Genomic DNA, 57,671 nt, shown 5'->3' with positions numbered 1-57,671 from the left:
CACCCGGCGGCAGTGCTGCTGGCACGGTGCCTCCCCTGGATCGGTGACGGGGTCGGGGCCGACGACCGGGGGCACGGTCGGGGGCCACGGAGTGACCGAGTGTACAACCGGCTCGGCAACCGGCCGGCGGGCGAACCGCCCCCGCCGGCCGGTCCCCGCCGGACCGGGCCGGCGCCACCGGCCACGCCGGCCGGCGGCGCCGGGTGGGTTACGGACGGCCCCGCTTGACCTCGAAGAACGTCGGCGTACGCAGCAGCGGCTCGACGGCGTCCCAGATCGCCAGCGCCTCGGCCTTGTCGGTCACCTCGCCCACGATCGGGCCGTGCACACCGCGCGTGACCCCGTCGACGGTCAGCACGGGGGAGCCGATGTCGGGGCCGGCGGCCTCCCACGCCGTGGTGTGCGAGCGCCGTACGGCCTCGTCCCACGACGCGTCGTCGAGCGCGCCCGCGGCGTCGGCGACACCGGCGGCCTCGGCGGCGGCGCGTACCGAGGCGTCGGTGAGCGGGTTCATCGACTCGAAGGTGTGGGTGCCGAGTGCGGTGTAGAAGCGGCCGGCGTCGTCGTTGCGGCCGGCGGCCTGCAACGCCTCGATCAGCCGCAGCGCCTTGGTGGAGGCCGCCATCATCTCGCGGAACTCGTCCGGCGGCGGTTCGTCGTTGAGCAGGGCGAGGCTGAACGGCCGCCAGCGGACGGCCAGATCACGCTCGGGGGCGACGCTGAGCAGCCAGCGCGAGGTGCGCCACGTCCAGGGGCAGGCCGGGTCGAAGTGGAACGTCACATCCATGCCCGAAAGTCTAGATCCGGAACGGCGCCGGGGAGGGGTGTAGCCGTCGGCCGGGCGACAGGATAACGGTCCCCGGTCGGGTTCGCCTGCTGGCCGCAGGTTTGCCGGCGGGCCGGGTAGGGCAGTGAGCGGTCACGCCCATCGCGTCACCGCCGACGCGCCTCGACGCGCCGCGGCCCACGCGACGGGCCTGATCAGCTGGCCTGCCGGGACCGCACCCGGCGGGGCAGCCGCCGAGGGAGGGGCGGAATGGGCAGACGCGTAGAGCGGACCACCGGGGGACGTGCCGGCCCCCGACGACGTGGCCGCCGGATGGTGGCCGCCGCGGCGGCGCTGGGGGTGCTGCTGCCGCTGGCCGCGTGTGGCGGCGGCGACGGCGGTGTGCCGACCATAAACCTGTACTACCCGCCGGAGCAGAACCTGCAGACGGTGATCGACAACTGCAACGAGCAGGCGCAGGGACGCTACCGGATCGAATACCGGGTGCTGCCCCGTGGCGCCGACGACCAGCGGGTCCAGATGGTGCGCCGGCTCGCCGCCGGGGACCGGGGGATGGACGTGCTGGGGCTGGACGTGACCTGGACCCAGGAGTTCGCCAGCGCCGACTGGATCCTGCCGTGGACCGGCGACGCGCGGGCCGAGGTCGAGCGGGGCACGCTCGCCGGGCCGCTGGAGTCGGCCCGCTACGAGGACGAGTTGTTCGCGGCGCCGAAGAACACCAACGTGCAGCTGCTGTGGTACCGCACCGACCTGGTCGAGCAGCCGCCGGAGACCTGGGACGACATGATCGCGGCGGCACAGCGGCTCAAGGAGCGGGGGCAGCCGTACCAGGTGCTCACCATGGGCGCCCAGTACGAGGGGCTGGTCGCCTTCTACAACACCCTGGTCGCCAGCGCCGGTGGGCAGATCCTCAACGAGGACGGCACCGAGGCGGTCTTCGACGAGGGCGCGGTGCGCGCCCTGGAGGTGCTCCAGCGGTTCGCGACCGCCGGGGTGACCAGCGCGTCGTTCACCAACGCGCTGGAGGACGACGTACGGCTGGCGTTCCAGTCCGGCAACGGCGCCTTCCAGCTCAACTGGCCGTTCGTCTACCCGGCCCTGCAGGAGGGGGCGCCGGAACTGGCGGACAAGGTCGGCTGGGCCCGCTACCCGGGCGTCGACGCCGGCCAGCCGAGCCGGGTCACGATCGGTGGCGTCAACCTGGCGGTGAGCCGCTACTCCGATCATCCCGACGAGGCGTTCGAGGCCGCGCTGTGCATCCGCAACGCCGAGAACCAGAAGTTCTCCGCGATCAACGACGGCGTGCCGCCGACGATCGAGAGCATCTACGCCGACCCGGAGATGACCGAGGCGTACCCGATGAAGGACGAGATCCTCGCCGAGCTGCGGGACGGCGCCACCCGGCCGTTGACGCCGGCGTACCAGAACGTGTCGACGGTGCTGTCCGTGACGCTGTCCCCGCCGTCGGCGATCCGGCCGCAGGAGACCGCGGACCAGCTGCGCCGGTCGGTGCAGGACGCGCTGGAATCCAAGGGGGTGCTGCCGGGATGAGCCACCGAGCCGAACCGACCACCGAAGGAGGGCTCGCCGACCGTAAGGCCGGCCGGCGGGTCAAGGCGCCGCTGAGCGAGGGCAAGAAGGCCGAGCGCCGGCTGGGGTGGCTGCTGTGCGCCCCGGCCGCGCTGGTGATGGTCGCCGTGACGGCGTACCCGATCTTCTACTCGGTCTGGCTGTCGTTGCAGCGGTTCGACCTGAAGTTTCCCGACCAGCGCGAGTTCATCGGGCTGGAGAACTACGTGACGGTGCTGACCAACGAGTTCTGGTGGACCGCGTTCGGGGTCACCATGCTCATCACGGTCGTCACGGTCGCGGTCGAGCTGGTGCTCGGCATGGGGCTGGCGATCATCATGCACCGTACGATCGTCGGCCGCGGCCTGGTGCGGACCTCGGCCCTGATCCCGTACGGGATCGTGACGGTCGTGGCCGCGTTCTCCTGGCGGTACGCGTGGACGCCGGACACCGGCTACCTGGCGAACCTGTTCAGTGACGGGGCGCCGCTGACCGAGCGGGCCAGCGCGCTGGGCATCATCATGCTGGCCGAGATCTGGAAGACCACGCCGTTCATGGCCCTGCTGCTGATGGCCGGGCTGGCGCTGGTCCCCGAAGACCTGCTCAAGGCGGCGTCGATGGACGGGGCCAGCGGGTGGCAGCGGTTCACCAAGGTGATGCTGCCGGTGATGAAGCCGGCGATCCTGGTCGCGCTGCTCTTCCGGACCCTGGACGCGTTCCGGGTCTTCGACAACATCTACGTGCTGACCGCCGGGGCCAACCAGACCTCGTCGGTGTCGATGCTCGCCTACAACAACCTGATGAAGGGGCTCAACCTCGGCATCGGCTCGACGATGTCGGTGCTGATCTTCCTGACCGTGGCGGTCATCGCCTTCATCTTCGTGAAGCTGTTCGGCACCGCTGCCCCGGGCAGCTCCGACGAGGGGAGGCGCTGATGGCCGCGCTGGACACCACCCCGGCGAAGAAGTGGCGGTGGGGCCTGCTGGACGCGGTCGTCGTGGTCTTCGCGCTGACGCCGGTGCTGTGGATCGCGTCGCTGTCGTTCAAGACGCCGGGCACCCTGACCGACGGCAACTTCATCCCGCGGGAATGGACGCTGGAGAACTACCGCACGATCTTCCAGACCGACCAGTTCATCCGGGCGCTGATCAACTCGATCGGCATCGCGATGATCTCGACGGTGATCGCGGTGGTGCTCGGCATGCTGGCCGCGTACGCCATCGCCCGGCTGGACTTCCCCGGCAAGGGGCTGCTGGTCGGGGTGTCGCTGCTGATCGCGATGTTCCCGCAGGTGTCGCTGGTGTCGCCGCTGTTCGACATCGAGCGCCGGCTCGGGCTGTTCGACACCTGGCCGGGCCTGATCCTGCCGTACATCACGTTCGCGCTGCCGCTGGCGATCTACACGCTGTCGGCGTTCTTCAAGCAGATCCCGTGGGACCTGGAGAAGGCGGCGAAGATGGACGGCGCCACCCAGGGGCAGGCGTTCCGGCGGGTGATCGCGCCGCTGGCCGCGCCGGGCGTGTTCACCACCGCGATCCTGGTCTTCATCTTCTGCTGGAACGACTTCCTGTTCGCGATCTCGCTGACCTCGACCGAGCGGTCCCGTACGGTCCCGGTCGCGCTGTCGTTCTTCACCGGCGAGTCGCAGTTCGAGGACCCGACCGGGGCGATCTCCGCGGCCGCCGTGGTGATCACCGTACCGATCATTCTGTTCGTGCTGTTCTTCCAGCGTCGCATCGTCTCGGGCCTGACGTCCGGCGCGGTCAAGGGGTGAGTTTTCGTGGCTGACATCGTGCTGGACCAGATGAGCAAGAAGTATCCGGACGGGACGGTCGCGGTCCGCGACGTCGACCTGACGATCGCCGACGGCGAGTTCGTCATCCTGGTCGGCCCGTCCGGGTGCGGCAAGTCGACCACCCTGAACATGATCGCCGGACTGGAGGACATCAGCTCCGGGGAACTGCGCATCGGTGGCGAGCGGGTCAACGACAAGGCGCCCCGCGACCGGGACATCGCGATGGTGTTCCAGTCGTACGCGCTGTACCCGAACATGACCGTGCGGGAGAACATGGCGTTCCCGCTCAAGCTGGCCAAGCTCGACAAGGCGACCATCGACGAGAAGGTCACCGAGGCGGCCAAGGTGCTGGAGCTGACCGCGCTGCTCGACCGCAGGCCGGCGAACCTCTCCGGCGGCCAGCGCCAGCGGGTGGCGATGGGGCGGGCGATCGTCCGCAGCCCGAAGGCGTTCCTGATGGACGAGCCGCTGTCCAACCTCGACGCGAAGCTGCGGGTGCAGATGCGGACCGTGGTGTCCCGGCTGCAGAAGCGGCTCGGCACCACCACGGTGTACGTCACCCACGACCAGACCGAGGCGATGACGCTCGGCGACCGTGTGGTGATCATGCGGGCCGGCGCGGTGCAGCAGGTCGGTGAACCGCAGAACCTCTACGACCATCCGGCCAACCTGTTCGTCGCCGGGTTCATCGGCTCGCCGTCGATGAACTTCCTCATCGCGACCGCCGAGGACGGCAAGCTGCGGACCTCGCTCGGCGACCTGCCGATCGGCGACCGGGTACGCCGCCAGCTCGAGGGCGGCGACGCCGGCCGGGAACTGATCGTCGGCATCCGGCCCGAGCACTTCGAGGACGCGGCCCTGGTCGACGCCGCGCACCGGGACCGGGGGATGGAGTTCGAGGCACCGGTCGACCTGGTCGAGTCGATGGGGTCCGACAAGTACGTCTACCTCTCGGTCGAGGGTGAGCGGGCCAGTTCCGCCGAACTGGAGGAGTTGGCCGCCGACATCGGCGCCTCGGACCTGCCCGGGGGTGGCGGCTCCAACCTGGTGACCCGGTTGTCGGCCGAGTCCGACGTACGCGAGGGCGAGAACCGGCGGATCTGGCTCAACCTGGAGAAGATCCACCTGTTCGACCCGTCCGACGGGCGCAACCTGACGCTGCACGAGGGCCGGTCCGGCGGGGTGACCGCCGCCTGAGCGGTTCGTACGGGGCCACCGTGGGAACGCGGTGGCCCCGTACGTGTGCTTGCCGGGGGTTTGGTTGCCGACCGGACGGGTAGCGACCACCAGACACGGTGCCGGACGGTTGAGGGAGTGGTTTCGGGATGGACGGCCAGGTCAAGGTCGCGGTTATCTACTACAGCGCCACGGGGACCACGTTCCAGATGGCCCGGGCGGCGGTCGCCGCGGCCGAGAAGGCCGGTGCCGAGGCCCGGCTGCGCAAGGTGCGCGAGCTGGCACCCGAGGAGGCGATCCGGTCCAACGCCGGGTGGCACGCCCACCACCTGGAGACCCAGGACGTCGACGTCGCCGAACTCGACGACCTGGAGTGGGCCGACGTGGTCATCTTCGGCACCCCGACCCGGTACGGGGTGATGGCGGCCCAGCTCAAGCAGTTCATCGACGGCAGCGGTCCACTGTGGTCGAGGGGCGGGCTGGTGAACAAGGTCTTCGCCGGCTTCTGCTCGACCGCGACCGCGCACGGCGGGCAGGAGGCCACCCTGTTGTCGCTGTTCACCGTCGTCTACCACTGGGGCGGGATCGTGGTCACCCCCGGGTACGTCGAACCGAGCCAGTTCGTCGCCGGCAACCCGTACGGCGGTTCGCACACCAGCAACAACGGCGAGGTCCCGCCGGACGAGCAGGCGCTGGGCGCCACGGCGCTGACCGCGCGGCGGGCGGTGGAGATCGCCACCGCGCTCAAGCGCGGCATCGCCTGACGCTGCCGGCTGACGGTACCGAGGGGGCGGGCGGATGCCGCCCCCCGACGCCGGTGATCGTCTGCTGTCCAGCCCGTCGACACGCCGTACCGCGACCGGCGGAATAGCAGACGATCACCACGACCAGCCCCCGGATACACCCTGCGCACCCCGAAGACCGCGACCGCTACGCGGCACGGAAGGACGAGGTCGGCGCACCGCATCCGCTGCCGGGCGGCACCCGGGCAGGGTGCGCCTCCGATCGCGCAAGATCCGCGTGATCAGGGGCCGGAGGCGGCGACGCGCCGACGACACGCGCGACGTACTCCCTGATCACGCGGATCTTGCGCACGCGCTCACGCGGATCTCGGGGTAGCCGGAACCGGTGGTCCGGGCGGGGGCTCTCGTACCCACCCGGACCACCGGCCTGACTTCCCGCTACCCGTCTTCCGGCGGACTATTCCTCCGCGATCAGACCGTTGCCGGCGGCTGCGTCGCCTCGGCGGGGGCGAGCAGGTGGCCGACCAGGTCCGTGAGGACCGGCAGGCCGTCCGGGCTGAGCACCGACTCGGGATGGAACTGCACCCCGGCGAAGGCCGGGCCACGTACGGCGTGCACGCAGCCGTCGGCCGGGTCACGGGCGACGTCGACCGGCCCGTACGCCGAGGCGAGGGCATCGGAGCCGGCCACGGCGGTGAACGTCGAGTAGAAGCCGACGGTACGGGTGGCACCGAAGAGTTCGACCCGGCGCTGCAGGCCCTGGTAGGGGGCGTCGCGGCGGTGCAGGCGCAGCCCGAGCAGCCCGCACAGCACCTGGTGGCCGAGGCAGACGGCGAGCAGCGGCCGGCGCCGGTCCAGCAGGCCGGCGACCAGCCGCCGCACCGCGGCCATCTTCGGGTCGGCGGCGTCGGTCGGGTCGCCGGGACCCGGCCCGGCCACCACCAGGTCGAAGCCCGCCGCCGGGTCGGTGCCGGCGGCCTGCCGCCACGGCCGCACCTCGACGGACATCCCGAGGGCCCGCAACTGGTGGGACAGCATGCCGGTGAACGTGTCCTCGGCGTCGACGACGAGCACCCGCCGGCCGGCCAGCGCGGGCACCACCGACCTACCGTCGCGCTGCTCCAGCCAGAACCGGGCCAGCCGGTCGTTGCGGGCGGCGAGCGCGGCGCGTACCTCGGGGTGGTCGGCCAGGCGGGCGGTGCCGGTGCCCGCGGCGGGCCCGGCCGCGGCGGGCCGCAGGCCGAGCGCCGCCAGCACCCCGGCCGCCTTCGCGTACGTCTCGGCGACCTCGCCGGCCGCCGTCGAGTGCCGGACCAGGGTGGCGCCGACCGGCACCCTCAGCCGCCCGGTGGGGGAGATCTCGGCGGTACGGATCAGGATCGGCGCGTCCAGCGTCTGCCGGCCGGCGTCGTCGTGGCCGAGCAGGGCCAGCACCCCGGCGTAGTAGCCGCGACCGCGCCGCTCGTGCCGGGCGATGACCCGGCACGCGTTCTCCATCGGGCTGCCGGTGACCGTCGGGGCGAACATCGTCTCGCGCAGCACCTCGCGTACGTCGAGCGAGCCCCGTCCGGCCAGCAGGTATTCGGTGTGGGTGAGGTGCGACATCTCCTTCAGGTACGGCCCGACGACCTGCCCGCCGTGCTCGGCGACGGTCGCCATCATCTTCAGCTCCTCGTCGAGCACCATGTACAGCTCGTCGATCTCCTTGGGGTCGGCGAGGAAACGCAGCAGCGCGGCGTGGTCGGCCGGCCCGTCCGGATGCCGGAAGGTGCCGCTGATCGGGTTCATCATCGCCAGCCCGTCCTCGACGCTGACGTGCCGTTCCGGGGTGGCGCCGACCAGGGTGCGGTCGCCGGTGTGCACCAGGAACGTCCAGTACGCGCCGCGTTCACCGGTCAGCAGCCGGCGCAGCGCGGCCAGGGCGGCGGTCAGCGGCGGGTCGAGCAGGTCGGCGTGGAAGGCGCGGTGGACGACGAAGTTGGCGCCCTCGCCGCGGCCGATCTCGTCGCGCAGCACCCGGTCGACGGTGCGCGCGTACGTCTCGTCGTCGACGTCGAAGCCGCCCGGGCCGGTGCGTACCGGCGTGTCGGGCAGCGCGGTCAGTGCCGCCTCCAGCGGACTGGTGCCGTAGCCGGTGACGGTCAGGCAGGTGAGCGGGGTGCCGTCGTCGACGCAGGCGAACCCGCGTTCGGCGATCTGCCGGTACGGCACGAGGGCCAGGGTGCGCGGCCCGGGTGCGCCGGCCGGCAGCGGGATGTCGGCGAGCCGGTCGACGGCGTGCGCCGGCCCGGTGAAGATCTCCAGTTCGTCGCGGCCCTCGCGGCGGATCAGGGCGAACGGTCCGGGGTCGGCGCCACCGGCGATGGTGGCGAGCAGTTGGTGCAGCAGCGGCATGTCGTTCCTCGGCTGGCCGGGGGCCGTCCCGGGCGAGGCGTCCGCTGGGGGAAGGGTTGCCGGCGGCCGCCTCGGTGGGGCGGCCGCGTGGATGAACTACGCGCGGGTGCGGGCCGCCGGGTCGGCGGGCCACCAGAACTTGCCCGCCGGGTCGGCGGGCCACCACGACTTGCCCGCCTGGTCGGCGGACACCCGGGAACTGCCCGCCGGGTCGGCGGGCTGCCAGGAACTGGCGTGCGCGGGCATGCGGTAACCCTATGCGCCGTACGACCCCGGCGGAAGCGGTCCGCGCGAAGCTGGCGGGTACCGCCGTGCCCGGCCGGGTACCGTGACCGGCGATGAAGGTTCTCGCCCTCGACATGGGCACCTCGTCGGTGCGTGGCATGGTGCTGGACGCCGACGCGGTGCAGTTGCCCGGCGCGCTGGCCCGCCGCAAGGTGCGGGTGTCGATCGACCGCACCGGTGCCGGCACCCTGGACGGCGCCGGCTACCTCGCCTGCCTGGTGGAGTGCCTCGACGAGTTGCACGCCGCCGGCCACCTCGACGGGATCGAGCTGGTGGCGACCGCCGCCCAGTGGCACTCGATCGTGCCGCTGGACGCCGCCGGTGACCCGCTCGGGCCGGTGCTGACCTGGCTGGACACCCGGGCGACCCCGCCGGGTTCGGTGACCGGCCCGGCCGACGAGGCGGCGTTCCACGCGCGTACCGGCGCCTGGTGGCACCGCTTCTACTGGACCGTACGGGTGCCGTGGCTGCGCCGGCACACGTCGGCGCCGCCGGCCCGGTTCGTCGGCCTGGTCGAATACGTCTTCGGGGTGCTGCTCGACGGGGCGCCGATGTCGGTGTCGCAGGCGTCCGGCACCGGGCTGCTCGACCTGCGGGCCATGACCTGGGACTTCGAGGCGTGCGAGCTGGCCGGGGTGCGGCCGGGCGAGCTGCCGGACCTGGCCCCGACCGGGTGGCGCGGCCGGCTGCGACCGGCGTACGCCGCCCGCTGGCCGGCCCTGGCGGCGGCGCGCTGGAAGGCGCCGATCGGCGACGGCGCGGCGTCCAACATCGGCTCGGGCTGCGTCGACGAGAACCGGGCGGCGGTGACGGTGGGCACCTCGGCCGCCGTACGGCTGATGCAGCCGGCGCCGGCCGGGGCGGAGTTGCCGCCGCTGCCGGCGACCCTGTGGCGTTACCGGGTCGACCACGAGCGGATCATCACCGGCACCGCGTACTCGTCGGGCGGCAACCTGTTCGACTGGGCCGAGCGTGAGCTGCGGCTGCCGGCGGGGCCGGCCCTGGACGAGGCGCTGGAGCGGGTGACGCCGGGCCGGTCCCTACCGGCCGACATGCGGTTCGCCGGTGACCGGCCGCCGGGAATGGCCGGGGCCGGCTCCGGGGCGCTGGGCGGGCTGGGCTTCGGCAGCACCGCGGTGGACATCCTGGCCGGCCTGATGGACGCGTTGTGCCGGCAGGTCGCGGACGACCTCGTCGACCTGGAGTCCACGGTGGACCGACGGGTGGAGGTGGTGCTCGGCGGCGGTGCCGTGGCGGCCTCCGCCTGGTGGCGGCGGGCGTTCGCGGCGGCGCTGGCCCCCCGCCCGGTGCGGCACGTCACCAACCCGGAGGTGGGTGGCACCGGGGCGGGGATCCTGGCGCTGGGCCGGTTCGGCGACATCGACGCGCATAGCGGCATCGGCCGGACGGAGGAGGGCGGCTCGGCGGTGTCGGCAGGACGTGATCGGCCACATTATCCTTCGTGAACGACCCGGATGTCGCGTCGTTGACAGCTTTGCCTGGCCTGGTTGGATGGAGGCCGCCCCTCGGCCGGCCCGGCGCCGGGGACAGTAGGGAGGCGTTGGTGGGCGTCACCAACGGGCCGTCGGACGTGACGGCCCCGCACCAACGACGAAGCCTCTTCGACGAGCGGGTTCTGCCGCACCGCCGCCGGTCCCGGCTGCGGCTGCGCGACTGGCGGATGCGTACCAAGCTCGGCGCGGTGCTGATCGTCCCCTCGGTCGCGTTCATCGTGCTCGCCAGCGTGCAGACCGGTTCCCTGGTCAGCCAGGCGACCGTGCTGAACGAGTTCGCCGAGCAGGTCCGGGTCGGGCGGGAGACGACCGCCCTGATCCACGAACTGCAACAGGAGCGCGACCGTACCTTCGGCGAACAGGTGGCCCCGGCGACCAGCTCCGACGGCCGGTACGACCCGGCCCAGGCCCGGGTGGCCCTGGCCCCGTTCCACGAACGGGTGGACGCGGCGGTCGGCGCGTTCCGGGCCGCCGGTGACCCGATGTCGCGTGGCGACGCCGCCTGGCGGGTCTCCTACACGCGGACGGTCGGGCTGCTCGACCAGTTGCCGGCCCTGCGGTCGGCGGCCGTCGGCGGCATCGTCACCGCCCCGACCATCGAGGGCAACTACACCCGGACCATCGACTCCCTGCTGGCGTTGCTGGCCGAGCCGTCGCCGGGTGTCGAACGTCCGGAGCTGACCGACGCGGTGCTGCGTTACGTGCAGTTGGCGCGGGTCAAGGAGGTCGGGTCGAGGATCCGGGCCCGGCTCTACAGCGCCGGCCGGCTCGGCGGCTACGGCGCCGAGGAGCTGGTGACCCTCAGCGACCTGCGGGTGCAGCAGTTGACCGCGATGGCGGAGTTCCGGGTCGTGGCGACCACCGAGCAGCTGGCGCGTTACGAGGAGGCGACCCGTGATCCGCGGTTCGTCCACGCCGGGCAGTTGGAGGAGACCTCGCTGCCGTCGGCGGGCGCCGGGCCGCGGGTGATCCCACCGGCGAGCTGGTGGTCGGCGAGCCAGGACCGGCACGACCTGTTGCGTGAGATCGAGACGACCGTTCTCGACGACGCCGTGCAGCAGGCCGACTCGCGCAGCGCCGCGCAGGTGCGCCGTACGGTGATGGTCGCCGCCGGGGTGCTCGCGGTGCTGCTGGTGGCGTTGCTGACCTCGGTCGTCATCGGCCGCTCGATCGCCCGGTCGCTGCGGATGCTGCGGGCGCAGGCGTTGCAGGTGGCGCAGCTCGACCTGCCGGAGACGCTGCGCCAGCTGCGGGAGGTCAACGCCGGCATCCCGGAGATCGAGGTGCCGCCGGCGACGGTCCGGTCGATGGACGAGATCGGTGACGTCGCCGAGGCGTTCGTGGCGGTGCACCGCAGCGCGGTCACCGTCGCGGTCGACCAGGCCACGATGCGGCGTACGTTCAACGCGATGTTCGTCAACCTGGCCCGGCGCAGCCAGGTCCTGGTCGAGCGGCAGCTCGAACTGCTCGACGAGCTGGAGCGCGAGGAGAGCGACCCGGACCAGCTCGAGAACCTGTTCAAGCTCGACCACCTCGCGGCCCGGATGCGGCGCAACGACGAGAGCCTGCTGGTGCTCGCCGGCACCGAGTCGACCCGCCGGTGGAACCGCCCGGTGGCGCTGTCCGCCGTCGTGCTCGCAGCCGTGGCCGAGATCGAGCAGTATCCGCGGGTGCGGCACGACGTCGCCGACGACCTGCACGTCGTGGGGCACGCGGTCGCCGACCTGGTGCACCTGCTGTCCGAGTTGCTGGAGAACGCCACCGCGTTCTCGCCGCCGGACACGCTGGTGCGGGTGACCGGCACCGGATACGGCCCGGAGACGGCACTGATCGAGATCGTCGACGAGGGCCTGGGGATGAGCCCGACCGGTGTCGCCGACGCCAACAAGCTGCTCGCCGCGCCGCCTGCCGCCGACCTCGCCGCGTCGGAGCGGATGGGGTTGTTCGTGGTCAGCCACCTGGCCGCCCGGCAGGGGGTGCGGGTGCAGCTGCGGGCCGCCGAGCGGGGCGTGGTCGCGACGATCTGGCTGCCCGGTTCGGTGCTGTCGCCGGCGCCGACGGCGCGGGACGCCGCCAACGATCCCGGGCGGGGGGTCGGCGGGTTGCGGCCGTACGCGATCGGGGCCACGGCGGGATTGCCGGCGCTGCGCGCGGCCGGACCCGGCAACGACCGGGGCACGCCGGCGCCGGCGGGGCGCCGCAAGACGCTGCCGCGCTCGCGGCGGGCGGTACCGACCCGGTCCGAGGACGTGCTGGCCGACGCCAGCGGGGCGCCGGACGCGCCGGAGGGCAGCACCTGGTGGTCGCGGCAGGCCCGGCCGGGTACGGCGGCCGCCGCCCGGTCCGCCGCCGGCCAGCCTGGCACCGGTCAGCCCGCTGCCGTTCGGTCCGCCGCCGGCCAGCCCGGCGCCGGTCAGCCCGCCGGCCCGGCGGCTGCCGGCCGGTCGGCCGTACCGGCTCCGGCCGCCCGCTCCGGAGGCGCGGTCGGGGTGGCCCGGGCGGTGGGGCAGGCCCCGCTGCGGCCCGCCGGCCAGGCCGGCCCGGGGCATGGCGACGCGGCTGCCGCACCGGTGGCCGGGGCCGACCACCGGCCGGCACCGGAACCGTTCCGGCCGACCGTGGTCCGCAACGCCAACGGGCTGCCGGTACGGGTGCCGATGGCGCACCTGCCCTCGGAGACCGAGTCGCCCGCGCCCGCCGCCCCGCGGCCGTACACCGACCCGGACCCGGACGCGGCCGGCTCGACGCTCTCCCGGTTCTACGGCGGCGTACGGCGGGCCGAGGCGGAGGAGACCACCGAAATGTCAAAGTTGATCACTAAGGACGAGGAGCGCCAGTGAACACGCTGAGCCAAGATGCACGCGACCTGAGTTGGCTGGTCAGCGGGTTCGCCGAGAAGGTACCCGGGGTCCTGCACGCGGTGGTGGTCTCCTCCGACGGGCTGCTGGTGGCGGTCTCCGACCACCTGCCCCGCGACCACGCCGACAAGCTCGCCGCGGTGACCTCGGGGTTGATGAGCATCACCACGGGCGCGGCGCAGATGTTCGACGGCGACATCGTCAAGCAGACCGTCGTGGAGATGGGGCGGGGCTACTTCCTGGTGATGAACATCCGGGACGGTTCGATCCTGGCGACGCTCGCGTCCGGTGACGCCGACGTCGGGGTGATCGGCTACGAGATGGCCCGGCTGGCCAAGCAGGCCGGCGAGAAGCTCACCCCGGCGCTGCGCGCCGAACTGCAGCAGGCGCTCCCGCGCTGAATCGCGGCCGGCGCTGCCGCGCCGAGCCGCATCAGGCGCTGCCGCGCCGAGCCGCAGCAGGCTGGATAAAAGCCAGCTAGCCCGGTTGACCAGGCCGGGCTAGCTGGCTGTCCAGGTGTCACGGAGCGGCCGTCCGGAGGCTCCGCGCGATTACCTACACCGCGTTGTCGGCGATGACCCGGCGGTACCAGTGGGCGCTGCGCTTGAGAATCCGGCGCTGGGTCGGGTAGTCGACGTGGATGAGTCCCCAGCGCTGGTCGTAGCCCTCGGCCCACTCGAAGTTGTCCATCAGGGACCAGACGTGGAAGCTCTCCAGCGGTACGCCGTCGGCGATCGCCCGGTGGGCGGCGGCGATGTGGTCGCGCAGGAAGGCGACGCGGCCGGCGTCGTCGACGGTGTCGTCGGCGCCGAGCGGGTCGGGAGTGGGCAGGCCGTTCTCGGTGATGGAGATCGGCATCGGGCCGTAGTCGCGGGTGACCCGGGTGAGGATGTCGTACAGGCCGTCGGGGTAGATCTGCTGCCAGTCCGCCTGCGAGGTCGGCCACCTGGTCACGGTGCCGCCGTCCGCGGTGACGTAGATCGGCGTGTAGTACTGCACGGCGAGCAGGTCGACCGGGGTCGAGATGATGTCGAGGTCGCCGTCGCGGATGCCCCTGACCAGCCGGCTGTCCGGGCCGAGGTCGTCGAGGACGTCGGCGGGGTAGCGGCCGGTGAAGACCGAGTCGAGGTAGAACCGGTTCTCGTAGCCGTCGTACAGGGTGGTGGCCGCGGCGGCGGCCGCGCTGCCGTCGGCGGGATAGCAGGGGTGCAGGTTGAAGGCCGGGCCGATGCGGCCCGGCCCGCCGCGGGCGCGCAGTGCCTGTACGGCCATGCCGTGCGCGAGCTGCAGGTGGTGGGCGACGAGGTGGGCGGCGTCGGGGTCCTGCCGGCCGGGTGCGTGGTGGCCTTCGAGGTAGCCGTTCTGCACCACGGTCTTCGGCTCGTTGATGGTCAGCCAGACCGGTACGTCGTCGCCGAGGGCGGCGAAGACGGCGTCGGCGTACTCGGCGAAGCGGAGGGCGGTGTCGCGGGACTCCCAGCCGCCGGCGTCCTGGAGCGCCTGCGGCAGGTCCCAGTGGAAGAGGGTCGCCATCGGGGCGATGCCGCGGTCGAGGAGCCCGGCGACCAGGCGGCGGTAGAAGTCCAGGCCGCGCTGGTTGGGGGCGCCGGCGCCGTCGGCCTGGACGCGGGGCCAGGCGATGGAGAAGCGGTAGCTGTGCAGGCCGAGGTCGCGCATCAGGTCGAGGTCGTCGGCGTACCGGTGGTAGTGGTCGGCGGCCACGTCGCCGGTGTCCCCGCCCTTGATCCGGCCGGGGGTGTGGCTGAAGGTGTCCCAGACCGACTCGCCGCGGCCGTCCTCCTTGGTGGCGCCTTCGATCTGGTAGGCCGACGTGGCGGCCCCCCAGACGAAGTCGTCGGGGAAGCGCAGGCCGAGCGGTGCTTCGGCGTCCGCGGGCGGCGTGGCGTGGTGCAGCGGCTGCCGCCGGCTGGGAACGGACATGTTTCGGGTCTCCTCTGGGTGATCGGGGATCCCCGATGCTCGTCGTAACAATCGGGGGTTAGCGTGGGGGCGGGGAGGGCAATCCCCGCCCCCACCATCGGTTACACACACGCACGAGCGGGTTGGCGTCCAGGTCGTGCGTGCCGCGCGGGAGCCGGGCCACGCGAGTGGCTGGTGATCCCACCTCCCTTCCGATGTTCCGTGGGGCGGCCGGCGGCGGAGTCCGGGCTGGCCCGCCGTCGGCCCTTGCTTGCGCAGGGGTCGGGTCACGTACGAGGGCACATGACACGACTTGCATGTTCATCGATGGAAGCGCTCCCATCGGCGATGGTTCAGGACTGTAGTCCGCGTTACGGCTTTGTGAAAGCCCCAAAATGGAATCGAAACAAAGTCCGGAAAGCCCCTTCCCGCGGTTGATTCGGGAGCGCTCCCATGGAACACTCTCGAACTGTCGCGGGTGGGTGAGCCACCACGCGCGACCGTGGGCCGCCGAGGGCATCGGGCTTCCGAACGGCCGCCCCACCGACCGGGACCGCCGGTCAACCCCCGGTCCGGGCCGGGTCGCTCGCAACGTTCCCCCGCGCCTTCCGTCCCGCGCGACGACCGTCGCGCCGGAGGCGCCCGGCCGGTGGCCGTCGCGCCCCGGCCCGGTTCCGCGAGGAGACATTCATGAAAGTCACCGCAAGACGCCGTCGGGTGGCAATGGTCGCCGCCGGCGTGCTCGTGGCGGCCGGGGTGACCCTGCCGGTGGGCGCCGCCCACGCCGCCACCTCCTGCGACGTGGTCTACGCGACCAACGACTGGAACAGCGGATTCACCGCCAACGTCACCATCAAGAACCTCGGCGACCCGATCAACAACGGCTGGACCCTCGGCTGGACGTTCCCCAACTCCGGCCAGCGGGTCACCCAGAGCTGGTCGTCCACCGTCACCCAGAACGGCAGCCAGGTGACCGCGGTCAACGCGGCCTGGAACGCCAGCATCCCCACCGGTGGCACGGTCGACTTCGGCTTCAACGGCACCCACACCGGCAACAACCCGAAGCCGACGTCGTTCACCCTCAACGGCACCGTCTGCAACGGGTCCGTACCCAACCAGGCGCCGACGGTCTCGCTCAGCGTGCCGGCCGGCCCGTTCGTCGCCCCCGCCGACGTGCCGCTGACCGCCACCGCCAGCGACCCCGACGGCACCATCAGCAAGGTCGAGTTCTACCGCAACGGCCTGCTGGTCAACACCGACACCACCGCCCCGTACGGCTACACGATGGAGGACCTGCCGGCCGGCAGCTACACCGTGCAGGCCAAGGCGTACGACAACGCCAACGCGACCGCGACCGCGGAGCGGGCGTTCACCGTCACCCCCAGCTCCGGCCCGGTGCTGATCGCGACCCCGTCGTCGGTGAGCGTCAACGAGGGCGGCACCTCCACGGTGAACCTGAAGCTGTCGGCGGCGCCGACGAGCAACCGGGTGGTGACGCTGACGCGTACCGGTGACCAGGACATCACCGTCTCGCCGACCTCGGTCACCCTCACCCCGAGCAACTGGAGCACCGGGGTCAACGTGACCGTGGCCGCCGCCGAGGACGCCGACACGGTCAGCGGCACCGCGACCATCACCGCGTCGGCCACCGGCCTCGCGCCGCTGGCGATCGTCGCCACCGAGATCGACAACGACACCGGCGGCGGGAACAACGTCTACATCCAGCGGTTCCTGGAGCAGTACGGCAAGATCAAGAACTCGGGCTACTTCAGCCCCGAGGGCGTGCCGTACCACTCGATCGAGACGATCATCGTCGAGGCGCCGGACCACGGCCACGAGACCACGTCCGAGGCGTTCAGCTTCTGGATCTGGCTGGAGGCGCAGTACGGCCGGGTCACCCAGAACTGGGCGCCGTTCAACAACGCCTGGACGGTGACGGAGAAGTACATCATCCCGTCGAACGCCGACCAGCCGACCGCCGGCGTCGCCGGCACCCCGCAGTACGCCGCCGAGTACGACCTGCCCAGCCAGTACCCGTCGCAGCTGCAGCCGAACGTGTCCGTCGGCCAGGACCCGCTGCGGTCCGAACTGCAGACCACGTACGGCACCGGCAGCATCTACGGCATGCACTGGCTGCTCGACGTCGACAACGTGTACGGCTTCGGCCGCTGCGGCGACGGCACCACCCGCCCGGCGTACATCAACACCTTCCAGCGCGGGCCGCAGGAGTCGGTGTGGGAGACCGTGCCGCAGCCGTCCTGCGACACCTTCGCCCACGGCGGCACGCACGGCTACCTCGACCTGTTCACCCGGGAGAGCAACCCGCCCGCCCGGCAGTGGAAGTACACCAACGCCCCGGACGCCGACGCGCGCGCCATCCAGGCCGCGTACTGGGCCCAGACCTGGGCCAAGGAGCAGGGCCGCGAGGCCGAGATCGCCCAGACCGTGGCCAAGGCCGCAAAGATGGGCGACTACCTGCGGTACGCGATGTTCGACAAGTACTTCAAGCGGATCGGCAACTGCGTCGGGGCCACCCAGTGCCCGGCGGGCACCGGCCGCGACTCGGCGCACTACCTGATGTCCTGGTACTACGCGTGGGGCGGCGCCACCGACCCGAACGCCGGCTGGTCGTGGCGGATCGGTTCCAGCCACAACCACATGGGCTACCAGAACCCGATGGCCGCGTACGCGCTGACCGCCATGCCGGAACTGCGGCCGAGGTCGACGACCGCCAACGCCGACTGGACCAAGAGCCTGGAGCGGCAGATGGAGCTGTACCAGTGGCTCCAGTCCGCCGAGGGCGGCATCGCCGGCGGTGCCACCAACAGCTGGCAGGGCAGCTACAGCCAGCCGCCGGCGGGCACCCCGACCTTCTACGGCATGTTCTACGACCCCAAGCCGGTCTACCACGACCCGCCGAGCAACAACTGGTTCGGCATGCAGGTCTGGTCGCTGCAGCGGGTCGCCGAGCTGTACTACCTGACCGGCAACGCGCGGGCCAAGACGGTGCTGGACAAGTGGGTGCCGTGGGCCCTGTCGGAGACCACGATCGGCACCGGCGGCGACTACTCCATCCCGGCGACGATGGAGTGGACCGGCGCCCCCGCGATCTGGAACCCGGTCAACCCGCAGCCGAACAGCAACCTGCACGTCGAGGTCGTCTCGCACAGCAAGGACGTCGGCGTCACCGCCGCGTACGCCCGCACCCTGATGTGGTACGCGGCCAAGTCCGGCCACGTCGGCGCGAAGAACGCGGCCAAGGGCCTGCTCGACGGCCTGAACGCCAACGCCGACGCGCAGGGTGTCTCGGTGCCCGAGCGGCAGGAGCACTTCAACCGCTTCGACGACGTCTACAACCCGTCGACCGGCCAGGGGCTCTACATCCCGCAGGGCTGGACGGGCACCATGCCCAACGGTGACGTCATCGCGCCGGGCAAGAGCTTCCTCGACATCCGCTCGTTCTACAAGGACGACCCGGACTGGCCGAAGGTTCAGGCCTACCTGGACGGCGGACCGGCCCCGGTCTTCAACTACCACCGGTTCTGGGCCCAGGCGGACATCGCCATGGCCTACGCCGACTTCGGGCACCTGTTCCCGAACGGCTGAACCACCGGCGGTGCGGGCCGGGTGGGATCATCCGGCCCGCACCGCACCGGCACACCGCCCGCCCCGGGTACGTACCCGGGGCGGGCGTCGTTGCCGGGCGACCATGGCGGGATTTTCCCCGGCGGTTGCCGCCCGATATTGGTGATCATCAGTCATGCAACAGATCTGACGATTTCGCAAGTCGGGGAGTCCGATGTGGAACACTGTGGACATTGGCGCGTCGTGCGGGCAGCACGATCAGTGTCGGAGCGCTAGACTCCGGCTGACCGGCCGATCAACTCCCCCCGTGGTTGATTGGCCGGTCCTTTTTGTGCGCCCGCCGGTTGTTGGGGCGGATGGGTGCCCGTCCGGTGCGTAGAGCGGGCACCCACCCGCCTCCGGTGACCATGCCGTCTGCCGTAACGGCATGGTCGGCGATCCGTCTCAATCCCCCCAGAGGAGACGGACCGAGGTCTAGTGGACGGCGCTGGCCGTCACGTGTTGCGGTAGCCGGAGCCACCAGGCGGCGGCGCCACGGGCCGGCTGCGGTGCGGCGGGGTCGTCCCGCAGCCGGCTGAGCAGGGCCTGCCGGCGGGCGATGCCGAGTCCGTAGACCAGGCCGCGCAGCGCCGACTCGTGCAGCGGGTCGCGGTGCCGTCGCCACAGGCGGTTGTGGTGGTCGACCGCGGCGGCCCAGTAGCGGTCGTCGCTGTGCCCGCCGAGGTGCCCGATCGCGTGGGTGGCCAGGACGACCAGCGGCCCGGGAATCCCGCTGCCGACGGTGATCCGTTCGACCAGCGGACGCTGCTCGGCGCCGCCGAGGGCACGCAGCGCCGCGATGATGCAGCCGTTGAGCTCCAGGCGTTCGGGTGCGCGGATGCCGGCGAGTTCGTCGGCCAACGCCCGGGCCAGCGGCTCCCGGTAGGGGGTCGCGGCGATCAGCATCGCGGTGTAGAGGCGGATGTCGGACAGCGGGTGGAACAGCAGTTCCCGGACCAGGGTGGGGAACATGTCGTTGGCCGGGTCGTGCGGCAGGGTGGCGGTGGTCGTGTTGACGACGCGGGTCACCACGGCGCGGGCGGTGTGCGGCGCGGCGAGCTGGCCGGTGGCGACGGCCTCGCCGACGGTGCGGTCGGCGGCCGCGGCGCGGCGCAGCGCCGCCTGCATCCCGGGCCGGTGCAGCTGCGGGGCGTGCCGCAGCAGCGCGGCGGCCAGCGGCTGGGCCTCGGCGCGGTGCGCGGGTTCGCGGACGAGTTCGACGATCAGCGCGGTCAGGTCGGTGAGCTGGTCCGCGGTGAAGTGCCCGAAGCGGATCTTGCGTACGCAGGCCAGCAGGGCACCGAGGAACGCCCGGTCGTTGGTGGGCTGGTGGAGTTGGGCGAGCACGTGCCGGCTGGCGTCGGGGTGCGGGCTGCCGTCGAGGGCACCGATCGTCTCGATGAAGACCTGGTTCTCCCGGTCGGCGCCGAGTCCGGCGCAGGCCGCGACGGCCGCCCGCTGGCACGAGGGGTGGGCGATGAGGCGGTTGAACGCCTCGAAGCGCTGCTGCCACGACAGGCCGTGGGCGACGATCATCTCGGTGAGCAGCCGCTCGGTGAGCGCGGCGCGGGCGCTGCGCGGGCTGATGATCAGGCTGGGCGCGGCGGAGACCAGCGCGGACAGTTCGTCCCACTGCCGGCCGGTCATGATCGCCGTGGACAGGGCCCGGTCGAGCAGGTCGTCGATGCGGCCGGCGGCCTCGTCGGCGGCGGGCAGGTGCCGGGCCAGCGCCGGCGCCCCGTGCCCGGGTGGGGCGGCGTAGCGGTGCAGGGTGTCGATGACGGCGGTCAGGGTGCCGGCCGGCAGGTCGAGCAGTTCCTCGTAGCGCGTCACGGCCCGGTGGGTGGGGCGTACGGCGGCGGTTTCCCAGCGGGAGATCCGGCTCTCGGTGGTGTGGCTCGGCCACGAGCCGCCGTGGAAGGCGGCGGCGAACGACTTGGCGCGGGTCCACCGCTGGTGGGGGTCGAGCAGGCGGTTGCTGCGCAGCAGCCAGGCGACCCGGTCGGCGAGCGAGGGCTGGCCGCCGCGGCGGTGGCTCGGGGGCTCCGGCGGTGCAAGGTCGACGGAGGCCGTGTGGCTAGTCGCCATGTTGCAGATCCTAGCGGCGGAGACCTATTTCATGTTTCCCGTTGCAGCGCGACAGATCCTCTGCAATCGATCTTTCGCCGTATTGGGAAGCATTTACCATACGCGTCCGTCCGGCCGCCGAAGGTCCTTCGCCGGGACCGGCTCCGCTGGCTGGGCATATCCCGTTATCCGACTAAAAGCCGGTACGGAATTGTATTTCCGCTATTGCGATGAATTGGCGGTCGTCTTGCCCGGTTCGAGCGGATGCCGCAGGCCCGGGTGGTCGGCCGGCAGCGAGCGGCGGATCACCCACCAGCTGACCGCCAGGCAGGCGGCGACCAGCGGCCAGGTCAGCGCCGCCCGGGCGGCGGTCAGCGCGACGACCTGGTCGGCGAAGTAGAGCGGCAGGAAGACGAGCAGCCGGATCACGTACTGGCCGACCCACACCCAACTGCCCCGGCTGTATGCCCGCAGCAGGGCCGGATCGCGCCGCCACCGGGTCCGCTGCCCGAGGACGGTGCCGACCACGACACCGAGCAGCGGCCAGCGCACCACGATGCTGACGATCCAGGCCAGCGCGCTGGCCGCGTTGGACACCAGTTGCAGCAGGAAGAAATCGGTGGCCCGGCCGGTGCGCAGGGCGATCAGCGCGGCGACGCAGACGGCGAGCAGGCCGACGAGCACCGAGCGGGGCCGGTCACCACGGCGCAGCCGCCAGCCGGCCACCACCAGCGCGACGACCAGCGCGGCGACGACACCGCCGATGATCGACTGGCCGGTCAGCAGCCAGCCGACACCGAACGCGACCGGCGGCAGGGTGGCGTCGATCGCGCCCCGGCGACCGCCGAGCAGGTCGGCGAGGGATTCGCGGTCGTCCGCGCCCGGCGCCGTCATCACACCTCCCACGGCAATGCGTTAGGCGAGCCTAACCTAGGGTGCTGCCGCGGTCGAGGTGTCCTTGGTCATCAGTGCCCGCAGGAACGACAACCCGTCGACCGCCACTGCGTCCCGGCTCGCCGCCAGCGGCCGCCACACCGACATCGGCACCTCCAGGCCCGCCGCCGTGAACGACTCGATGCACAACGGACCGGCGTACCCGACGTCCTCCAGCGCGCCGAGGATCGCCGGCCAGTCGAAGTGGTCGGCGCCGGGCGTACCCCGGTCGTTGGCGCAGACCTGGACGTGGACCAGGCGGTCGCCGGCGGCCCGGAACGCGGCGGCGACGTCGCGTTCCTCGATGTTGACGTGGAAGGTGTCCAGGGCGATGCCCAGCCCGTCGACGCCGTCGACGACCTCCAGGGTCTGCTCGACGGTGTTCAGCAGGCTGCTGTCGAACCGGTTGAGCGGTTCGAGCCCGAGCGTCACCCCGTGCTCGGCGGCGTAGCCGGCCAGCGGTCGCAGCCGCGCGACCAGCCGGGCCAGCGTGTCACGGCGGCCGTCAGCGGACAGCGGCCACCGCCGGCCCGCCGGGGAGTACAGCGGCCCGGCGACCACGGCGGCGCCGACCGTCGCCGCCGCCCGCACACAGCCGCGGACGAAGTCACCGGTACGCCCCAGCACCTCGGCGTCGTCGGTCAGCAGGTCGTGGTCGGGCAGCAGCCCGGCACAGATGGTCGCGCCCAGCCCGTGGGCGGCGAGCAGGTCGGCGGCGTACGCCGGATCCCAGTCGCCGGTCGACATCATCGGCAACTCGACGACGTCAAACCCCCAGTCGCTGATCCGTGGCACCAGCCGGGTGAGCGCGTCGTCGGTCAACGGCGACACCCACACCCAGGTGTTGACGCCGATCGGGTAACCAGTCATCAGAAGTCCGCGAAGAGGTAGGGGATCTGGCGGGGGAACAGCAGCCGTAGCTGTGCGGCCGCGTCGTCGGGCACGGTGCCCAGGCCGCGCAGCCGGGCCTCGACCGGGTCGAGGACGCCGTAGAACAGGCCGGACAGGCCCGCGACGGTCAGCGTGGCCGCCGGGGCCGGCCCGTCGCCGCGGGTCACCTCCAGTCGACCCGAGCCGCCGTCGAGCACGTACCGGCCGGCGACGAACGGGTCGTCGACGACCTCGACCGCGACCCGGCCCGGGCCGGCGGGCACCCCGGCGAGCGCCTCCAGCGACAGCACGCGGGCCATCGGCCCACCCCGGCGCGGGAAGTTGACGTCCGCCTCGGTGCGGGCCGCGAGGTCGGTCACCCACAGTTCGGGTACGTCGTCGGCGCCGACGAGCACGCTGGCCCGCGACACCTGGTCGACGTGCCGGGCCAGGAACCGCAACAGCAGGGCTCGACCCAGCGGCCCGGTCACCAGCAGGTCGTCGCCGACCAGTTCACCGCCGTAGCCCTCGATCCGGTACGTCAGCGCGCCGACGACCTCGCCGTCGACGCGGGCGGTGGCCAGCCAGCGCGGTTCCAGGTCGCGCAGCACGTGCCCGCGCCGCTCCGGAAACACCGCGAACCCGTGCCGTTGGCCGAGCAGCCGCAGCGTCAGGTCGCGGAAGTCGTCGTAGCGGTCGGCGACCGGGCCCCAGTCGACATCGCCGGGCAGGTCGGCGCGCTGCAACCCGGCGAGGTCGGCCGGCGCGAACGTCGTCCGGCGGGCGCGCGGCATCCCGGCGTAGCCAAACTTTTCGTAGAAAGACGGTCGAAAGGGATAGAGGGCACTTACCGCGTGCCCGTCGTCGCGCATGTCGCCGAGCAGCCGGGTCAGCAGGACGCGGGCGTGACCCTGCCGGCGGGCCGGCGGATCGGTGACGACCGCCGCCACCCCGGCCATGCGGTGTACGACCCCACGCACGTTCTGCCGCATCGGGATGCCGGCCACCGCGGCGACCGTACGCCCGTCGACCTCGGCGATCAGGTTGACGCTGTCCTCGTTGTACGGCGCGTACCGGCGGGCCCGGTCGAGCCGGTCGGCGGCGGGCGGCGAGGACTCGAAGGCGTACGCGGCCAAGGGAAAGGCGGTGGTCAGCCGTTCCTCGGCGTCTACCCGGCGGATGCGCATCAGGCCGGGCCGGTCATGATCGGCACAGTCATGCCGCGAGGCTACCCGGGTGGGATCGCCACCCGCGGGGCGGGCCGCCACGGGGGAAAACGTGTTGGCCGGGACGCCGTCGCGGGGTGAGGATCACGGCATGGCTTCACCTGGCCCCGACGGTCGTGCCGGAATCGACGCCGCGCTCGTGCGGCGCCTGATCGCCGCACAGTTTCCACAGTGGAGCGACCTGCCGTTGGTGCCGGTGGAGGTCGACGGCTGGGACAACCGGACCTACCGGCTCGGCGACGACATGACCGTACGGCTGCCGACCGCCGCCGGGTACGTGCCCGGGGTGGCCAAGGAGAACGAGTGGCTTCCGAGGCTGGCGCCGGCGCTGCCGGTCGCCGTACCGCCGGTGCTGGCCATGGGCGAGCCGGGTGAGGGCTACCCCTTCCCGTGGTCGGTGCGCGGCTGGCTGCCCGGCGAGACGGTCGACCGGGCACACATCGACGACATTCCACAGTTCGCCGCCTCGGTCGCCGGGTTCGTCCGGGCCCTGCACCGCTGTGACACCACGGGCGGCCCGGCCGCCGGCGAGCACAGCTTCTGGCGGGGAGCCACACCGGCCCAGTACGACGACCAGACCCGCCGCTGCCTGACCGCGCTCGCCGGGCACGTCGACACCGCCCGGGCCGCCGCCGTCTGGGAGGCCGCCGTCACGAGCCGGTTCGACGCGGTACCGGTGTGGTTCCACGGCGACATCGCCCCGGGAAACCTGCTGGTCGCCGACGGGAAACTGGCGGCGGTCATCGACTTCGGCACCTCCGGCGTCGGCGACCCGGCCTGCGACCTGGTGATCGCCTGGACGATGTTCGCGGGCGACAGCCGCGAGGCGTTCCGGGCGGTGGTCGACCTGGACGACGGCACGTGGGCGCGGGCCCGTGGCTGGGCACTGTGGAAGGCACTGCTGGTCATGGCCGACTCGCTCGGCACCGACCCGGAACGGGCCGCCGCCAACGAGCGGGTGATCGGCGAGGTCCTCGCCGACCACGACCGCCGCGGCTAGCGCGGGCCGGACCCGCGTTGTGCAGCCGTCCGGCGGAGCCGGCCGGCGTTGGGCCGCGACAGCATGCGGTTCCGTGCCCGGGGGATGATGCCCGTCATGGCGACTCCTGCCGATGCCCACCCGCGGCGAACGGGCGACCAGATCAAGGTCTGGTTCCGGTTCGTGCCGCGCGAGGGCTGGCTGCCGTACGACACCGAGGGCCTGTGGGCGACCGTGCTCGGCCTGGACACGGCCCGGGTGGACAACGTGCCGTTCCTGCAGAACGGGATCGCGCAAGGTGACGTCGTCCGGTTCGTGACCGACGCAGAAGGCGTGCACTGGGCCCGGGACCTGGTCCGGGCGTCCGGGCACTGCGTGGTCCGTGTCCTACCGGTGCCGGGCGGGCCTCTCGGCCCGAACGCGTCTGCAGTGCACGCGGAGTTCGAGCGATTCGGTCTGGGCGGCGAGGTCTTCAGCCAGGCGCTGCCCCTCGTCGCCTTCGACGTGCCCGATGACGCCGATCTCGCCGGGATCAAGCAGGTGCTCACGGTGGGTGTGTCGAACGGCTGGTGGCATTTCGAGGTGGGATGTGCCACCGACCGTTGGCGGGTCGCGTAGCGGATGGCATCGATCGTGAGCCGGGAGGACGGCGGATGGCAGGCACGTACGTGATGGACGCGGCGGAAGCCGTCGCGTTGCTGGACCGGCTCGCGGACCACGGGGTCGAGGTGTGCGTGGGCGGCGGTTGGGCCGTCGACGCGCTGCTGGGAGAACAGACCCGGGAGCATTCCGACCTTGACGTGTGGTTGCCGGCCACCCATCTGGAGCGACTTTTCGTTGCGTTCGCCGGGACCGGGCTGGATCGGATCCTTCCGTGGCCGGGTGACCGGCCGTGGAACTTCGTCCTGCATGACGGCGTGCGGCTGCGGGTGGACCTGCACCTGTATGAGCCGGTTGCGGAGGGGACGCTGCACTACGGCCCGGTGGTCGACGGTCTGCTGTTTCCCGCCGAGGCCCTCGCGGGCCGGGGCCTGATCGCGGGGGTACCGGTGTGGTGTGAGGCCGCCGGGTGGGCGGTGCGCTGGCACACGGGCTATCCGCCGCGGGATGTGGATCGGCACGACGTGCCGTTGCTGTGCGCGCGGTTCGGGATCGACCTGCCGGAAGCGTTCCGGTAGCTTGCGGCGCTGTCAGCTGCCTGAGCGTGATTGCATGGCCGGTGACGGGTAGACGGTGAACACCCGCTGGCCGTCCAGCCACTCGGTGAGCCTCCGCGCTTCGGATCGCAACGATTTGTGAGCCGGCGGGGTGACTTCTTCGAGAAGTCTCAGCTGCACCACGCCATCGGCGTCCTGTATCCAGGCACCCGCCACACGCCTGTCGACCCACACGGTCGTTCCGGCGTTGCCTGCGCTGTCGAACAACTGGGGTGCGTGCGGGCCGAGAAAGAAGTCCCGCCCTTTCCAGCCCATCACGGTAGGGTCGAGCAGCGGCAGGAGCGCAACCCAGGATTCGGGGGCGGTGACCGGATCGAGGTCGTCCTTTCGCAGCCAGCCGATCGAGCCGTCCTCCAGGGTCACGCCTTGTGCTCCGAGGTCTTCGAGCGCGGTTCGAACCGCGGCCTTGGTGCCGAGGATCGCGGCACGCCGTCGGCGAGGTGGTCCAGGACGGCGACCTCCGCGGCCTGCAACCAGGCCGCGCCTTCCCCGTCCGGTACGGAGCCCCAGCGTTCCAGGTCTTTGACGAATCGGGTGCGGTTGGCCGCGGCGAAGCGCGCGGAGGCGCTTCCCCAGGCGGCTGGGATCAGATCGCGGGGGAAACACGAAGAGCGTTTCGCGCATGGCTTGCTGCCTGACCAGGGAGCGCGTGTCGTATAGCGCTCGTTCAACGTCCTCGACGCTGATTTGCTCGGCGCGTGCCCAGCAGGAGAGATGCACGCTCGGTGGATCGGTCGCGTGCAGGCACACGACCGCACGAGCAGCATCTTCGGGTGACTGCACCCGAACCGACTGTGCCAGGGCATGCCTGACGCCCAGCCGCGCAGGACGCTCTTCATCCGTCACCAACCGCACGATGGGGATGGCACCCTTCCGCATCAGGACGCTCCACGTTCGGTGGCGGCGAGGAGTCGCTGTCCCCAGCCGCGCATGTAGTCGATGGCTTCGGGTGGGCCGTGGACGACGAAGGGGGCTCCGATGGCTGCGAGGCAGAAGGCGGCCCAGTCGAGTGACTCTGTGGGGATGTAGACCTCGCATGAGGTGTCGTCGATGGGTTCGACGCTGCCGTATTGCGCGACCTCCTGCTTGACCCGACCGGGCGGAGCCTGAACTGTCGCGTGGACCGGGTACTTCGCGGGCATCGATCTGATCTCGCGGTACACGTACTCGACGGGATCGGATTCGGGAAGCTGGCGCTGGGCGAACTTCATGCCACTTCGGATCGGGTTGTCGATCCGATCGATGCGGAAGGTGCGCCAGTCTGATCGGTCGAGGTCCCAGGCGATGAGGTAGAGGCGGTAGTCCACGCTGACGGTTCGGTGCGGGTGGACGGTTCGCTCGGAAATCGAGCCGTCTCGTGCCTGGTAGGTGAAACTCAGCGCCTCATGGTCGCGGCAGGCCAAGGCGACGGTGGTCAGCGACGCGACATCGGCGATGTTCGTACGTTGACGATCAACCCGAGGTGTGGCAACGCTTCGCAAGCTGTGGACGCGACGACGGATGCGCACCGGAAGCACCTGCACGATCTTCGCCATCGCGCCGACAGCGGCCTCCGCAGATGTGGGGTGGATGCCGGAGGCGACCTCCTTGAGTCCCATGACCACGGCAGCGGCCTCGTCTTCGCTGAGCACCAGCGCGGCGAAGCCCACGACGACCGGCGGCGACCACCGCGGTCCAGCGCCGGCCGGGGACCAGGGTGGGCAGGCCGTTGTAGAACGGGAAGTCGAGGCCGTCGGGGCGCTCGATGCGTCGTCCGAAGCGTCCGTGTGGAGGTGGCGTGGCGGCGGTGCGAGCCATGGCGGTCTCCTGTCGTCGACGGACCGGTGAGCCGACGGCCATCCGCCCGCCCGTCGAGCGGGCGCACTGTCGGTGACGTCACGCCGACCCTTCCAGCTCAATGGCTGGTCCGCAGGGTGGACGCGGTCCGTGACGCCCGTACGGTGGACTGGCCTACCGTCGCCAGCGCAGTGGGCCGGGGTGCAGCGACCACAGCAGTCGCCGCCACCAGGACTGCCGCGCGCGGAGCGTGTCCGTGTACGCGGTCGCCCGGTCGGCGGCCCGGCGGGCGTCGTCGTCGCTGGCGGCCTCGGGCGCGAACGCGGCCCGGTTCACCAGGTTCGCGAGGTCGTCCAGTGGCGGCAGCGGGGGTCGTATCTTCCCCGCGGCGGCCGGGTCCGCGGCCGTGTCCGGCGGGTCCGGTACGGGCGGCGGGGTGGCCGCCGCGGCGGCGTGGGCCGCGACCTCGGTGGCGGCCAGGTGCGGCGGGGCGGGCCGGCCGGCGAGGCGCAGCGCGTCGGTCACCTCCCGCCAGGCGCCGGCGATCCGTTGCGGGGGCGGGCCGTCGGCGAGCCGGCGTCGCCGCTGGGCCCGGCGCAGCAGGACGACCAGTGCCGCCAGGCCGGCCGCCAGCACGACGAGCAGGCCGGCGCCGCCGGACGCGAGCAGCGGGCCGGACAGGCCGCCCGGACGTGGCCGGTCGGCCGCCGCCTCGGTGCTCGGTTCGGCGCCGGGTGTGTCGGTCGGTTCCGGCTCCTCGGTCGGCGGCGGGGTCGGCTCCTGCGGCGGGGGCCGGAAGTCCTGCTCGACCGGGCGGGGCTGGGTGTCGGGGCGGGGGAGCGGGTCGAAGGCGACCCAGCCCGGCCCGGTGAAGTAGACCTCGGGCCAGGCGTAGGCGTCGCCGCCGCGGACCGGACCGGTGCCGGTGGCGCTGCGGAACCCGACGACGACCCGGGTGGGCAGGCCGGTCAGCCGGCCCAGTACGGCGAACGACGCCGCGAACTGCTCGGAGGTGCCGCGCTGCCCGCCGGCGTTGCGCGGACCGAAGAGGAAGAACTCCAGGTTGGGGTAGGCGTGGCCGCTGGGGGCGTCGGCGTCGAGCCGGTAGTGGGTGGAGAGGAACTCCTCGATGGCCAGCGCCCGGTCGTAGGGGGCGCCGTTGTCGGTCGCGAGCTGGTCGGCGAGGCGCCGCATCCGGTCGGGTGTGCCGTCGCCGACCCGCAGCACGCGGGCCACGGCCGGCCCGGCCGGTACGTCGGCGGTCGACAGCAGGTTGGCGTCGGGGCGTTCCCGGGCCGAGGTGACGGTGTATCGCAGGCCGGGGGTGAGGCCGTCGGGGTGGATCAGGGTGCCGGTGTCCTGGTCGTAGGCGATGCGGGCGCCGTCGACCTGCCGCGGGGTCGGTACGGCGGGCAGCAGCCGGCCGGTCAGGTCGGCGACGGTGATCTCCTGGCGGACGGTGTCGACGGTCGTGTCCGGGTTGGGGGTCGGTGGTGGCAGGATGCGGCCGGCGTTGCGGTAGGTGGCGCCGACGCGCCAGGTGACGCCGTCGTAGTCGGACAGTACGGCGAGCCGGATCCGGGTCGGTGCCCCGGCCGGCCCGGCGTCGTCGGTGCCCTCGTCGGGGGTCGGCTGGTCGGGGTCGGCCGCGGCGCCGTCCGTGGCCGGTCCGGCGCCGCCATTGTCGAGGGTGGTCACGTCGAACAGCAGTTGTTCTGGTTCGAGTGCCCAGCCGGAGATCCGGATCAGGGGATTCTCGTCGAGGCTGTCGACCTGTGGCGGCTGCACGTAGCGGCGCGGGTCGACCGGGGTGCCGCCGACCCGGGTGGCGACGACCGGTGCGACCGCGGCGGCGAGCGCGACGACGACGGCGGCACCGGCCGCGCTGCCGGCGACGGCCCGGGCCCTGGTCGCGGCCCGGGTTCGCGCCGGGGTGTCGTCGCCGGTGGCCGCGACGGGCTGTGCCGGGCCGTACGGCGCCGAGGCGGCGGGCGGCCCGGTCCGGCCGGGGGTGGAGACGGCCGGACGCCCGGTGACCGCCAGCCCGACGACGGCGGCGGCGGCGAAGGCGAGGGTGAGCCAGCGGGCCTGGTCGGCGTTCGGGCCGACGACGTAGACGGCCCCGGCGTAGAGCAGCGTCGGCGGCAGGTAGCCGAGCAGGGGCCGGGCCGCCCGTAGCGCCACCTCGGTGCCGGCCAGCCCGGTCAGCCACGCCGCGACCAGCGGCACGATCACCGTGTCGGGGATCGCCTCGACCGGGATCATCGAGGTGAGCAGGCGCGGTATCCCGTTGCGGACCGCGTCGGCGACGAGGACGCCGAGCGGGTCGGGCAGGTCGGCGCGGCCGGCGGCCAGGCGAAGGGCGAGCAGGGTGTAGCCGGTCATCGCCGCCACCGACAACGGGGCGACGAGCCAGGACGGCAGCCGCCGGGCGGCGACGCCGACCGCGACCGAGCCGGCGGCGGCGCCCCAGATCAACTGGGTCAGCAGGGGGCCGGCGTAGATGCGGCCGAGGGCCTCGCCGGCGAGGCCGATCATCGCGATCAGGGTGACGGCGACCGGCAGGTCACGGGACCACCTCACCATCGGTCCACCCCGTTCCAGGCGGCGGCGAACCGGGCGCCGTCCGCGACGTCGATGACGACCACACCGGCGGAGCCGCCGCCGGTGCCGCCGGTCGGCCGGCCACCTGGTCCGGCCGGGCCGGCCGGCTCGACGTGGCCAACGGTGGGCGGCTGCCCGGCCGGGTCGAAGACGGCGACGACCACCGACGGGTACGCCCCGTGCAGCGCGCCGAGCCGGCCCAGGTCGGCGCGGCCGCCCGGCCCGGTCAGGAAGACCAGGGTGTCGCCGAGCCGCTGCTGCCGCAGCCGGTCGGTCGCGGTACGCAGCGGGTCGTCGCCGCTCCGGCCGCCGCGTGAGCCGCCGCCGGGTGAGAGGCCGCTGCGCGTGCCGCCGCGTGAGGTGCTGTCGCCCGGGTTGCCGTGGCGCAGGTCGGCTTCGGTGAGCCGGTCGAGGTAACCGCCCTGCCCGCTGTCGGGGACGACCAGCAGCAGGCTGACGGTGAGGCCCTCCCGGGTAGCGGCGGCGACGACGGACGCGGCCGCCTCGCACGCCGACTCGAACGTGGCGGCGGACCCGTCGACGACCGGGTGGGCGACCGCTCGGTTGTCGAGCAGGACGACGATCGTCGGCAGGCTGGTGTCGACGTGTTCGCGGACCATCAGCTCACCGACGCGGGCGCTGGTGCGCCAGTGCACGCGGCGCAGCTCGTCGCCGACGACGTACTCGCGCAGCGAGTCGAAGGTGATCGAGCCGTGCGGCACCCGGTCGATCTGGCCGTCGAGACTGCGGGCGACACCGGCCGGGACCGCCGACAGCGGGTGGACGCGCGGGTGCACCCAGACGTCGGTGACCGGGCCGTGCCGGCGCGAGAACCGGACCAGGCCGAGCACGTCGCGGCCGGTGACCCGCAGCGGACCGACCGGGATCACGCCGCGGCGGTGCGTCGGCACCGGATAGCTGACCGTGGTGTCGTGGCCGGGACGTAGCCGCAGCAGCGGCACGGCGACCGGCTGGTTTCCGCACCGGTCCTCGGCGACCAGGCTGGCCCGCCGCAGCCGGCCGGCGTTGCGGACGGTGAGCGTCATCGTCGCCGGCTCGCCGCGGGCGACCCGGTCCGGTTCGGCGACCCGGGTGACCCCGAGCCGGGGGCGTCCGGCGGCGTAGCCGAGCGCGCACACCACGGCGACGGCGGCGCAGGTGCCGAGCAGGGCCAGTTCGGGGTATCCGAACCGGAAGCCGGCGGCCAGCAGGACGGCGGCGGCGCACAGCAGCGCCACCCCCCGTGACGTCAACCTCATCGGCGGGTCAGGTGCCGCTGGCGGCGAGTTGCCCGGCCGGCAGCGGTACCGGCACCGACCGGACCACGTCGTCGAGGATTTCGGTGGCGGTGCCGCCGTGGAGCTGGGCGTCGGCCGACAGCAGGATGCGATGGGCGAAGACCGGGCCGAGCAGCGCCTTGAGGTCTTCGGGCAGCACGTAGCCGCGCCCGTCGACGAGCGCGTACGCGCAGGCGGCGCGGGTCAGCGCGATGACGCCACGGGGGCTGACCCCGACCCGTACGCGCGGGTGGTCACGGGTCGCGGCGGCCAGCCGTACGGCGTAGGCGTAGAGCGGGTCGGCGATGTGGACCCGCTGCGCCATCCGGATCATCTCGCCGACGGTGGTCGTGTCGGTGACCGGTTCCAGCGCCTCGGGGGAGCGGGTCGTGGCACCGCGCAGGACCTCGATCTCGACGGCCTCGTCGGGGTAGCCGACGGACAGTTTGACCAGGAACCGGTCGAGCTGGGCCTCCGGCAGCCGGTAGGTGCCGTCCATCTCGACCGGGTTCTGGGTCGCGACGACCAGGAACGGGCGCGGTACCGGGTGCCGTACGCCGTCGACGGTGACGGTCCGCTCCTCCATCACCTCCAGCAGCGCCGACTGGGTCTTCGGCGACGCCCGGTTGATCTCGTCGGCGATGACGATGTTGGCGAAGACCGGGCCGGGGTGGAACTCGAAGCCCCGGGTGCCCTGGTTGAAGATCGTGACGCCGGTGACGTCGGACGGCAGCAGGTCGGGGGTGAACTGGATCCGCCGCCACTGCCCGTGCACGCTGGCGGCGACCGCGCGGGCCAGGGTGGTCTTGCCGACCCCGGGTACGTCCTCCAGCAGCACGTGCCCCTGGGCGAACAACGCGGTCAGCGCCAGCCGTACGACGTCGGGCTTGCCGAGCACCACCGAGCCGACGTTGCCGGCGAGCCGGGTGGCGAGGGCGGCGAAGCCCTGCACCTCGTGCGGTGCGAGCGGCTGCGGGGTGGGCGGCACGGTGGTGCTCCTCAGGGTTGCGGGCGGTTCAGCAGTTGGGGAGGACGTTGACGTCGTCGCCGCCGTCGAGGTTGATCCAGACCCACGGGATGTAGTTGCGGCCCTGGTAGTCGACCTGGATCCACCAGGTGCTGCGCTTGTTGTCGTTGTAGATGTAGGCGAAGACCTCCTCGCCACGCACCTTGCAGTAGGTGGCGAGCCGGGTGCCGGGCCGGGCCCAGCCGGCCTGCCGGTCGTTGTCCTGCCTCGGCACCTCGAAGATCTCGTTGCCGTTGCGGCCGGCGTGGTCGCGGTCGCAGTAGGTCGCTTCCTCGCCGGAGTCGCCGTTGCGGCAGGTCGCCGTCCCGTACAGGATCTCGGTGGCCCGGCTGCCGGTGGCGGTGCCCTCGCCGGCGGCGTTCTCGGCGGTGACGGTGAACCGGTGGGTCGTCCCCGGCCGCACCCCGCGTACGGTCAGCGACGTGCAGCCGCCGGTCGCGGTGGTCGCCCCGGCGATCGCCAGCGAGCAGGTCGCCTGGCCGCCACCGGTGTCGGTGGTGAACGTGACGGTCACGCTGGTCGCGGTCGCCGAGCTGCCGGTGACGGTGACCCGTGGCGGCGCGACGGTGCGGGCGGTGTCGGTGGCCTCGGGGCCCTCGCCGGCGGCGTTGACCGCTCGGACCCGGACCGTGACGTTCTGGCCGTCGCCGAGCCCCTCGACGCGGGCCCGGGTGTCGGTGACCTCGGTGCGCCGGCCGCCGGCCTCGACGACGTAATGGCTGATCGGGCGGCCGTTGGCGGCCGGGGCCGCCCAGACGACCTGCACGGTTCCGGGCCGGTCGGCGACGGTGGAGGCGGCCAGCGCCCCCGGCCGCCCCGGCGCCGTGTACGGCACCACGGTGTTGCTGACCGGCGACGCTGCCGAGGCGGCGCCGTTGGCGCTGACGGCCGAGACGGTGAACGCGTACTGGGTGCCGTATTCGAGTTCGCCGGCCGGGATGACGAGTTCGGTGTTGCGGGAGTCGCCGGCGGGCGCGGTCGCGCCGGCGGACACGGCGGTCACGGTGTAGCGGGCGATCCGGTGGCCCTGGCCGTCCGACGCCGGCCAGCGCACCAGCACGGTCCCGTCGGCGCGTTCCTCGGCGGTGACCTCCGTCGGCGCGACCGGCACCTCGGAGGTCGGCACGACCGGGTTGCTGGTGCGGGCCGGGCCGGGACCCTTGGCGTTGACGGCGTGGACCGAGAACCGGTATGTCTCGCCGTTGGTCAGCCCGGTGACCTCGAACGAGCGCTGGTTGGCGCCGACCTCGAAGGTGCGGCCGTCGCCCTCGACGACGTAGCGGGTGATGGTGGAGCCGTTGGCGGCCGCCGCCCGCCAGGTGATCCGGGCGCGGGCGTCGCCGGCCGTCGCGGTGACGGTGCGCGGCGCGCTCGGCTTGTCGACCACCGGCTTCGTCGGCGGCGGCGGGGCCGGCGGGTCCGGCGGCGGGTCGCCGCCCAGGATGTCGTTGGCGTACTTGTCGACGACCCGCACCTCGTGCTTGTCGTCCACGACGCGGGCGGTCGAGGAGTTCGGTGCGTTGATGAACAGCCGGCCCTCGCGCACCTCCAGTTCGAGCGGACCGCCGGCCCCCTTGACCTCGATCCGGTCGACGAGCTGGCCGGCGAGGTCGAAGGAGTAGACGGTGCCGGTGTCCTCGTCGGCGCAGTAGAACCGGTCGGCGAACGACACCGCCGGCCGCAGCCGCACACCGTTGCCGGGGACCGCGAACTGGCGTACGCCGCTGTCGTCCACGACGTAGATCTGCCGCTCCTCGGCGACGGTGACCGGCACCCGGTCGCCGCTGGTGTGGGTGGGCAGCGCACCCGGTCCGCCGGTGGTCAGGGTGACGACCTTCTGGTCCTCGCCGCGCACGGTGGTCAGCGTGTTCGCCGTCCGGTTGAGGACGGCGACCCCGTCGTCGAGGGTGGAGATGGTCAGGTCGTGGCTGGGTTCGGCGACGGCGACGGTGCGGACCTGCTTGGGGCTGACCCCTTCGCCGGCGGCGCTCGCCGCGGTCGGCGCGGCCGACGGCAGCGGCGCCGCGGTCACCGCGGAGACGGTGCCCTCGCTGGGTACGGCGATCCACAGCCGGCCGTCGCCGTCGAACGCCCCGCCGGTGATGCCCGGCGGGTAGCGGACGGGTTCGCCGATGGGGACCAGGGTGCGCGGGTCGAGCTGCCGGACCAGGCCCTGGACGGCGTCGACGACGAACGCGGCGTCGCCGTGCAGGGCGACGCTGACGCCGAATCCGGCGGTCGTCGGCGTCGTCGCGGTGATCTGCAGGGTGGCCAGGTCGAGGGAGCTGACCTGGCCGGTGTCGAGGTCGCGCAGCAGCAGGAACCGGTCGGTCTGGACGACCTGCATCGGGTGGCTGCGGGTCTGCGGCACCGCGACGCGGGTGTCGACCCGGCCGGTGACGCCGTTGACCCGGGCGGCCTCGCCACGGGCGACGCTCCACAGCCAGGAGCTGGCGTCGTAGCTGGCCACCGCGTTGTCGGCGGAGCCGAGACCGAGCACCGTCAGGCCCATCGCGGCGACGAGCGCCAGGACGGTGCCGACGGTGACGAGACCGCCCCGGGGGCGGGACCAGCGGGGGAGGAGCCGGCTGAACCGTTTCCGGCCGTCGGGCGGCGGCGCCGTCGTGCTGCCGGTGTCGCCGCTGGCTGTGGTGACCACGTTCCTGCCTCCCCGTGTGCGGTCGATGTCTCCGCACTTTGCAGTGTGTGTTCCTCCCCGGACCGGGGGTCATCCTATGGGGTGCTCCGGCGGAGACGGAATGCCGCTTTGCCAGCCTGTGGACAACCACCCGGACGTGGCTGTGGACAACCGCCGGAGTGCGGGTCGGGTCAGTCCGGCGTGGAGCCGGACCGGTCGGTGCACACCTGGCCGGAGGTGGCGTACCGCTCGGTCGAATAGACCGCGAGCACGGTGAAGCAGTAGTTCAGGCGTGGGTTGAGCCCGTTGACGGTGTGGCTGGTCTCGCCGGGGTTGATGGTGGCCATGGCACGTAGCTGCTGTCCGGCCCGGCCGCCGGCGACGATGAACGGGACCGTACCGGGGCTCGGGTCCTCCCAGGTCACGGTGATGGCGGTGCCGTCGTCGCGGACCCGTACCCCGGTCGGTGGTTCGCCGTCGACGACCGGCCCCGCGGTCGGTGCGGTCGGCGGCGGGGGAGGCGTCGGGTCGTCGCGCAGCACCATGACGGCGGTCACGGTCGCGGACACCGCGGCGACGACCGCGGCGGCCGCCGCGACGACGACCGGTGCCCGGCCGCGGCCGCCCGCCGGCCGCGCGGCCGGCGCCGGGGTCGCCGGTTGCGGTTCGAGCGGCGGGTACGGCGGCAGCCGGCCCGCCGTCGGGTCCGGGTACGGGGTGTCCAGCGACTCGACCCCGGGCGGTACGGCCGGCACCGGCGGCGGCGTGCCGGGCTGCCCGGGGGGCGTCGCGGGCCGGGCCGGGGCGGCCGGTGACACCTGCGCCCGCCCGGCGGGGCGTGCCGCGGCCGGGGGCGGGAGATTGGGTGGCGTGGGTGCGGGTGCGGGTGGTGGGGGTGGCGCGGGTGCCGGTGGGTGCGCCGGAGCGGGTGGGGCCGGCGCGGCCGGCGGCTCGCCCTGTGGTGCCGGTGCGTCGTCGCCCAGGTAGGCGCGGGCGGCGCTCACCGCCCAGTGGTCGGCGCCCAGCGTGGCCGGCCCGAACCGGGCGACCCGGCCGAAGTTGCGGCTGGCCTCGTGCCGGTTGCCGAGTTCCTCGGCGACCGTGCCGAGATCGAACGAAAGGCCCAGCATCAGCGCGTCGGCGTGGCCGTGGCGGCGCTCGCCGGCGGCGATGGCCTCCTCGAGCACCCGCCGGGCGCCGGCCGGGTCACCGGCCTCACGGTGCAGGCGGCCGAGCTGGTGGGCCAGACCGAGGATCTCGGGGTGGTCCTCGCCGTACGCCGGCCGGGCCGCGACCAGGGCCTCGGCCAGCAGCCCGCGCGCCGAGTCCAGGTCGCCGGCGGCGCGGAACGCCTGCACGTCACGCCGGACGGCGTCGAAGGGCGAGGGCGATGACACGCCCGTCATGCTCCCCCGTCACCCGGCCGTGGTGTCAACGGGGGTCCCGGGTACGGGCGGCCCCGTCCACCGGACATCCGGTGGACGGGGCCTTCGGCTGCTCGCGGGATCAGCTGGTGGTGCCGGTGACGTTGCCTCCGGACTTGGTGACGTAGTAGGTGACGATCTCGCCGCTCCAGAAGTGGAACCGCAGGGTGACCCGGGAGTTGTCGTTGACCTCGGCGAAGAACTCCGGCTTGAGCACGATGTTGTTCGCGGTGTAGTTCGGCGCGAAGGTGTGGTCGAACTCCTTGAACGGCGTCCAGTTGTGCGGGCCGGCGTTGCTGCCGTCGGCGTACGTCGCCTCCATGGTGGCGAGCTGGTCGCCGCGGAACGTGGTCGGGATCGTGAACGCGCCGGTCGTCCCGGTGGCGTTCGCCAGCACCGGCCGGTCGTAGGTGACGAGGTTGATCCGCCACGGGACGCCCTGGGAGAAGCGGGCCGACAGCACCGCGTTGGTCCCGTACGCCCGGTTGCCGCTCAGTCGGGTCAGGGCGGCGGCGGTCAGCGTCAACTGGTCGCCGCTGACGGTGTAGTCGGTGCCCCGTACCAGGTCGGTGTTGCCGTGCCGGAGCCCGACGAACGACGTGCCGTTGAGGTTCAGGGTGAGGGACTTGGCGGTGACGGCGCTGGCGCGGGCGCTGAAGACCTGGTCGCTGGAGGCGGTGCCGGACCGGGTGGTCCAGCTCGACTTGATCTGGGCGAACAGTTCGGCGTCGTTCCACTGGTGGGTGTTGCGGTTGAAGTGTTGGCCGTTGTCCCACCACATCGTGGTGATCTGCCTGGCCCGGGCGTAGTGGCCGAGGAACTCGAAGAACTTCAGCTTCTCGCCCTGCTGGATGGTGCCGGTGTGCCGGTCGAAGCCGAGCAGGCCGTACTCGCCGAGGATGACCGGGATGCCGCGGGCGGTGAACGCGGTGTGGATGCGGTCGAAGGCGTCGGTGAGGTCCTTCTGCACGGTGGCGTCGAAGCGGGTGCCGCCGGCGACGTTCACGCTGAACGGCCAGTAGCCGTAGAAGTGGTAGGTCGCGATCAGGTTGGGGTCGTCGAGGGCGTCGAACGTGGCGACGAGTTCGTCGATCCGGGGCTGGTCGGACGAGGTGTGCAGGGTCGGCAGGACCAGCAGGCGGGTGGCGTTGTTGCCGCCGGACTGCCGCACGATGCTGTGGAAGGAGGTGTTGAGTTCGTGCAGCAGCGTGGCGTTCTGGGCGTCACCGGAGCTGCCGGTGAACTGGGGTTCGTTGACGCTTTCGAAGACGAGCTTCGGTGAGGAGTTGCGGAAGGTGCTCGCCACCTGGGTCCAGATCGCGTTGTAGCGGGCCAGCACCGTGGTGCGGTTGCTGGGCATGTTCGCGATCCACTGCCACGAGTCGTGATGGATGTTGATCATCACGTAGAAGTCGTCGGCGAGGGCCCAGTCCACGACCTCCTTGACCCGGTTGAGGTAGGTCGAGTTGATCGTGTAGTTGGGCGCCGCCCCGTGGTGCTGGCCCCAGGTGACCGGGATCCGGATGCTCTTGAAGCCCTGGGCCTTGATGTTGTCGAGCAGTTGCGCGGTCACCCGCGGGTTGCCCCAGGAGGTTTCGCCGTCGCCGGTGGCGTCGAACGAGTTGCCGAGGTTCCAGCCGGGCTGCATCGCGGCGACGGCCGCGGCCGGGTCGGTCGGGTTGCCGGTCGGCGGCGGCGAGGTCGGCGGCGGGGTGGTCGGGCCGACGCTGCCGGTGCAGGTGACGCCGTTGAGCGCGAACGACGACGGGGCGGTGTTGGCGCCGGTCGAGGAGCCGTTGAAGCCGAACGACACGGTCGCGTTGGTGGCCAGGGCGCCGTTGTAGCTGACGTTGGTGGCGGTGACGTTGGCGCCGGACGAGGTGACGTTGGCGTTCCATGCCTGGGTGACCTGCTGCCCGGACGGGAAAGTCCAGGTCAGGCTCCAGCCGTTGAGTGGGTCGCCGAGGTTGGTGATGGCGACGTTGGCGGTGAAGCCGCCCGGCCACTGGTTCGGGGCGGTATAGACGACCCGGCAGCCGGCGGCGGCCTGGGCGCTGACGGCGAACGTCAGGCCGAGGGCCGCCAGCAGGACCGACAGGCCGCTCGCGAGCAGGCCGTTCCGCCATCGGGTCCGTCTTGTCGTGCTGCGCAAACCGGTCATGGTGCTCCTCGCCAGGGGAAAGTGCGTGCCGTTTCGGGGGGACGGGTTACGGCGGGGCGCCGTGCTGACCGCGGAGGGCGCCCGGACTGACCAGGAGAATAAGTATGGAATCCAAACTTTGTCAATCGCTTGAACTCTATATGGGCAGGTCCGGCGAGGTGCGAATATAGAGGTGGCCGCGCAGGTCGTGCTCGCCCTGCGCGGCCTTGCCCTCCCCAAGGCGCCCCGGCGCCGTCAGCCGGGCAGCGACGCCGTCACGTCCAGCTCCACCAGTTGACCGGGGAACCCGAGCTGGGCCACCCCGACCAGCGTGCTCGCCGTGGTGAACGCCGGCGCCAGCGGCGACGCCAGCAACCGCCGCCACACCCCGGCCAGCACCGCGCCGTCGTCGCTGACCACGTAGATCACGGTGCGCACGACCCGGTCCGGGCCGGCCCCGACCGCGACCAGTGCCGTCAGCGCGTTCGACACCACCTGGTCGACCTGCGCGTCGACGTCGCCGGCCCCGACCAGCGTGCCGTCCGGGCCGAGCGGGCACTGCCCGGCGAGATACGCGGTACGGCCCGCCTCCACGACCGTCACGTGGTGGTAGCCGGGAGTGGCGTGCAGGGCTTCGGGGTTGATTCGGGTGATCGTCATCCGGGCAGTCTGCCGGCCGGCGATCGCCGTCGCCCTCGAATTTGCTGCTCAGCCCGGGTTCGGCGGGGGGCGGGCGGGGCGTTGTGCGATGCCCGTACGGCCCGTGTACAGTAATGCCCCGTGCCCCTGAAGGAGGCCGAAGCCGGACGAGAGATCGTCTGGTCGATCTCCGGTAGGGTGGAACGTGTAAGTCCGGGTGGCGGAATGGCAGACGCGCTAGCTTGAGGTGCTAGTGCCCGTATAGGGCGTGGGGGTTCAAGTCCCCCCTCGGACACGTACAGTTACCCCACAGTAATCAGCGTCAGGCGTAGCCTCGACGCTGATTTTGTTTTGGCCGGGGTGGTAGGTGAGAGCCAGTCGTAGCTCGCGGTAGACGTTGCTCTTGTCCTTGCTGTCAGCGTCCCGCAGCGTGTTACGGATGTCATCGAAGCTGCCGACGAGGCGTCGGATGTCGTCCTTGGTAAGGCGGTGGGGAGGCGGCTCCTGCGCTGCCGCTGCCTTGTCGCGTCGGGCGATGGCGGTGGCGCGTTGGGCGTCGACCTCGGCCATCCAGGCGGCGACGGTGGCGGGGTCGCCTCCGGCGTCTGCGATGGCGCGGTACTGAACGAGTTTGGCGTCGCACGCGGCAATGATCTTATTCGCGGCGGTGATTTCCGGCGGGACGGTGCCGGGTGCGGCGTCGGGTTGAGCGGCGTGAAGCCGGCGGATCGTATCGGTCAGCCGGTGCGGGGCGAACGCGGTGAGGAGCCAGTTGTCGAGGGCGGGGACGATATCTCGTTCCGCGATGTAGACGTTGCGGGGGTGCTGGACGTGGTTGGCGAGGGCGTACTCGTTGGGGTAGCGGCACCGGTAGTAGGCGGCCTCGTGTGCCTGGTGGCTCTGCATCTTGCGTCCGCACAGTCCGCAGAGCATGAGGCCGCGAAGCAGGTAGTGGCGACGCACGTTCCGCTGTCGGGTGCCGGTGCGGCCCCGGCCGCTGGCCGCCATGATCGTCTGCACCAGTTCGAAGTCGTTGACGGTGACGAGCGGCGGATGCGCGATCGTGTCGGACCACACCCAGGAGTCTCTGTCGTTCCAGCGCATCCGGGTCTCGTAGCCGAGGGCGACGTCGTTGACGTCAAGGAGTACCTCGTCCTTACGCTGCTTATTCCACACCTGGCGGCCGGTGTAGCGGGGGTTGGACAAGATGTTCTTGACGGCGCTCTTGGCCCAGCCTTCGCCGGTGCGGTGGGGGTTGCGGGCGGGGTCGGCGGCTGACGGGGAAGGGATGCCGTCGCGGGTGAGCGCTTCGGCGATGGCGAAGTAGCCGTTGTTGGCGAGGTACATGGCGAAGATTCGCCGGACAACCGGCGCGGTGGCCGGGTCGGGTTCCAGCTTGTGCAGGCGACGGCCATCGGCGGCCTTGCCCGGGTTTGGGTGCGGCCCAGCGTCGGCGAGGCGGTACCCGTACGGCGGGCGCCCACCGAGGAACCGGCCCTCGATCTTCGCCTGCGAGGTCATCGCAGTGCGCACGCGGACCTTCACGCGAGTGCGCTCGCCCTTGGACATGCCACCGAACACGCTCATGATCAGGTCGTGGGCTTCGGACTCGGGATCGATCGCGCCACCGACCTCGGGCACCCATAGGCCGACGCCGTAGTGCGAGAAGACGGGCATGGTCAGGCTGTACTGGTTGCCGTAGAACGCGCGTTGGGGCTCACCGATCACGACTGCGTCGAATCCACGGCTCGGGTTAGCGAGAGCGTCGAGCAGCCTGGCGGCGTGATGCCGCCGCTTCCATGGCAGCGAGCGGGAAAGACCGACGTCGAAGAAGTCGGCGACGATGATGCCTCCGGCCGGTTCGATGAGGCTGGTAGCGCGGGTGAGCTGCCAGTTCCTCGACGCCACTGGATCTTGTTGGTCCTCCGTGGAGACCCGGCCGTAGAACGCGAAACGCTGGTATTCGTGGTGGTCGAGCAGGGCAGTGGCTGCATCTTCGATGCGGGATACGTCAATTCTCACGAAATGTGCCTTCCGGGTGCAATGGGTACGCGCCCGCCGGCAACCCAGGAATTTGGATAGCCGGCGGACGCGCTGTCAACAGATCCACGCATACCGACATGAAGCGATCAAGCGTCGGAGGGCTCGACCGGACCCTGACGACGACTCTTGCCTGACGAGCGTTGCAGTAAGGTCAGCAGCGCGCGGGCCACGGCGTCGGTCAGCTCCGGTTCGGTGCCAGACTCGACGGTCGGCGTCGGTTTCGTCGCGAGGGTGTCAGCCGGTTCGTCCGGCCACCTGTCACTCATCAGAGCGGCGCTCGGAGGACGACTAGGTCTTCGTGCTGGACGAGCCATTGCGGGTCGCCAGTGGCGATGGCATCGCGGACGTTCTTCTGTTGGAAGAACGAGGCTCGGGGGATGATCACGCCGTTGCGGACGCCGCAGATGAGGGCGATGCACTCCTCGACGAGTTCGAGTCCGGCGTTGATGCCAGCGGTGGCGACCATGCCGGGAATGTCGATGAGTTCGCCGTGGCGGCGGTAGGGCCGGGCGGTGACGACGACGTGTCCGCCGGGCCGCAGCAGGCGCCGGCAGCCGGCGAGGATCGCGGTGAACCCGTCGGCGAGTTGGCCGTGGTTGCGGTAGGCGAGGTTGTCCCCGCTGCCGTACTTGTGGTGGAGCTTGCGGACCTTGCCGCGTCTCGGGCCAGGGGTGCGGACGTGGCCGTGGGTGGACGCTCCATACGGCGGTGAGGTGATCACCAGGGAGACCTGCCCGTGCAGGCTCGCCGGCAGCAGCGCCGGTAGCGCGGTCGAGTCCCCGTGGTAGATCTCGCCCCGACCCGGTGCCCCCGTTTGGACGGTGTGGCGGATGTTGTCGGCCGCCTTGGCTACCCATTCGGCTTCGTACTCGACCCCGACGCCGTGACGGCCGAGGTGCATGGCCTCGATGACGGTGGTGCCGATGCCGGCCATGGGGTCGAGTACCACATCACCGGGGTCGGTGTAGGTACGGATGGCATACCGGGGGATGGTCGGCAGCATCTTGCCGGGATGCGTCAGCGACTCCGGGGTGTACCGGCCGCGCCGCAGGTCACGCGACGCGTTTTGGCCGGTAAGCCAGACCGACCCGAGGCAGCCCTCGGCGAGCAGGGCCACCAGACTAGCTGCGTCGGGCTGCGACGGTTCGGAGTTGTGCGGGCTGGCGTTGCGGAACGGCGGACGAGGCTCAGACATGGGCGTTCTCCTCACCGGTGGCGGTGGTGCCGAACACGACCAAATTCCGGAACGTCGGAAGGTGGCGGCCGGCGAGCAGACGCCGCCCGTCGTCGGTCTCGGCGGGACGTCCCGGGGCGGTACGTGGCTCGTGTTCGGGGAGCGGGACGAGGATGGCGGGGATGTGCTGGTGGTAGAAGAGGCCGGCTGCGCGGGCGGCGGCGATGACCGTGGCGCGGTGGCTGAACTCGCCCGGCTGAGGCGGCGCGGTGGTGAGTCCGACGATCAGGAACCCGCCAGGGCGCAGTAGAGGCCGCCACGTGCTCATCGCTGTGGCCGTGCCGCCCGGCGCGAGGCGCTCGGTTCCGTTCGGCAGTGTCGCCAGGATCAGGTCGACACCTGCACCGGGTTGGTGCGTCACGCGGCGGTTCCGGCGTCCGGGCACGGGCGGTAGAAGCAGCAGGCGTAGCCCGTGACTGCCGTTGAACAGCCGGGCCGGTATCCGGCGCAGGTAGGCGGTCGCGTCGAAGGCGACAGGGTGCGCGTCGAGGTCGAGCACTACGTCACCCACGTCGGTGTAGCGGCGGATGAGGTAGGCGAGGTGGCTCGGGGACAGTCCGTGCCAGTCCGGCACTCCCGGATGGGGCGTGCGTGGGACGCGGATACTGGGAAGGATCAGCCCGACCGGTGCCGGCTGAGGCCGGTCACCGAGGGCGGTAAAGCTGGGCTTCGGCATGGGTGTGTGGGCCACGTCCGCCGACAAGCGCTGACACTAAGGGATTACAAACTCGGGCCTCGGTTTGGAGAGCGGGCTCCGCGCCGATCAAGGCGCGTCGCCCGACGCCGCCCAGTTGAACAAGATCCTCAACGGGTTAAACACGCAGGTCGAGACGGCCCGAGGCGCCCGCTGTCGGCCCCACGCAAGCGGCGCGGATTGCCGACGCGAACGGTGACAGGTTGAACAAGATCCCCACCTGTTAAGCAAGATCCTCTTCGGCTTGAACGCGAGCTCGGGCTGACCGTTTGGGCCTTTGCAAGATCGCAATGAGGTGAGATGCGTCCGGCGGGAGTCCATCGTGGCCGTCCTGCTTGCCGCCGTGCTTGCGTCGTGGGAAGTGCGGCTCAAGGATGCCGCCACGAAGTGGCGGCGGCTGGTGCTGAGCCCCTTGAGTAGCCTGCCTGGCGGGCGTCGACGGAGTTCGTCGACAGAATCTGTCGACAACTTGCGTGTGGCTACGGGTGTCTGGCATAGTTCGTCAGGCAGGCGGCGCCCGGGATCTATCTAGAGGATTGAGATGACAGAGATCGAACGACCAGCCCTTGTTGAGGTTCAGCGCGGAAACGTCATGGTGTCGACAACGTTCACACCGTCTCAGCTTGACGCTGCAACCAACGTGGACGCATACGATCCGGAGCGGGGAAACGACCCAGACAACGGCTACCAGCGCCGTGGATCATCAACCCGCATGGCGCAGGCGGCCTCCTTCTACGGCGAGGGCGAGGAAAAGCGCCAAGGTCGGATCTTCGAGGACAGGCAGGGCCTGATGCCCAATCCGATCATTGCCAATGTCAGGCCACTCGAAGACGGCGACGAAATTGAAAGGACTGATCTCAACCTGCCGCCAGGTGTGGCAATCAGGTTCTTCTCCGACAGTGATCGCCAAGACGTGGCCAACGCGATCGAGGGCGGCGGGAGCGCCACCGCCGCATGCACGATCACATTCCATGAGAAGACCGTCGCTTGGATCGTTGATGGCCAGCACCGCAGCGGTGCAGTCCGAATGCTCAGCGAGCGGGGCCGGCTGAGCGACGACTTCCCGGTGCCGTTCAAGCTCATGCTGGGGTTCGACCGCAATGAGGAGATCAAGCAGTTCTACTACATCAACCGGGAGGCCAAGAGCGTCCCCACCGACCTGACCGCCGACTTGCTTCAGCGCATGGCTCGGCAGGACAGCAACGAGGCCGAGTACCTCAGCGAACGTAAGAACAAGGGCAGCCTTCTTGCTGGTGCTGCCGTTTACGACGCCTTGGTAAGCAAGGGAAGCCCGTGGCTCACACGCATCCGGAAACCGAACGAAAAGATCTCCAAGGACACCTCTATCGCGGTTTCTCAGTTCATTGGCAGCCTTAAGCCATTGCAGACGGCGCAGATGCCGCGCGAACTGAGTCCGCAGGAATGGGCGCTGATTATCGACGCCTTCTGGGAGGCCATCGCCCGACTGCTGCCGACGCCGTTCGACCCGACCGAGCGGCCCGGCGACTGGGTCCTACTCAAGGCCACCGGTGTCAACACGATGCACCGTGTCCTCGCCGACTGCCTGCCAATTGTTATCCAGCGCGGCGCCCGGCTGTCGGACGTGCAGCAATACGAGCAGCTGCTGGCTGACCTGCCTAGCCTGGCTGGCATCGGCACCGACCCGGAGACCGGCGAGAACTACCAGATCGATGGGGCTGAGTTCTGGCGTTCCGCATCGAGCGCGTCGGAGTACACCGGGCGGTACGGTGTCGACCGGCTCGTCGGCAAGATCCGGGGCCTCATCGCGAAGACCAACAGCGCCATCACCATCTAGCCGGCCACACTTGGACTGCAATACGCGGTCAACGGGCGGTCGAAGCCATTGCAGCTGGCTTCGACCGCCCGTTCCGACTCTACGGTGCGTATGCGTGTGGGGCGTGCTGGCCTCGCCTAGAAGGGGCCAACCGCGAAGCTGTTGTGGCCGGTGGAGAGGGCCCCTTGAACAGCCTGATCACGGGGTGCACATCTGACTCGGGGGCGTCCGGCTGACGTCGGGAGGTATTGGCGGGGATCGGCGACGGCTGGGTTGAAGACATGTGGAGACACCTTGAACAGATCATGAGTGTTCATGATCTGTTCAAGGGCCCTGGTGGCGTGGTGGCACATCGCCGACCGGCACTCCCGCCGGACGGCAACGGTCATCACGAGGGAGCACCACCATGGACCGTCGTACCCCCGCCGTTTCCCGGCCGGGCGAGACGCTGCTCAACGACATCGAGTACCGGTTCCGGCTGATGGGGCAGGGACCGAGCCCGCTGTCGGTGGACGGCCGTAACCTCGGCCTGGGCCTGCCCTGTCGGGCCGTCGCTCTGCCCGAGCTGTCGGCGATCCTCATGCACCCGTCCTGCGGTTACGCCGCCCGGGACGCGGCGTGGCGGCTGCTGGTGCGGCGTGCCCGTACCGGCGACTCGGCGTGGCGTGCCGGTGCGGTCGGTGTTGCGTTGCCGGGTCTGCGGTTCAAGGCGTACCTGCTGGCCAAGCTGTTCACCGGCGACGTGCAGGCCGCCATCGTCGAGCACTTCCTTCGCGCTCTCGCCACGGTCGATGTGGACAGGCCGGGCGTGGTCGGGAGCCTGCTGTCGGCCGCGTTCTCGAAGGCCCGCGCCGAGCTGCGCGAGCTGGAGCCGGCCTCGTCCGGGGCGCCGAACCACGCTCCGGGGGCAGTGTTGCCGCCGACCCCGTACGGTCACCCGGATCTCGTCCTTGCCCGCGCGTTCAGGGCCGAGGTCATCACCGCGCAGGAGGCAGAGCTGATCGGCGCGACCTACCTGGAAGGGGTCAGCCTCACCGCCTACGCCGAACGCACCGGCCAGCCCCGCTGGAACCTCTACAAGCAGCGTACGGCTGCCGTTGCCCGACTCAAGGCCGCGATCGAGTCCGGCGAGCTGTCCGACCCGTACGCCGACGTGGTCAACGAGGCCACCGCGACCCTTGCCTTCGACGCGCCCACCACCTGGAAGCGCCCCTAGCAGCCGTCCTGAGCTGGGACTTTCCAATCCAGGGCTCGGATTTGTAATCCCCTAGTGCGGGACTTCCCGCGCAGGTGACCTGTTCCGACCGGACCGTTGATGGCGCTGACACCCCGCACGGTTCCCGCCCAACCGCCACTTCTGGTGAGGAGGACGGCCGCGCCGGTCGGCACCACAGGTCACCCACGAGCGCACCGCCCGGTCCCGCCTTCGTCGCCCACTCGCGCACCCACGCCCCGCCACGGCTGCCTAGGCGTGCGCACCGGAGGTGCCCCATCCCATGAACCACGTCCCCTTCCCGCGCCCCGAGGCGGCGGCCCGCCGCTGCCTCGGGGCCGGCAGGCGCGGACGGCCATTCGTCCGCCGCCTGCGTCGATACCGTCCTCGAACTGTCCGCGCCGCCCTGTTCCTACTCAACGCCGCCGCGGTGACCGCAGCCCTCGTCGCCGTGCCACACGTGGCGTACGCGGCCGAGCCCGCCCTGGTGGTGCTGGCCGCCGAGTCGATCGAACAGGTCGCCAACAACATCCGTACCTGGCTCGTCGGCATCCTCGTCGCCGTCGCCACCCTGTTCCTCACCGTCGGCGGCCTGCGTTACCTGGCCGCCAACGGCGACCCCGGCGAGGTCGAGAAGGCCAAGCTCGCGCTGCGGTCCGCCGCGATCGGCTACGCCCTCGCGCTGCTTGCGCCGCTGTTCGTGACCATCGTCGGCGCATGGGTGGCCTGATGACCGCCCTCACGATCCGATCCCGCCGCCCGGTCCGACCGGTGTCGTTGCTGCTGTGTGGCGTGCTGATCCTCGCCGGCCTGGCCCTCGTGTGGGCCGGGCCGGCGCACGCCGAGCCGAGCCCGGCACCCGGCCCGCCCTCTACCGCACCCGGCACGCCGCCAACGCCCGGCGTGCCTGACCCTGGCGTCCGCCCGCCGGGGGTGGAACCCTCCGCGCCGGCACCCACGCCCGGCCCGGCCCCGGCTCCCGGCCAGCCTTCCGTTGACGATGATCCGGCCTGGTACGACATCGGGGGCCAGATCCGCAAGGCCGTGGTCGACCTGGTCGTGTGGGCCGCCGAGCAGGCCCTCCAGCCCGTGATGGAAGCCCTCGGCGCGTCATGGCTGTCCACCCCCGACCTCACCAACAACGAGCACGTCAAGGCGATCTGGACGACCAGCCTGATCGTCGCCAACGGCGTCGTCGTGCTGTTCATCGTCGCCGGAGGGTTCCTGGTCACCGCCCGGGAGACCCTGCAAACCCGCTACGGCCTCAAGCACGTGCTACCCCGCATCGCCCTGGGCGTGGTCTTCGCCAATTGCAGCCTGATCATCGGCGAGAAGGCCATCGCGCTGACCAACGCGCTGACCGTGGCAAGCGCCGGCAACACGATCGACGGCCCGACCGCCGCGACCGCGATCCGACAGATCGTGGACAACGCCCTGCAAGGCCACGGTTTTCTGATGGCGCTGATGGCCATCGCCGTGATCGTGATGTGCCTCGTCCTGGAGTGCACGTTCGTCCTGCGACTGGCGGCGCTGGTCATCCTGCTCGGGTTCGCCCCGGCGGCGTTGATCTGCCACGCCAGCCCGCTCACCGAGGGTGTGGCCCACCTGTGGTGGCGCTGCGTCCTGGTCTGCCTCGGCCTGCAACTCGCCCAGGCCATCGTCGTCATGGCCAGCATCAAGGTGTTCCTCACCCCCGCCGGGCCGACCGTGCTGGGCATACCAGCGACCGGGCAAGGGCTCCTCGGCGTCATTGTGTGCCTGACGATGCTGTGGCTGCTGATCAAGCTGCCGGGCTGGATGCGACAGTTCATCCTCGGCCCGCTCGGACAAAGCAACGGCCGAGGACTGATCGGCCAACTCGTCCACGCCTTCATCATGATCAAGACGTTTGGCGCGGCAGCCGGCGTCCTGGGCGGCACGAGCGCGGCCCGGAACGCCGGACGGACGGCACCTCGTCCACCCGGCCCCCGTCCATCGCCCAGCGGCCCCCGTCCGCCCCGTCCACCGCGCCCGCCCCGTCCCGGGCCGACTCCCGTTCCGCCGTCCCCGCCGGGACCGACGGCCTTCAGCCATGCCCCAGTCACCCACACGCCGCTACCCGCGCCGTCCGGGACGAACGCCGCCCCCACCTTCAGCCGCCCGGCAGTCCCGTCCACCCCAACGCCTGCACCATCCGGCGGTGTCCCGGCCGCGCAGTTCTCCCACCCAGCCCCGCCCCACCCGAGCCCGCCGTCCCCGACCACCCCACCGGCCCGAGTCGCCTTCAGCGACGCCACGACCACGACACCGAGAGCAACACCCGGCGGCACGGCACCGGCAGTGACGTTCTCGGCTGCACCAGCGCCGCAGAACGCGCCGCGCCGGCCACCTGGCCCGGTCACGCCGGTATTCTCCGCAGCTCCGGCCGCATCGAGAGCCGGCGGGTCACGACGAGCCTCGACCCCCGGGACACGGCCTACGGCGGCCCAGCGCGCCACCCCGAGCGGGTAAGCCGCCGCTAACGCGAGCACCGCCGCCCGACGAGCACCGGCCACCAACACATCCCGGCCTCGTCCACCGGACTCGTCCGTCCCGCCGTCCACGGACGGTCGCCGGTTAGCGGCCTCGCCGCCGCGCCCGTCCCCGGCGGCGAGGCCGTCCCCGGCCGCTGGCGCGACGCCGGTGGGTCCGACCGCCGTCCGTACCGGGCCGTCCCCGTCCCCGCCGTCCCCACCGCCGGCACGAGCGTCCGGTCCGGTGCGGCGCTCGTCATCGAGACCGAGAGGTGATCAGCGATGAGCCGCCATGCAGACGAGGCCCCGATGCGGGCTCGGGTTCCCGCAGACATCGAACGCCCTGATCGGATTGCGTTCGGCCTGTCGGGACGCCAGTTGGTGATCCTGGCCGTCACGGGTCTGCTGCTCTACGCGGCGTGGACGGCGGTCGCCACGGTGGTGCACCCGCTGGTGTTCGCCGCAGGTGGGCTGCCGGTCGCCGCTGGGGCGTTCCTGCTCGCGGTCGGCCGCCGTGACGGCATCAGCCTCGACGCCTGGGTCCTCGCGGCGCTGCGGCACCGCCGCAGTCCGCGTCGGCTCGTGCCGGCCGAGGGGCCGGTCATCCCGGCTCCGGCGTGGGTTGCCACCACCACCGGGCCGGGGGACCGGCTACCTGTGCCCGCACCGCTGCGGCTGCCCGCGAAGGGCATCACCGGCGACGGGCTGATCGATCTCGGTTCGGACGGCACCACGAGCCTGGTCGCCGCCTCGACGGTGGCCTTCGGGCTGCGGACCCCGGGGGAGCAGAACGGCCTGGTGGCCGGGTTCGCGCGGTGGCTGCACAGCCTCGACGGGCCGGCGCAGATCGTGGTGCGGGCGCAGCGGGTCGACCTGACCTACCTCGCCGACCGGTTCCTCGCCGCCGCCCCGGGCCTGCCGCATCCCGCGTTGGAGGAGGCCGCCCGCGCGCACGTGGCGTTCCTCGATGACCTGGCCGGGCAGCGCGAGCTGCTGCACCGGCAGGTCACCGTCGCCGTGCGTAGCCGGCGTGGCGCGCACCACGCCGCGCATCACGCCGCCGAGGCGGTGCGCGCCCTCGCCGGCTGCGAGGTTCCCGCCCGGGTCCTCGACGGGCCGGACGCCATGGTGCGGCTTGCGGCCAGCCTCGACCCCACCGCCCCGACCCTCACGGCTTGCACCGCATCTGATGGAGGTGACGACCTGTGAGCCTGCTGTCCGCACTGCTGCCGAAGCGGCGGCGTCCCGCGTCCGAGTCGGCCACGATCCTGCCCGGTTGCCCGGACGCCGTTGAGGTCGACGGCCGGCACGTGCGGGTCGGGGACGGCTACAGCACCACCCTGGCGGTGGTCGGCTACCCGGCCGAGGTCGGCCCGGGGTGGGCCGAGCCGATCCTGTCCTACCCGGGCCTGGTCGACGCCGCCTTCCACATCGAGCCCGTCCCGCCGGCGGTGGCCTCGCAGCGGCTGCGTAGGCAGCGCGGCCGGTTCGAGTCCTCCCGCCGCCACGACGCGGCCAGGGGCCGCCTCGACGATCCCGAACTCGACGCCGCCGCGGCCGACGCCGCCGAGCTGGCCGGCCGTGTCGCCCGAGGCGAGGCCCGCCTGTTCCGCCTCGGCCTGTACCTGACCGTCCACGGCGCCAGCCCCGACGACCTCGCGCAGCGGGTGGCCGAGGTGCGATCCCTTGCGGCATCGCTGCTGCTCAACACCGCGCCGGTGACGTGGCGGCAGTTGCAGGGCTGGATCAGCGGCCTGCCTCTCGCCTTCGACGCGCTCGCGATGAAACGGGTCTTCGACACCGACGCACTCGCCGCAGCCTTTCCGTTCACCAGCCCCGATTTGCCTGACACCGCAGGGGACAGCGGCATGGGCGTGCTGTTCGGGCTCAACCTGCACTCGGCCGGAGTCGTGGTCTGGGACCGGTGGGCGCAGTCCAACTACAACACGGTCATCCTCGCCCGCTCCGGGGAAGGGAAGTCCTACCTGGCCAAGCTCGATCTGCTGCGCAACCTGTGCCTCGGGGTGGAGGCGTTCGTCATCGACCCCGAGGACGAATACCTGCGCCTGGCCGACGCGGTCGGCGGCACGGTCATCCGCCTCGGCGCGGCCGGCGTGAAGATCAACCCTCTCGACCTGCCGCCCGGCGACGACGCGCTCAACGACCGGGCACGGTTCCTGCACACGCTCGTGACCGTGATGGGCAGCGGCGACACCCCAGTCAGCGAGCCGCTGCCCGGCGACGAGGCCCGCTCCCTCGACGTCGCGGTGCTGGCCGCGTACCGGGCCAAGGGCATCACCACCGACCCGCGCACCTGGCGGCGACCACCGCCGCTCCTCGCTGATGTGATGGCCGCGCTGGAGGACACCGACGACGCCGGCCGCCGAGTCGCCGCCCGCCTGCACCCCTACGTGGCCGGCAGCATGAAGGGCCTGTTCGACGGGCCAACCACCACGCTCGCCCGAGGGCACCTCGTGGTGTTCGCCATCAAGGACCTACCCGAGCAACTGCACCCGGTCGGCACGCTGCTCACCCTGGACACGATCTGGCGCACCGTACGCGGCGCGATCGCCTCCGGGGCTCGGCCGGACGTGCTGCGGATGGTGCTGGTGGACGAGGCGTGGAAACTGCTGTCCGGCGGGCGTGGCGGCGTGTTCCTGGAGACCTTGGCCAAGTCGGCGCGCAAGTACGGCGCTGGCTTGACCGTGGTGACCCAGGACGCCGCTGACGTGCTCGCCACCAAGACCGGCCGCGCCGTCGTCTCCAACGCCGCCACGCAGGTGCTGTTGCGGCAGGCGCCGCAGGCGATCGACGCCGTTGCCGAGGCATTCGGACTCACCGACGGCGAACGGGCGTTCCTGCTGTCCTGCCAACGCGGGGACGCGCTCCTCGCGGCTGGGTCCGCGCGGGTGGCCTTTCACAGCCACGCCTCCGCGTCCGAGCACGAGTTGATCGTCACCGGCCCGGTCACCGGTTCGCCTGTCCGCCGCCGCTGACCCCGGCCCACGAGCCTCCCTCACCACCGCCGATCGGAGTCCCCGATGGTTCCCATCCCTGCCTTGTCCCCATCCCCGCCTCCGGAGCCCACCGGGTGTGTGCCTGGTCAGGGCCGCGTTCCCGACTCGGTTGTGGGCGAGCTGCTGTGCGGCTCCTGGGGCGCCGACGCCGCCGACGCGGTGTGGCGTCTCGTCCGCGACCGGTGGCCGCTGCTCCTCGCCGCCGTGGCGGCGCTCATCGTCTCGCGGCTCGGATGGAAGGTGTGGCGGCGGCGCGTCTGGCGGCGGCACGCCGCCGAAGCACGGTGGCTGGAAATCACTCCGCCGGTGACCGCCACTCCGGCCGCCACCATCGGTCTGTGGCGGCTGCTCGCCACCGTGTTGCCCGTGCCGCGCCGATGGGCGCTGCGCCCGGCACGGCTCGTCTGGGAGGTCGCTGCCGACCCGGACGGAATGCGGTGCGGGCTGTGGCTGCCACCGGGGGTCAGCCCGACCGCCGTCGTGCGGCTGCTGCAACGGGGCTGGCCCGGCGTCCGCGCCGAACAGACCCGCCCACCGACGGTGCCCACCACGGGGGCCGTAGCCGCACTTGCGGTCTGGCCCACCCAGCCGGAATGGCTGCCCCTGGTCGAGGACACCACCCCCGCCCTGCGCCGGGGCGTGGACGCGGGTGCCCCCGAGGAGGACCGGCTACGGGCCGTCTACGGCGGCCTCGCCTCGGCCGGACGCACCGGCGGCGCGATCCTGCAAGTCCACCTCGGCCGGGCGCCAGCTCACCGGCTGCGGCTGCTGCGCCGCGCGATGACCGACCCACAACGCGTCCGGCGCCCCCGAGGGACCGCCCGCGCCGCCGGACTGCTCGCCGATGGGCTGCGAGCGTTGATCCTCGGAGTCCTGAACATCCTCACCCCCGGCTCATCGAGCCCGAGGCACCGCACCGGCCCGACCGACCCGTATATCGCCGAGCTGGCCCGGCAAACGCGGGCGAAGTACGCCGACGCACCGCACCTGCTCGTCGCCGTGCATGCCGTCGCCACCGGCCCCACCAAGCCTGCTGCCCGCGCTGCCGTCGCTGATGTCAGCTCCGGCTTCGGGCTGCTGTCGGCGCACTTCACCCGCCGCCGACTACGGCATGGTGCGGTCACGGCGGCCGACCGGTGGGTGCTCGAGGCCCGGATGAGCCTCGTCTCCGTCGCGGAAGCCGCCGCCATCGCAGGGCTACCCGCCGAGCCGGCCGCCTACGGCCTACCCGGCGCGGCATCACGCCGCCGGGCCGCCACCCGCGACATCTTCCGGACCTCCGATCGTCAGGCCCATCCGCGCACGACGGCGCAGGCACAGCCCGGCGCGACCAAGGCCGACGAGCCACCGACCATCTGGAGCACACCTTGAACAAGATCAAGACCAAGGGTGCCGCCTCGAACTCCCGCGCGAAAGGCCGCAGGCTCAAACTGGTGCCGATCGAGGAGCGGCACGGCCTGGGCGGCAAGATCATCGGCGTCGCCAACGCCGGACCGCCGATGCGCCTCGGGATCTCCCTGACCGACTGCCGCTACCACGTGCACGCGCTTGGACCGACCGGCACGGGCAAGACGACCCTGCTGATGCGGATGATCCTCGACGACGTCGCCGCCGGGCGCGGCGTGGCCGCGTTCGACCCGGCCAAGGGCGACCTCATCCGAGACCTGCTCGCCCGGCTGCCCAAGTCGTGTGGTGACCGGCTGGTCCTCATCGACCCGGACGAACGCCGGGCACCCCCGGCGATCAACCTGCTCGACCCGGCCGTGCACGGCGGCAGCGCGCACGACGTCGCCGCGAACCTCACCGCCGTGATGGCGAAGGTGTGGTCACGGTGGTGGGGGCACCGCACCGCCGACATCTGCTACCACGGCCTGCTCACCCTCGCCCACGTCGAAGACGCCACCCTCGCCCAGCTACCGCGGCTGCTGTCCGACTCGGCCTGGAGAACCAAACGGGTCGATGTTGCCACCAGCAAGCTGAACGCGTGGGAGGGCAACACCCTCAGCGAGTTCTGGAAAGGGTTCAACGAACTGCCTGCCGCCCAGCGCTCCGGCCTCGTGGCCCCGCTGCTGTCCCGCCTGCGCCTCGTGCTGGCACACCCCATGGCGGCCTCGCTGTTCGGAGTGCCGGCCACCACGTTCTCGTTCGCCGACATCCTCGACGGCGGCGTCCTGCTCGCACGGTTACCAAAGGGCGTCCTCGGTGAAGACGGCACCCGCCTGGTCGGCTCCCTACTCCTCGCTGGGCTGTGGCAGGCCACCACCGCCCGCGCCCGCATCCCCGAAGACGATCGCCCCGACGCGATGATCGTCCTGGACGAGTGCCACAACTTCCTGCACCTGCCCATCGGTATCGATGACGCCCTCGCCGAGGCCCGCGGCTTGCACACCTCGTTCGTCCTCGCCCACCAGTACCTTGGCCAACTGTCCGGAGACATGGTCGAGGCGATCGACGCTAACGCCCGCAACAAGGTGTACTTCGCCCTCGCCCCCCGCGACGCCATCGACCAGGCCCGGCACCTGCGGCCATACCTCGATGACGGCGATCTGATCCGCCTCGGCGGCTACGAAGTCGTCCTGCGGCCCGTCGCGGGCGGGCGGATCGTGCCGCCGGTCACCGCCGACACCGAACCCCCGCCACCGGCCATCCCGGAGCGTGCCGGCGAGCTACGCCGCGCGGCCCGGGACCACACCGGCCTGCCCGTGGAACAGCGGCGACGGCTGCTCGCCGAAGCCGCCACCGACTCGGCCACTCCCGAACCTTCCGTCACGGTCGACGCCGCGGTGACGGAGCTAGCGGGACACAACACCTTCGCTGTGCAGGGCGAGTGGTCTAACGAGACCTCTAACGAGCGATCCAACGAGCAACGCAACGACCACGAACAGCCGGGTGAACACGCCCCCTTGAACACGTCATACGCGCACGTGGACGGCGGTGAGGAGGACCGGTGGACCGGAACCGACTGATAAGAGATATCCCTCCTACCCGCACACCAGCCAAAGGCAGCTCCCGCCTTACGGCGTCCGTCGTGGCCGCCGAACTCGGCCGGCTCACCCCCCGAGACCGACTCCTGCTCGACCTGCTCGACCAGCACCGGACGTTCACGACCGATCAGCTCGTCGACCTGGCCTTCGGCTCGGTCGGCCGTGCCCGCAACCGGCTAAACACCCTCTACGGCCGAGACATCCTCGACCGGTTCCGGCACTACCAGCGGCCCGGCTCGCAATCCTGGCGGTGGACCCTCGGGCCGGTCGGCGCGGCCATCATCGCGGCCGGACGCGACCAGGCGCTACCCCGCCCGGCCGCCGTGCGTGACGCCACCGCCCGACTCGCGATGTCTCCGACATTGGCGCACCTGGTGACGGTGAACGGGTTCTTCGTCGCGCTCACGGCTCATGCCCGCACCCGGCCCGGCGCGCGGTTGGTGCGGTGGTGGAACGAGGCACGCTGCCGCGAGGCGTGCGGGAACCTGGTCCGCCCGGACGGCCACGGCGTGTGGTCCGACAACGGCCCGGCGGTGCCGTTTTGGCTCGAGGCCGACCTCGGCACCGAAACGCTGGGCCGAGTCGTCGGCAAGCTGACCGGCTACGCCGCACTACCGCCCCGCCGGGCGTATCCGGTGCTGTTCTGGCTACCCACCGCCGCCCGTGAGACCAACCTGCACGCCCACCTGCGGCGGGCCGGGGTGCCGGACGGGGTGACCACCGCCACCGCCACCGCCGACCACGCCGCCGCGTCCGGCGGCCCGGCGGGGCCGGTCTGGCGAATGGTGGGGCAGCCCGACCGGGTGAGTCTGGCCGAGGTGCCCGCACCGGGCGGGGACGGTGCGCCGTGGGACGGCTAGCCGTATGGGTCGCGGCCGGGGCTACCGGGGGATTGCTGCTGCTCATCGCCGCCACCGCCGGAGTCGTCTCCTCGGTGTCCGGTGGGGGCGCGGCCGGGGGTAGCTGCGTCGGCACGGTCACCGTGCAGAGTGCCACCCCGGCGGGGTTGTCGGCTGACCAGGTCCATAACGCCTCGATGATCGTGACCGTGGGTGAGCGGTTGCGCGTACCGGCGCGCGGGTGGGTGATCGCGGTCGCCACCGCACTCCAGGAGTCCTCGTTGATCAACCATGGGCACCTCGGCCCGAACAACGATCACGACTCGTTGGGGCTGTTCCAGCAACGACCGTCGCAAGGATGGGGCACCCCGGAACAGATCATGAACCCCGAATACGCCGCCGGGAAGTTCTACGAACGCCTCGTCACCGTGCCTGGGTGGGAACGGCTACCGCTCACCGAGGCCGCACAGAAGGTGCAACGGTCGGCGTACCCGGACGCCTACGCCCGACACGAGAAACGGGCAACCGAGATCGTGACGGCGTACACCGGCGGAACGCCGCCGGTCTGTGACGGTGCGCCGATCAGTGCCTCGGGGTGGACCCGCCCGGTGGCGGGCACGGCCGGTTCCGGCTTCCGCACCGACGCCCGGCCCGGACACGACGGGTTCGACATCATGGCCCCGAAAGGCACCATCATCCGGGCCGCGTCCAGCGGCGTGGTCGTACGCGTGCGGTGCAACATCGACGGCAACTCATGGGAACCCACCGGCCGCCCGATGCCGTGCGACCGTGACGGCCACCCGGGACTCGGCGGGTGCGGCTGGTACACCGAGATCCGCCACGCGAACGACATCGTTTCGCGTTACTGCCACATAGTGCGACAGCCGATTGTCCGGGTTGGGCAGACGGTGATAGCGGGGCAGCCAATTGGCCACGTCGGAAGTTCCGGAAACTCGTCCGGCCCACATTTGCACTACGAGATCCACGAAGGCTATCCCGGCACCGAGAACAATGCCGTTGACCCGGTTCCTTTCATGCGTCGAAAAGGCGTGTCCCTGTAAAGGCATGAAGTGATTTTCCGCACATTTCAAGAAGGTCCCCACGGGTTGCGGTGAGCGCCGCGCGTCCGGTCCGCCGGGCGCGCGGCGTAGTCGTTCCGACCCGAAAACCGCAACCCCGCCAGACGCTGTGAGCGACCCCCGCGCTGCCCACCCTATGTAGCACCAGGGAGGCGCGTCGAACGCGTCACAGCGTCGCACCGGGGGCCGTCAAATGGTGTTTCGGACGGTGGGAACGGTTCCTGAATCGAGAACGGAAGTGGCGCCGCGCGGTCGCCGTAAAGAGTCTTGCGTGACGGGGTTGACAATCATCGGGCATCGAGCGTCCATGGACGTGGGCAACAAAAACCGCCCCGGCGAAACCGCAAACAATGCGCACCACGCGCATGCGGAATCGCTATTGCCGATCCCTATTGCACGGAGGTTTATTCGCCATGTCCACCAACACCACCACCGCCGCGCCGACCACCACCGCCGTTACCGTCGCCCGGACCCTCGCCAACCACCCCGACGGCATCACCGTCCGTGACCTCGCCGCCGAGGCCGGGGTGGGGCAGTCCACCGCCTCCAAGGCCCTCGCCGCGATGGAGGCCGACGGCACCGCCACCCGCACCCCCGGCCCGACCAACGGCAACCGCAAGAGCGCCGACATCTGGCACCCCGCCACCGTCACCGCGACCGACGAGCCGACCCCCGGCGACGACGCCCCCGAGACGACCCCGGACGCGACCGACGAGCCGACCCCCGGCGACGACGCCCCCGAGACGACCCCGGACGCGACCGACGAGCCGACCCCCGGCGACGACGCCCCCGAGACGAC

General features: G+C 71.8%; 44 protein-coding genes and 1 tRNA gene (1 of these 45 cut by a window edge). 24 read left to right on the top strand and 21 right to left on the bottom strand.

Going from position 1 to position 57,671, the window contains the following annotated elements; translation table 11 throughout:
- A protein-coding gene (locus AB0M79_RS30360) for an EAL domain-containing protein (protein WP_364220285.1) crosses the window boundary here: on the bottom strand, nt 1-25 show its 5' portion. The gene continues 1,985 nt to the left of window position 1, outside the view; 25 of the gene's 2,010 nt are visible here — the first part of the coding sequence; the start codon lies at nt 23-25; the stop codon falls past the left edge of the window.
- A 183-nt stretch (nt 26-208) separates the two neighbouring features.
- A complete protein-coding gene (locus AB0M79_RS30355; RefSeq protein WP_364220282.1) occupies nt 209-787 on the bottom strand; it encodes a DsbA family protein in 579 nt (192 codons plus the stop codon).
- A gap of 312 nt (nt 788-1,099) precedes the next feature.
- Between AB0M79_RS30355 and AB0M79_RS30350 the strand changes: the two genes are divergently transcribed.
- From AB0M79_RS30350 to wrbA, 5 genes are all read left to right on the top strand, one after another.
- Nucleotides 1,100-2,338 carry an ABC transporter substrate-binding protein gene (locus tag AB0M79_RS30350; protein ID WP_364220307.1) on the top strand — a complete coding sequence of 413 codons (1,239 nt, stop codon included), beginning with the start codon at nt 1,100-1,102 and terminating at the stop codon, nt 2,336-2,338.
- Complete coding sequence (locus AB0M79_RS30345) at nt 2,335-3,291, top strand: sugar ABC transporter permease (protein WP_364220279.1); 957 nt, start codon at nt 2,335-2,337, stop codon at nt 3,289-3,291. The genes AB0M79_RS30350 and AB0M79_RS30345 overlap by 4 nt, the downstream gene beginning before the upstream one ends.
- Nucleotides 3,291-4,130, top strand: coding sequence for a carbohydrate ABC transporter permease (locus AB0M79_RS30340; protein ID WP_357541784.1), 840 nt, complete (start codon nt 3,291-3,293; stop codon nt 4,128-4,130). Before AB0M79_RS30345 ends, AB0M79_RS30340 begins: the two co-directional genes overlap by 1 nt.
- 6 nt (nt 4,131-4,136) lie before the next feature.
- A complete protein-coding gene (ugpC, locus tag AB0M79_RS30335; protein ID WP_364220276.1) occupies nt 4,137-5,348 on the top strand; it encodes a sn-glycerol-3-phosphate ABC transporter ATP-binding protein UgpC in 1,212 nt (403 codons plus the stop codon).
- Nucleotides 5,349-5,476: 128 nt separating this feature from the next.
- A complete protein-coding gene (wrbA, locus tag AB0M79_RS30330) occupies nt 5,477-6,091 on the top strand; it encodes an NAD(P)H:quinone oxidoreductase (protein ID WP_364220273.1) in 615 nt (204 codons plus the stop codon).
- 450 nt (nt 6,092-6,541) lie between these two features.
- Here the strand turns inward: wrbA and AB0M79_RS30325 are convergent, their stop codons facing one another.
- Entirely contained in the window at nt 6,542-8,464 is a 1,923-nt protein-coding gene (locus tag AB0M79_RS30325) for an anthranilate synthase family protein (protein WP_364220270.1), read from the bottom strand.
- 96 nt (nt 8,465-8,560) lie between these two features.
- Nucleotides 8,561-8,710: a hypothetical protein gene (locus AB0M79_RS30320; protein ID WP_364220267.1), complete on the bottom strand. Its 150-nt coding sequence runs from the start codon at nt 8,708-8,710 to the stop codon at nt 8,561-8,563.
- A gap of 92 nt (nt 8,711-8,802) precedes the next feature.
- On the opposite strand from AB0M79_RS30320, the gene AB0M79_RS30315 reads away from it, so the two are divergent.
- The 3 genes from AB0M79_RS30315 (at nt 8,803) to AB0M79_RS30305 (ending at nt 13,522) form a co-directional block, all read left to right on the top strand.
- Nucleotides 8,803-10,215: an FGGY family carbohydrate kinase gene (locus AB0M79_RS30315; protein WP_364220264.1), complete on the top strand. Its 1,413-nt coding sequence runs from the start codon at nt 8,803-8,805 to the stop codon at nt 10,213-10,215.
- Nucleotides 10,216-10,313: 98 nt separating this feature from the next.
- On the top strand, nt 10,314-13,103 hold the full coding sequence (locus AB0M79_RS30310; RefSeq protein WP_364220261.1) for a nitrate- and nitrite sensing domain-containing protein: 2,790 nt from the start codon (nt 10,314-10,316) through the stop codon (nt 13,101-13,103).
- Between the two features lie 5 nt (nt 13,104-13,108).
- The gene (locus AB0M79_RS30305; protein ID WP_357541885.1) at nt 13,109-13,522 is read left to right on the top strand and encodes a roadblock/LC7 domain-containing protein; all 414 of its coding nucleotides are present in this window, start codon (nt 13,109-13,111) and stop codon (nt 13,520-13,522) included.
- Between the two features lie 154 nt (nt 13,523-13,676).
- On the opposite strand, the gene AB0M79_RS30300 is transcribed toward AB0M79_RS30305, so the two are convergent.
- A complete protein-coding gene (locus tag AB0M79_RS30300) occupies nt 13,677-15,062 on the bottom strand; it encodes a GH1 family beta-glucosidase (protein WP_364220258.1) in 1,386 nt (461 codons plus the stop codon).
- Nucleotides 15,063-15,731: 669 nt separating this feature from the next.
- Here AB0M79_RS30300 and AB0M79_RS30295 point away from each other — a divergent pair.
- Entirely contained in the window at nt 15,732-18,647 is a 2,916-nt protein-coding gene (locus tag AB0M79_RS30295) for a glycoside hydrolase family 48 protein (RefSeq protein WP_364220255.1), read from the top strand.
- A 453-nt stretch (nt 18,648-19,100) separates the two neighbouring features.
- Here AB0M79_RS30295 and AB0M79_RS30290 read toward each other — a convergent pair whose 3' ends face one another.
- The 4 genes from AB0M79_RS30290 to AB0M79_RS30275 form a co-directional block, all read right to left on the bottom strand.
- On the bottom strand, nt 19,101-20,753 hold the full coding sequence (locus AB0M79_RS30290) for a hypothetical protein (RefSeq protein ID WP_364220252.1): 1,653 nt from the start codon (nt 20,751-20,753) through the stop codon (nt 19,101-19,103).
- Nucleotides 20,754-20,954: 201 nt separating this feature from the next.
- Nucleotides 20,955-21,626 (bottom strand): DUF3159 domain-containing protein, encoded by a 672-nt coding sequence (locus tag AB0M79_RS30285; RefSeq protein ID WP_357541807.1) that lies wholly within the window; start codon nt 21,624-21,626, stop codon nt 20,955-20,957.
- A 36-nt stretch (nt 21,627-21,662) separates the two neighbouring features.
- A complete protein-coding gene (locus AB0M79_RS30280) occupies nt 21,663-22,535 on the bottom strand; it encodes a sugar phosphate isomerase/epimerase family protein (RefSeq protein ID WP_364220248.1) in 873 nt (290 codons plus the stop codon).
- Entirely contained in the window at nt 22,535-23,722 is a 1,188-nt protein-coding gene (locus AB0M79_RS30275) for a GNAT family N-acetyltransferase (protein WP_364220245.1), read from the bottom strand. The genes AB0M79_RS30280 and AB0M79_RS30275 overlap by 1 nt, the downstream gene beginning before the upstream one ends.
- 130 nt (nt 23,723-23,852) lie before the next feature.
- Between AB0M79_RS30275 and AB0M79_RS30270 the strand changes: the two genes are divergently transcribed.
- The 3 genes from AB0M79_RS30270 to AB0M79_RS30260 all read left to right on the top strand — a co-directional run bounded on the left by AB0M79_RS30270 (nt 23,853) and on the right by AB0M79_RS30260 (nt 25,918).
- Nucleotides 23,853-24,761: an aminoglycoside phosphotransferase family protein gene (locus AB0M79_RS30270; RefSeq protein WP_364220242.1), complete on the top strand. Its 909-nt coding sequence runs from the start codon at nt 23,853-23,855 to the stop codon at nt 24,759-24,761.
- A gap of 96 nt (nt 24,762-24,857) precedes the next feature.
- Complete coding sequence (locus tag AB0M79_RS30265; protein WP_364220239.1) at nt 24,858-25,358, top strand: DUF4265 domain-containing protein; 501 nt, start codon at nt 24,858-24,860, stop codon at nt 25,356-25,358.
- A gap of 35 nt (nt 25,359-25,393) precedes the next feature.
- Entirely contained in the window at nt 25,394-25,918 is a 525-nt protein-coding gene (locus AB0M79_RS30260) for an aminoglycoside nucleotidyltransferase (RefSeq protein WP_364220236.1), read from the top strand.
- Between the two features lie 12 nt (nt 25,919-25,930).
- On the opposite strand, the gene AB0M79_RS30255 is transcribed toward AB0M79_RS30260, so the two are convergent.
- From AB0M79_RS30255 to AB0M79_RS30215, 9 genes are all read right to left on the bottom strand, one after another.
- Nucleotides 25,931-26,836, bottom strand: a complete 906-nt coding sequence (locus AB0M79_RS30255; protein WP_364220233.1) for a crosslink repair DNA glycosylase YcaQ family protein — start codon at nt 26,834-26,836, stop codon at nt 25,931-25,933.
- Nucleotides 26,836-27,606 (bottom strand): WYL domain-containing protein, encoded by a 771-nt coding sequence (locus AB0M79_RS30250; protein WP_364220230.1) that lies wholly within the window; start codon nt 27,604-27,606, stop codon nt 26,836-26,838. Before AB0M79_RS30250 ends, AB0M79_RS30255 begins: the two co-directional genes overlap by 1 nt.
- 301 nt (nt 27,607-27,907) lie before the next feature.
- On the bottom strand, nt 27,908-30,319 hold the full coding sequence (locus AB0M79_RS30245) for a transglutaminaseTgpA domain-containing protein (RefSeq protein WP_364220227.1): 2,412 nt from the start codon (nt 30,317-30,319) through the stop codon (nt 27,908-27,910).
- Nucleotides 30,313-31,596, bottom strand: a complete 1,284-nt coding sequence (locus AB0M79_RS30240; protein WP_364220224.1) for a DUF58 domain-containing protein — start codon at nt 31,594-31,596, stop codon at nt 30,313-30,315. The genes AB0M79_RS30245 and AB0M79_RS30240 overlap by 7 nt, the downstream gene beginning before the upstream one ends.
- 7 nt (nt 31,597-31,603) lie before the next feature.
- Nucleotides 31,604-32,602 carry a MoxR family ATPase gene (locus AB0M79_RS30235; protein ID WP_364220221.1) on the bottom strand — a complete coding sequence of 333 codons (999 nt, stop codon included), beginning with the start codon at nt 32,600-32,602 and terminating at the stop codon, nt 31,604-31,606.
- 28 nt (nt 32,603-32,630) lie between these two features.
- The gene (locus tag AB0M79_RS30230; protein WP_364220218.1) at nt 32,631-35,300 is read right to left on the bottom strand and encodes a fibronectin type III domain-containing protein; all 2,670 of its coding nucleotides are present in this window, start codon (nt 35,298-35,300) and stop codon (nt 32,631-32,633) included.
- A 170-nt stretch (nt 35,301-35,470) separates the two neighbouring features.
- Nucleotides 35,471-36,676 (bottom strand): tetratricopeptide repeat protein, encoded by a 1,206-nt coding sequence (locus AB0M79_RS30225; protein WP_364220216.1) that lies wholly within the window; start codon nt 36,674-36,676, stop codon nt 35,471-35,473.
- A gap of 109 nt (nt 36,677-36,785) precedes the next feature.
- Nucleotides 36,786-38,864 (bottom strand): cellulase family glycosylhydrolase, encoded by a 2,079-nt coding sequence (locus AB0M79_RS30220; RefSeq protein WP_364220213.1) that lies wholly within the window; start codon nt 38,862-38,864, stop codon nt 36,786-36,788.
- Between the two features lie 234 nt (nt 38,865-39,098).
- Nucleotides 39,099-39,503 carry a RidA family protein gene (locus AB0M79_RS30215; RefSeq protein ID WP_364220210.1) on the bottom strand — a complete coding sequence of 135 codons (405 nt, stop codon included), beginning with the start codon at nt 39,501-39,503 and terminating at the stop codon, nt 39,099-39,101.
- A gap of 190 nt (nt 39,504-39,693) precedes the next feature.
- Between AB0M79_RS30215 and AB0M79_RS30210 the strand changes: the two genes are divergently transcribed.
- Nucleotides 39,694-39,777: transfer RNA gene (locus AB0M79_RS30210), tRNA-Leu, on the top strand.
- On the opposite strand, the gene AB0M79_RS30205 is transcribed toward AB0M79_RS30210, so the two are convergent.
- From AB0M79_RS30205 to AB0M79_RS30195, 3 genes are all read right to left on the bottom strand, one after another.
- On the bottom strand, nt 39,759-41,504 hold the full coding sequence (locus tag AB0M79_RS30205) for a recombinase family protein (RefSeq protein WP_364220207.1): 1,746 nt from the start codon (nt 41,502-41,504) through the stop codon (nt 39,759-39,761). The two genes, AB0M79_RS30210 and AB0M79_RS30205, sit on opposite strands and share 19 nt — an antisense overlap.
- A 286-nt stretch (nt 41,505-41,790) precedes the next feature.
- Complete coding sequence (locus AB0M79_RS30200; RefSeq protein WP_364220204.1) at nt 41,791-42,720, bottom strand: DNA methyltransferase; 930 nt, start codon at nt 42,718-42,720, stop codon at nt 41,791-41,793.
- A complete protein-coding gene (locus AB0M79_RS30195; RefSeq protein ID WP_364220201.1) occupies nt 42,713-43,435 on the bottom strand; it encodes a hypothetical protein in 723 nt (240 codons plus the stop codon). Before AB0M79_RS30195 ends, AB0M79_RS30200 begins: the two co-directional genes overlap by 8 nt.
- Before the next feature lie 559 nt (nt 43,436-43,994).
- On the opposite strand from AB0M79_RS30195, the gene AB0M79_RS30190 reads away from it, so the two are divergent.
- The 11 genes from AB0M79_RS30190 to AB0M79_RS30140 all read left to right on the top strand — a co-directional run.
- Entirely contained in the window at nt 43,995-45,269 is a 1,275-nt protein-coding gene (locus tag AB0M79_RS30190) for a DGQHR domain-containing protein (RefSeq protein WP_364220198.1), read from the top strand.
- A gap of 385 nt (nt 45,270-45,654) precedes the next feature.
- On the top strand, nt 45,655-46,464 hold the full coding sequence (locus AB0M79_RS30185) for a hypothetical protein (protein WP_364220195.1): 810 nt from the start codon (nt 45,655-45,657) through the stop codon (nt 46,462-46,464).
- 280 nt (nt 46,465-46,744) lie between these two features.
- Nucleotides 46,745-47,191, top strand: a complete 447-nt coding sequence (locus AB0M79_RS30180) for a pilin (protein WP_364220192.1) — start codon at nt 46,745-46,747, stop codon at nt 47,189-47,191.
- Nucleotides 47,191-48,951, top strand: a complete 1,761-nt coding sequence (locus AB0M79_RS30175) for a hypothetical protein (RefSeq protein WP_364220189.1) — start codon at nt 47,191-47,193, stop codon at nt 48,949-48,951. Before AB0M79_RS30180 ends, AB0M79_RS30175 begins: the two co-directional genes overlap by 1 nt.
- A gap of 284 nt (nt 48,952-49,235) precedes the next feature.
- A complete protein-coding gene (locus AB0M79_RS30170) occupies nt 49,236-50,162 on the top strand; it encodes a PrgI family protein (RefSeq protein WP_364220186.1) in 927 nt (308 codons plus the stop codon).
- Nucleotides 50,159-51,949 carry a DUF87 domain-containing protein gene (locus AB0M79_RS30165; protein WP_364220183.1) on the top strand — a complete coding sequence of 597 codons (1,791 nt, stop codon included), beginning with the start codon at nt 50,159-50,161 and terminating at the stop codon, nt 51,947-51,949. The genes AB0M79_RS30170 and AB0M79_RS30165 overlap by 4 nt, the downstream gene beginning before the upstream one ends.
- Before the next feature lie 132 nt (nt 51,950-52,081).
- Nucleotides 52,082-53,341: a hypothetical protein gene (locus AB0M79_RS30160; RefSeq protein WP_364220180.1), complete on the top strand. Its 1,260-nt coding sequence runs from the start codon at nt 52,082-52,084 to the stop codon at nt 53,339-53,341.
- Nucleotides 53,338-54,936: a type IV secretory system conjugative DNA transfer family protein gene (locus AB0M79_RS30155; RefSeq protein ID WP_364220177.1), complete on the top strand. Its 1,599-nt coding sequence runs from the start codon at nt 53,338-53,340 to the stop codon at nt 54,934-54,936. The genes AB0M79_RS30160 and AB0M79_RS30155 overlap by 4 nt, the downstream gene beginning before the upstream one ends.
- 62 nt (nt 54,937-54,998) lie before the next feature.
- Nucleotides 54,999-55,814 (top strand): replication-relaxation family protein, encoded by an 816-nt coding sequence (locus AB0M79_RS30150; protein WP_364220174.1) that lies wholly within the window; start codon nt 54,999-55,001, stop codon nt 55,812-55,814.
- A complete protein-coding gene (locus AB0M79_RS30145) occupies nt 55,802-56,854 on the top strand; it encodes a M23 family metallopeptidase (protein ID WP_364220171.1) in 1,053 nt (350 codons plus the stop codon). Before AB0M79_RS30150 ends, AB0M79_RS30145 begins: the two co-directional genes overlap by 13 nt.
- A 431-nt stretch (nt 56,855-57,285) precedes the next feature.
- The coding region (locus AB0M79_RS30140) for a MarR family transcriptional regulator (RefSeq protein WP_364220168.1) at nt 57,286-57,671 on the top strand (386 nt) is incomplete at its 3' end.

This window comes from Polymorphospora sp. NPDC051019 (assembly GCF_040683055.1).
GTDB classification, from domain to species: domain Bacteria; phylum Actinomycetota; class Actinomycetes; order Mycobacteriales; family Micromonosporaceae; genus Polymorphospora; species Polymorphospora lycopeni.
This window is presented reverse-complemented; position numbering and strand designations above follow the sequence as displayed.

Bases quoted from the DNA above. Each gene is read 5' to 3' on its own strand.
- AB0M79_RS30175 (WP_364220189.1), top strand. From the start codon at position 47,191: ATGACCGCCCTCACGATCCGATCCCGCCGCCCGGTCCGACCGGTGTCG.
- AB0M79_RS30260 (WP_364220236.1), top strand. From the start codon at position 25,394: ATGGCAGGCACGTACGTGATGGACGCGGCGGAAGCCGTCGCGTTGCTG.
- AB0M79_RS30245 (WP_364220227.1), bottom strand. From the start codon at position 30,319: ATGGTGAGGTGGTCCCGTGACCTGCCGGTCGCCGTCACCCTGATCGCG.
- AB0M79_RS30315 (WP_364220264.1), top strand. From the start codon at position 8,803: ATGAAGGTTCTCGCCCTCGACATGGGCACCTCGTCGGTGCGTGGCATG.
- AB0M79_RS30290 (WP_364220252.1), bottom strand. From the start codon at position 20,753: ATGGCGACTAGCCACACGGCCTCCGTCGACCTTGCACCGCCGGAGCCC.
- AB0M79_RS30255 (WP_364220233.1), bottom strand. From the start codon at position 26,836: ATGCGGAAGGGTGCCATCCCCATCGTGCGGTTGGTGACGGATGAAGAG.
- AB0M79_RS30295 (WP_364220255.1), top strand. From the start codon at position 15,732: ATGAAAGTCACCGCAAGACGCCGTCGGGTGGCAATGGTCGCCGCCGGC.
- AB0M79_RS30215 (WP_364220210.1), bottom strand. From the start codon at position 39,503: ATGACGATCACCCGAATCAACCCCGAAGCCCTGCACGCCACTCCCGGC.
- AB0M79_RS30220 (WP_364220213.1), bottom strand. From the start codon at position 38,864: ATGACCGGTTTGCGCAGCACGACAAGACGGACCCGATGGCGGAACGGC.
- AB0M79_RS30355 (WP_364220282.1), bottom strand. From the start codon at position 787: ATGGATGTGACGTTCCACTTCGACCCGGCCTGCCCCTGGACGTGGCGC.
- AB0M79_RS30280 (WP_364220248.1), bottom strand. From the start codon at position 22,535: ATGACTGGTTACCCGATCGGCGTCAACACCTGGGTGTGGGTGTCGCCG.
- wrbA (WP_364220273.1), top strand. From the start codon at position 5,477: ATGGACGGCCAGGTCAAGGTCGCGGTTATCTACTACAGCGCCACGGGG.
- AB0M79_RS30195 (WP_364220201.1), bottom strand. From the start codon at position 43,435: ATGCCGAAGCCCAGCTTTACCGCCCTCGGTGACCGGCCTCAGCCGGCA.
- AB0M79_RS30320 (WP_364220267.1), bottom strand. From the start codon at position 8,710: ATGCCCGCGCACGCCAGTTCCTGGCAGCCCGCCGACCCGGCGGGCAGT.
- AB0M79_RS30270 (WP_364220242.1), top strand. From the start codon at position 23,853: ATGGCTTCACCTGGCCCCGACGGTCGTGCCGGAATCGACGCCGCGCTC.
- AB0M79_RS30185 (WP_364220195.1), top strand. From the start codon at position 45,655: ATGGACCGTCGTACCCCCGCCGTTTCCCGGCCGGGCGAGACGCTGCTC.
- AB0M79_RS30170 (WP_364220186.1), top strand. From the start codon at position 49,236: ATGAGCCGCCATGCAGACGAGGCCCCGATGCGGGCTCGGGTTCCCGCA.
- AB0M79_RS30180 (WP_364220192.1), top strand. From the start codon at position 46,745: ATGAACCACGTCCCCTTCCCGCGCCCCGAGGCGGCGGCCCGCCGCTGC.
- AB0M79_RS30345 (WP_364220279.1), top strand. From the start codon at position 2,335: ATGAGCCACCGAGCCGAACCGACCACCGAAGGAGGGCTCGCCGACCGT.
- AB0M79_RS30265 (WP_364220239.1), top strand. From the start codon at position 24,858: ATGGCGACTCCTGCCGATGCCCACCCGCGGCGAACGGGCGACCAGATC.
- AB0M79_RS30340 (WP_357541784.1), top strand. From the start codon at position 3,291: ATGGCCGCGCTGGACACCACCCCGGCGAAGAAGTGGCGGTGGGGCCTG.
- AB0M79_RS30285 (WP_357541807.1), bottom strand. From the start codon at position 21,626: ATGACGGCGCCGGGCGCGGACGACCGCGAATCCCTCGCCGACCTGCTC.
- AB0M79_RS30350 (WP_364220307.1), top strand. From the start codon at position 1,100: ATGGTGGCCGCCGCGGCGGCGCTGGGGGTGCTGCTGCCGCTGGCCGCG.
- AB0M79_RS30240 (WP_364220224.1), bottom strand. From the start codon at position 31,596: ATGAGGTTGACGTCACGGGGGGTGGCGCTGCTGTGCGCCGCCGCCGTC.
- AB0M79_RS30325 (WP_364220270.1), bottom strand. From the start codon at position 8,464: ATGCCGCTGCTGCACCAACTGCTCGCCACCATCGCCGGTGGCGCCGAC.
- AB0M79_RS30200 (WP_364220204.1), bottom strand. From the start codon at position 42,720: ATGTCTGAGCCTCGTCCGCCGTTCCGCAACGCCAGCCCGCACAACTCC.
- AB0M79_RS30300 (WP_364220258.1), bottom strand. From the start codon at position 15,062: ATGTCCGTTCCCAGCCGGCGGCAGCCGCTGCACCACGCCACGCCGCCC.
- AB0M79_RS30275 (WP_364220245.1), bottom strand. From the start codon at position 23,722: ATGCGCATCCGCCGGGTAGACGCCGAGGAACGGCTGACCACCGCCTTT.
- AB0M79_RS30190 (WP_364220198.1), top strand. From the start codon at position 43,995: ATGACAGAGATCGAACGACCAGCCCTTGTTGAGGTTCAGCGCGGAAAC.